Source organism: Helicobacter mehlei (assembly GCF_007280785.1).
Lineage (GTDB): Bacteria > Campylobacterota > Campylobacteria > Campylobacterales > Helicobacteraceae > Helicobacter > Helicobacter mehlei.
Genome location: NZ_VKGC01000002.1, coordinates 57672 through 115342, shown reverse-complemented (window position 1 = coordinate 115342; position 57671 = coordinate 57672). Strand labels below are relative to the sequence as shown.

Genomic DNA, 57671 nt, shown 5'->3' with positions numbered 1-57671 from the left:
CTATCTCTTGGTAGCCCATATTGTCCTTGTCCCTTGTAGTCATCATCAAAAGGCTATCATAACCAAAAAATGATAAAAAGTAGCCATAAAGGCGGGTGTTAATTTTTCTAAATCAAATATTGGCTATAATGTTGCCCACTTCAAGACTAGGAGAGTCTAATGCCAACTACCATCCCAAATTCTCATATAGAGCCTACACAAGAACTTTCACGACGTGATTTTTTAAAATCTGTTGCCATCACTTCGGCTTTGGGGAGTGCCGGTCTGCTCACACCTCCAGACTTAGAGGCGAAAGCTGAGCAAGCCCAAGCGGGTTGGAAATGGGATAAAGCGGTTTGTCGCTTTTGTGGGACAGGCTGTGGGATCATGGTCGCCACAAAGGACGATAAAATTGTCGCTACAAAAGGCGATCCGCTAGCTCCAGTCAATCGTGGCTTGAACTGCATCAAGGGCTACTTCAATGCCAAAATCATGTATGGAGCAGATCGCTTGGTGCGCCCTCTTCTAAGGGTGAATGAAAAAGGCGAGTTTGACAAAAAAGGCAAGTTTAAAGAAGTTTCTTGGAAACATGCTTTTGATGAGATGGAAAAGCAGTTCAAGAAATACTATAATCAAATGGGCGTTACAGGTGTCGGAGTCTTTGGGAGTGGGCAATACACGATCCAAGAGGGCTATGCGGCTGCCAAGCTGATGAAAGCCGGTTTTAGAGGCAACAACATCGATCCCAATGCGCGCCACTGCATGGCGAGTGCGGTTGCAGGTTTTATGCAAACCTTTGGGATTGATGAGCCTAGCGGGTGCTATGACGATATTGAAATCACCGATACCATCATCACTTGGGGGGCAAATATGGCAGAAATGCACCCCATTTTGTGGTCCCGAGTGAGCGATCGCAAATTGAATGCTCCTGATAGGGTTAAAGTGGTCAATCTCACCACCTTTTCTAACCGCACCTCCAGCGTAGCAGATACCGAAATCATCTTCACACCCAATAGTGATCTAGCCATTTGGAACTACATTGCTAGGGAGATTGTCTACAACCACCCCGATGTTATCGATCAAGAATTTATCAAAAAGCATATCGTATTTGCCACCGGGTATGCTGACATTGGCTATGGCATGCGCGATAACCCCAACCACCCTAAGTTTAGGCCTGCCGAGAAGGACACGGTGAGAAAGCAAAATGCGATCACTCTAGATGCAGATGAAGCGATCGCACTCAAACACTTGGGTGTGAAAGAAGGCGAAGTGTTTAAAATGCACCACCAGAAGCAGGCGGGCAAGCATTGGGAAATCACCTTTGAGCAATTTAAAAAAGCCTTAGAGCCCTACACTTTGGATTATGTCGCGCGCGTGGCTAAGGGAGATGCCAACGAACCTCTAGAGAATTTTAAAGCCAAGTTGCAACAGCTGGTCAAGCTCTATGTGGAGAAAGACCGCAAAGTGGTGAGCTTTTGGACGATGGGCTTTAACCAACACACCAGGGGCTCATGGGCCAATGAGCAAGCCTACATGGTGCATTTTTTGCTAGGCAAGCAGGCCAAACCCGGGAGCGGGGCTTTTTCTCTAACCGGTCAGCCTAGCGCATGTGGCACGGCTAGAGAGGTGGGCACTTTTTCCCACCGCTTGCCTGCCGACATGGTGGTTACCAACCCCAAGCATGTCGAGATTGCCGAGAAACTTTGGCACTTGCCCAAAGGCACGATCAACCCCAAGCCGGGCTATGACTTTGTCGCCATGATGCGCGCGCTTGAAGATGGCAAAGTCAAGTTCATTTGGGTGCAGGTCAATAACCCTTGGCAAAATACCGCCAATGCCAACCACTGGATCAAAGCCGCTAGAGAGATGGATAATTTTATCGTGGTGAGTGATTGCTATCCGGGCATTAGTGCTAAGGTAGCGGATCTGATCTTGCCCAGTGCGATGATTTATGAAAAATGGGGAGCCTATGGGAATGCCGAGCGGCGATCCCAGCACTGGAAACAACAAGTAACCCCAGTGGGGCATGCCATGAGCGATATTTGGCAAATTTTGGAATTTTCTAAGCGCTTTAAGCTCAAAGAGGTGTGGAAAGAGCAAAAGGTCAATGAAAAACTCACTTTGCCAAATGTGTTGGCCGAGGCGCGTAAAATGGGCTATAAAGATACCGATACTCTCTATGATGTCCTCTTTGCCAACAAACATGCCAAAAAGTTTTTGGCTCATGATCCAGTGGGCAAGGGTGCACCCAATTCGGAAGTCTTTGGGGATAAACGCGGGGTTGTGGGGAGCGATGGCAAACCCTTTAAGGGTTATGGCTTTTTCATCCAAAAATACCTTTGGGAGGAATACCGCCAATTTGGTATCGGGCATGGTCATGACTTGGCTTACTTTGATGACTACCACCGGTATCGGGGCTTGCGTTGGCCTGTTGTCAATGGTAAAGAAACCCAATGGCGTTTTAACACCCAATACGATTACTACGCCAAAAAGGCTGCTCCTGATAGCGATTTTGCCTTTTATGGTAAGGCGATGAAGGAACTTGTTAGCGGTAACCTTAAAGAACCTACTGGTAATGCGCCCAAGAGCTTAGAAAATAAAGCCAAGATTTTTTTCAGACCCTTCATGAAAGCCCCCGAGCGACCCGATCGCCACTATCCATTTTGGTTGGCCACCGGGCGGGTCTTGGAACACTGGCATAGTGGCACCATGACCATGCGCGTACCCGAGCTCTTTAGGGCCGTGCCTGAAGCCTTATGCTATATGAATGAGAAAGATGGGGAAAAATTGGGGGTTAGTCAAGGCGATGCGGTGTGGATTGAGTCACGCCGGGGCAAGGTCAAAGCGCGTGTGGATATGCGCGGGCGCAACAAACCCCCAGTAGGGCTTGTCTATGTACCTTGGTTTGATGAAAATGTCTATATTAACAAGGTCTGCTTAGATGCCACTTGCCCCATTTCTAAGCAGACCGACTATAAAAAGTGTGCGGTGAAGATCACTAAGGTCTGATGCAAAGACGCGCCTTTTTACAAACCACTCTTAAGGGGGCTTTCCTGTGTGCCAGCGGGGGGGCGTTTTTGGTGGCATTGCTAAAAGCCAAAAAGCAAGATAGCTACAGCCTAAGACCCCCGGGGGCGGAGAATGAAGGGCGATTTTTAAGTCTGTGTATCCGCTGTGGGCTGTGCGTGAAAGACTGCCCCTACAACACTCTGAAGCTAGCCACTCTATTAGACCATGCTAGGGTGGGTACGCCCTTCTTTCAGGCCCGCGAAGTCCCTTGCTATCTCTGCTCAGACATCCCTTGTATTAAGGCCTGCCCCACAGACGCGCTAGACAAGGCGCATTTAAAACCCGATCAAGGCATCGCCTCGCTTAAAATGGGGGTGGCTGTGGTCGATCCGGTGGCTTGTGTGGCGTTTTGGGGGATTAGGTGTGATGTGTGTTATCGGGTCTGTCCCTTGATAGACAAGGCGATAAAACTAGAAACCAAGCACAATGAAAGAACCCACAAACATGCCTATATGCTCCCTGTGGTCGAACCTAGTGCATGTGTGGGGTGTGGGATATGTGAGAGGGCCTGCATCACCCAAGAACCAGCGATTAGGATTTTACCCACAGAGTTTGTGAGTGGCAAGGTGGGCGATCACTACGTCAAGGGTTGGGATACCAAGGATCAAGAACGGGTAAAAAATGCTAAACCCAACACCTTAAACCCCAAAACAGACAACCCCCTAGATTATTTGAACAAGGGACTTTGATGCGCTATTTGGTGCTTAGGCGGCTGACACAATGCGGTATTTTAGCCCTTTTTATTGCCAACACCTTTGTTTTAAAAGGCAATTTGAGTTCCTCTAAATTGTTTGATACCATTCCCTTAAGCGATCCTTTTGCGGCTCTGCAAATCTTTGTGGCTAGCTTGCATGTGGAAGCGAGCGCGCTTTTGGGGGTGTTGGTGGTTTCTAGCATCTATGGCTTGTTTTTGGGGCGCGCGTTTTGTGCATGGGTGTGTCCAGTGAATATCATTGTGGATTTTGCCACTTGGTTTCGGCGCAAATTAGAGTTTAGGGGCGTGCATTTAGGCTTGCCTAAAAACTTGCGCTACATTCTCTTAGCTTTAAGTTTGATCTTATCTTTTGTGCTCGCCACGCCTGCCTTTGAGAGTGTGTCCTTTATTGGAGTGATCCAAAGGGGGATCATTTTGGGCACAGCTTCGTGGCTCATTGTGGCGTTTTTGCTCTTTTGTGTGGATGCGTTTCTGGGCGATCAAATCATTTGCTCCAAACTCTGCCCGCTGGGAGCGTTTTACTCTCTGATGGGGCGTTATGCCCTTTTGAAAGTCCAGCACAACGCCCTGCGTTGCACCAAGTGCGACTTGTGCTTTGAGATATGCCCTGAGAAGCAAGTGCTGTGGATGGTGGGGCTTAAAAGCGTGGCGGTTAATTCGGGGGAATGCACCCGCTGTGGGCGTTGCATTGACGTTTGCGCTGATGACGCACTAGAATTTAGTATTTTGGACTTAAAGGGGAGTTTTAAGACCCAATAGAGCAGAGTGCGAAATACTATCAAAAATGCTAATTTCCCTCCTTAAATTGTGCCATTAAGGTTTTTTTGGATAATATTTAGACATGAAATTAAGAATCAAGCACTTAGTTTTATGGGCGTATGCCCTGGTCTGTTTGCAAGCTGAAAAGATCGAGGATATTGCTAACATCGTGGGCGTACGGGATAACCAGTTGGTGGGTTATGGTCTGGTGATTGGCTTAAATGGCACGGGGGATAAGTCTGGATCGAAATTCACCATGCAGTCCATTGCCAACATGCTAGAGAGTGTGAATATCAAGGTTTCCCCTAGCGATATTGCTTCTAAGAATGTGGCTGCCGTGATGATCACCGCTAATTTGCCCTCTTTCGCGCGGCAGGGTGATAAAATTGATGTGCAAATTTCTTCGATTGGAGATGCCAAGTCCTTAAACCATGGGGTGTTGGTGATGACTCCCTTGAGTGCCATTGATGGGAATATCTATGCCATCGCACAAGGGAGTGTGAGTTTGGGCAACTCCTCTAATCAACTCACCGGCACCATTGTTAATGGCGCAACCATTGAGCGCGAGATTTCCTATGATCTCTATAACAAAAATGGCATGACCTTGAGTCTTAAAAAGCCCAACTTTAAAAATGCCGTAAAAATCCAGGAGGCGTTAAATCGGGTCTTCCAACAAAAGGTTGCCCTAGCCATCGACCCCAAGACAATCAAATTGAAAAAGCCCGAAAAACTGACGATGGTTGAGTTTTTGGCGATGATTGAAGAGGTCAATGTGGATTATAGCCACAAGGATAAAATCATCATTGATGAAAAATCGGGTACGGTGGTGGCGGGCGTGGATATTGTGGTGCATCCCGTAGTGGTTACAAGTGGGGATGTTACCATCAAGATCACCCAAGAACCTTTAGAACCCAAGAAAGGCAAGGCTAAAAAAGATTTGCAAAAACTCGGGTCGCAAGCTACGTTGGACACCAGAGAAAATATTTTGAGCGCGCCCAAAGCGACCATTGCCAGCGTGGTGAAGGCGTTACAAAAAATCGGTGTGAGTTCTAAGGGCATTGTGTCGATTTTAGAGGCGATGAAAAAAAGTGGTGCGATTAGCGCAGAAATGGAGGTCATATGATCAAAAATAATCTGGACATTTACAACCAATACCTGGCTAATAAGCTTGATTCCAACAAGATCAAGCACGGAGGTAAGCTAGAAGATCAGCAACTCAAGACTCAAACTGATGCTTTTGAGTCCTTACTTCTAAAGTTCATGTTGGATACGGCTTTAAAGCTAGATAACCCCTTGTATCCCAAGCAAGCTGGGAGCGAGATTTACCAATCCATGTATAAGGATTCGCTCTCCAACCAGCTCAGTGGGCATTTTGGATATAGCGAGTTACTCTTTAATTTTCTCAAAGATCAAGAGGAGCAGAAAAACAAGGGTTAGCATGAAAAAGCCCCCCCTCCCCCTAGAAGCTGTCTCTAGCTCAGGAGATGGCATCTTAGACAATGGGTTGTTGGATCGCTTTGGTGCGCAGGATCGCCAAGAGCTCTTGCGTTTGTTGAATGAATTTATCTTGCAAAGTTACAAGGTTGAAAAGGAATTTAAGGACTATAAGGCACTCTATGAGTGGGTGATTGAGATTTTGCCCCAAGCCATTTGGGTGCTCAATGAAAACAAAAGCTTTTTTTACAAGAATAGCAAGGCAATTGAGAGTCAGGAGGTCTTTGAAAAGGCTAAGGCACTGGGTTTTAATTTAGAAATTGAGCATGAGGGCAAGAACTACCTTTTCCAGAACAATAAAATTCAGGGCAAGGAGATCATCACTGCTACAGACATCACCAAGCAAAAACGCCAAGAACGTTTGGTGTCGATGGGGAAAATCTCGGCACATTTAGCGCATGAGATCCGCAATCCAGTTGGCTCGATCTCGTTACTCACCTCGATTTTGCTTAAAAAAGTGGATAACAAGACTAAGCCCATTGTGTTTGAGTTACAAAAAGCCTTGTGGCGGGTGGAACGCATCATCAAAGCCACTCTTTTATTTTCTAAGGGCGTGCATGCTAACAAAACCCCCCAAAGTCTTTTACTCCTAGAGGATGAGATTCAAGAGGCACTCAACCAATACACTTACACCAAAGAGATCACCCTAACCACCCGCATTGCGCCCACAACTGCCCATTACGATCTGAGTTTGTTAAGCATTGCCCTACAAAACTTTTTATACAACGCTATAGATGCTATTGAGGAAAGCAACTCTGAGGAGGGGCATGTGGAGGTGGTTGCCTTTGAGGAAGAAGAGTGGGTAGTTTTTCATATCAAAGATGATGGTAAAGAGGTGCTGGATAAAGAATTGCTCTTTGAGCCCTTTGAGACGACCAAACTTAAGGGCAATGGTCTAGGGCTTGCGCTCTCTTTGCAGGTGGTGGAAGCACATGGGGGCAAGATCACCTTGTTAGACACCCCCGATAAAACCTTTGAAATCCGCATTCTCAAGGGTGAATAAAAGCTTGTATTTACTATTTTTCCGTTAGAATGTGATTCGAGTTTGGCTTGAGCCAGACTTAAAGTAACCAAAAAGGATTGCGATGAAAACAAAAACTATCGATTTGCTCAAACAACTCCAAGCAGATAGCATTGTGCTGTTCATGAAATTACACAACTTCCACTGGAATGTCAAAGGGCATGATTTTTATCCCGTACATCAATTCACCCAAGCCCTCTATGAGGAGTTTGCCGAAACCTTTGATGATTTGGCAGAAAGAATCGCTCAACTAGGGGCTACGCCTGTGGTAACCCTAGATGAGGCACTGAAACTCTCCCATATCAAAGAGGAAAGCAAGCATAGCTTCACCTCTGGTGAGGTCTTTGGGGCGGTTTTGAAGGACTATGAGCACCTAGAAAAGCACTTTGCCCAACTCTCAGAGACAGCTGATAAAGCTGGAGACAAAGTTACAGCGGCCTATGCCGATGAGCAGTTAGCCAAACTCCAAAAATCAGTATGGATGCTGAAGGCTAGTTTGGTTTGAACCACGATGACTTGCATGTGCTAGCAGGCGATCCAATCCAAAAATGGGGCGATGTGGTCTTGCATGCTAGCCAGAAACGCGCACGCGAGGAGTTGGAACGTTTCCTAGAGGCACAAGCCCTATGCGAGATTCTCCTCGAAGATTTGGGTTTGCAAGATAAATTTTCCGCCTTGTTAAAGCAACAACATGTGGATGGGGTTTTGCAAGAACGCGTGCAGGCTAAAAAGATGGATTTAGCCATCCAGTCGATGGCACTTATCTTAAGCGGGCATGAATAGGTTGTTTGTGGCTCTGCTCTTGTGTACTGGTGTCTTTGCCAAACCCCTTGATAAGACTTTGGAATTGAAAAAAGATGAGATCTATGGCGGGGAGTTGCAACTAGGCAAATTCAAAAAACCCGTGTTTTTCCGCTGGACTCTCTATAAGGATCAAGGTCTGGTGGTGCATTTGAACCTCAACCATTTTCCCTACCAGTTTATTTTATACCCCGACTTCCAAAGAGATAGCTTTCGGGTGGCTGTGTTTAAAGAGAAAGGAGGGGCTAGCTCCTCAGAAGTTGAGGGGGATCACACCCCTCCCTTTTTGATGCTCAGTTTCAAAAAATTTGACACCCAAGCGGGCGTAGCGACCTTGCGTTTGCGCGCCTCTAACCAGTTCAAGTGGGTGGAGCAACCCTAAATGTTGCACGCCATCCAAGCCAAGATTGAGGGTTATTTAGAGGAGGTTGGGAGCACGCAGGTGCTAGAGATGGCGCGTATTTTGGGGACAGGCAAGATGTTACGCAGCCAGCTGATTTTAGCTATTTGCCCTAACCACCCCCAAGTTTTGGATTTTTGTGCCATAATTGAAATGATTCAGAGCGCATCTCTTCTGCATGATGATGTGATCGACAATGCCAACACCCGCAGAGGGCAACTAGCCCTTAATTGCACCTTTGGGGATAAGAGCGCGATCATGCTGGGCGATATTTTCTACTCCAAAGCCTTTTGTGAGCTGGGCAAACTAGACCCTCAGATTGTGCAGGTGGTGGCTCAAAGCGTGGTCGCACTCTCCCGTGGGGAACTTAAAGATGTGAGTGCCTCCCATGTCTTTAACCCCGATCCCAAGATTTACCTAGACATCATCAGCGATAAAAGTGCCTCCTTGATCGTGGCTAGCAGTTGCGGGGCGGCTTTGTTACAAGGTTTGGATACCAAGCGTTACTACACCTTTGGGCTCAACTTCGGGCTGGCCTTCCAAATTATAGACGATTTGCTAGACATCACCCAATCTCCAGAGGTTTTGGGCAAGCCTGCTTTTGGGGATTTCAAAGAGGGCAAGAGCACTCTGCCTTATATCTTGCTCTACCAACGCCTAGATCAGCCCCAACAAGAGGTTTTGCTCTCTTACTTCAAGCAGGACAACTCCGATGCGGTGGCATGGTGCCAAGCTGAATTTGCCAAACATGGGATCATCCAAGAAGTGTTTTCTCAGGCGCAAAAATATCTCCAAATTGCCCTAAAAGCGATTGAAGGGGAGGGCAACACCCAATTAGAAAACATGGCCAAACAAATTTTAGAACGGGAGTTTTAAAGTGGATAGCGGGTATTTGGTTTTGGGCTTCACACATAAGCACCTCCCCATTGAACTCAGAGAACAGCTCGCCTTTTGCGAATCCGAACTTTTGGGCTTTTTAAACATGCTCAAACACCAATACCCCCACATCAAAGAGATCATGGCACTCTGCACTTGTAATCGTGTGGAGTTTTACCTCTATGCCTATGATTTAAACCAAACGGCTTCGAATCTGATTGTCGCCCTAGCCCAAGCCAAGCAAGTGCCCTTAGGCGTGCTGGAATCCAAAAGCGCAATACACACCCAGACCCATGCGATCCACCATGTTTTTTGTGTGGCTAGCAGTTTGGATAGCATGGTTGTGGGGGAAACCCAGATCACGGGGCAATTTAAGAGTGCCTATAAAATGTGCCTAGAACACAAACTATGCGCCCAGCATTTGACCCGCCTAGCCCATTTTGCCTTTAAATGCGCTGCAGCGGTGCGCAATTCAACCACCATCTCTTCCCAAGTGATCTCCATTGCCTCCATGGCGGTCAAGCAAGCCCTAGAGGTGCTAGAAAGTGAAAAGGTGGCACAGAGGGCTATTGTCGTGGGCGTGGGTGAAATGGGGCAATTGGTGTGTAAGCATTTGCTGGCTAAGGGCTTTGAGGTGATCTTGTGTAACCGCCACAGGGAGCGTGCTTTAGAGCTTGGCTTGGAGGTAGAAGTGCAGGATTTTGAAAATCTCCCCACCTTGATCAATACCCATCCCTTTTTATTTTGTGCCACAGGGGCTAACCACCCCATCATCACCCCAGAGAGTGTTACTAGCACAGAATTTAGGCGTTGGTGGTTTGATTTGGGCGTTCCGCGCAACATCGCTCCCATACAAGAGCCCAATATTTGGCTCTATAGCGTGGATGATCTGCAAAGCGTTGTGGCGCATAACTTGGAAAACCGCCAAAAAGACACCTCAAAGGCTTATGAGATTGCGGGACTCTACACGCATAAGTTTTTAGAATGGTTGCAAACCTTAGAGGTCGATCCCCTCATTAAGGGGCTTAGAGACTTAGCTAGAGAAGCCGCCCTTAAGGAATTACGGCGCGCGCTGAAAAAAGGGTTTTTGCCCCCCCAATACGAAGAGAGTGTCGCCAAGATTTTACACAGCGCATTTAATACTTTTCTGCACCACCCCACCGCTGTGCTCAAAAAAAATGCCCACAAAGAGGAGGGCGACATCTTGGGCGAGTGCTTGAAGAATCTATTCAACTTGGGCACAGAAAACATGTTTGTGAATCGCTACAAATGCGAATATGAAGAAGGATGTTAAATGCGCTTTTCTAGGCTATTTGCCCCCACGAGCAAAGAACCCCCCAAAGATGCCCTACTCAAAAGCCACCAGTTCTTAGTGCAAGCGGGCTTTATCCAGCAAATTGGGAGCGGGATTTATAATTTTCTGCCCCTAGGGCAAAAGGTCTTACAAAAGATCCGTGCCGTGGTCAAAGAAGTGATGGATTCCTATGGGGCGCAAGAGTGCATGCTAGGCTTTGTGATCCCGGCCGATCTATGGAGGCAAAGCGGGCGTTTTGACAAATATGGCAAGGAGCTTTTAAGTCTGCAGGATCGCAAAGAAAACGATTTTGTACTCAGCCCCACCCATGAGGAAGTGATCACCGAATTAGTTAAGGCGCATGTGAAGAGTTACAAGCAACTCCCCTTGCACCTTTATCAAATCCACACCAAGTTTAGAGATGAGATTCGCCCCCGCTTTGGGCTGATTCGTGCCCGTGAATTTATCATGAAAGATGGCTATAGTTTCCACAGCAGTTCAGAGAGCCTAGATATGGAATTTGATCGCATGGAGCAGGCTTATAGCACCATTTTTACTCGCTTAGGACTGGATTTTAGAGCCATTGAGGCAGATAGTGGGGCGATTGGGGGCAATAGCTCTAAGGAATTTGTGATTTTAAGCGCGTGTGGAGAAGATATTGTTGTGGTCTGCCCGCAGTGTAGCTATGCAGCTAATATTGAAATTGCCACACGCACCAAGAGGGTAGAACCTGAGAATATCCCCCAAGCTAATTTTGCTAAATTCCCCACACCCAACACCCCCACGATCCAAGCCTTGAGCGCGTTTTTCAAGGTCGATCCCTTTTTCACGCTCAAAGCAGTCGCCAAGCAAGCCATGCTAGAACATGGCAACTCCCAACTGGCGATCTTTTTTGTGCGTGGGGATGATAGTCTAGAGGAGAGCAAAGCCCTCAATGCTTTGAGCACAGCTTTACAAACCCCCATTTTGAGTCTAGAGGAAGTGAGCGCGCATGCCTTAGAGGGCTTGGGGTTGTATCCGGGCTATATGGGACCTTATGGACTCAAACACATTTTGCCCGATGTGACGGTGATCTTTGATCTTGATTTGCAAGATGCCAATAGCCTCATTTGTGGGGCAAATGAAAAAGAAGTGCACTTTGTGGGTGTAGATTTAGCTACCTTTGAGGGCTTGCTCTATGCTGACATCGCCACCACGCGCGCAGACGATGCCTGCCCGCACTGTCAAGCCCCTTTGGAGTATCAAAGGAGCATTGAGGTCGGGCATATCTTCAAACTAGGCAACAAATATTCTAAAAGCCTGAATGCCACTTATCTCGATCAAGAGGGCAAGGCGCAGTTTTTTGAGATGGGCTGTTATGGGATTGGGGTTAGCCGCTTGCTAAGCGCAATTTTGGAGCAACATAACGATGGGAAGGGTTGTGTGTGGAGCAAAGCGAGTGCACCCTTTGAGGTGGTGATCATTGTGGCTAATAGCAAGGATAGCCAACTAGAGGCCTTGGGCGAGAGTTTGTATCAAGAACTCTTAGAGGCAGGTATTGATGTGCTTTTAGATGACCGCTTGGATCGCTTTGGAGCTAAGATGGCGGATTTTGAGTTGATGGGCTGTTGCTATGCGCTCATTGTGGGCAATCAAGCCCTAAAAAGCGGGTCTTTGGAAATCATCAAAAGGCAGGGTTTAACCAAAAGCACCCTAGAGCGCGCTAGTCTTGTTCAAGCCCTCAAGGAGATGTTAGCCTGATGCCCTTTGCCTACATTCTAGGCCTCTCCTATATGGTGCTGGAAATTTTTTTAGTCTATAGTGCTGTGCAAGAATTTGGTTTGGCACTGTTTTTAGCCGAAGTGGTGATCAGCGCGCTGGTTGGGGGTGTGGTGTTGCTAAGAAGCCCCTTTAAGAATTTAAACGACTTGGTCTATGATCGCCTCGAACCTTTGGCTTGGGCAGAAGGGTTTTTTTTAAGGTCTGTGGGTGCGGTGCTGTTACTCTTGCCCGGGGTGTTGTGCGATGTTTTTGGAACTCTCTTGTTGCTCGTGGCTTTGGTGCGCCAAAAAGATCTGCCCCCCGAAGAAATGCCCAAAAAGCCCAAAAAACAAAAAGAGCCAGAAGAAATCATTGATGTAGAAGTTTTGGATAAAGAAAAATGAAAACCCTCATTATTGGGAGCAGAGGGAGCGCGCTGGCTTTGTGGCAGGCTTCTTATGTGCAAGACCTGCTAGAACAGATTGGGCTAAAAAGCACAATCCGTGTTGTCAAAACAAAGGGGGATAAGATTTTAGATGTGCCCTTAGCCAAAATCGGGGGCAAGGGGCTTTTCACCAAAGAATTAGAGGCATTGCTTTTAAACCAAGAAATCGATCTGGCTGTGCATTCGCTTAAAGATGTGCCCGTAGAGGAGCTAGAGCCCCTCACTCTTGCTGCTATCACGCCCCGTGCTGACCCTAGGGATTGTTTTTTGAGCGTGGAATACCCTTGTCTAGCCGATCTGCCACAAGGGGCAAGAGTGGGTACGACCTCTTTAAGGCGATCGATGCAATTAAAACGCATGCGCGCTGATTTGGATACTTTGAGTCTGAGGGGCAACATCCAAACCCGCTTAGAACGCCTAAAATGCGGGGATTTTGATGCGATCGTGCTGGCCTGTGCGGGGGTGCAACGCTTGGGGCTAGAATTGCCCCACCAACAACCCTTTAGCATAAAGGAGATGATCCCTAGCATGGCTCAGGGGGCGTTGGGCGTGCAGATGCGGCGCGATCACCCCTATTTTGATCAAATCACCCAACTAAATGATGGAACAAGCGCGTTCGTCTGTGGCCTAGAGCGTTGCTTTGTGCGCCAGTTGGGTGGGGGTTGCCAAGTGCCCTTAGGCGTGCATGCTAGTCTCACACAAGATATTTTGCAAATCCAAGCCATCGTGGGCTTGAGCGATGGGAGTTGCGTGATTAAAGAGCGCATCCAAGGGCAACCTAGCCAAGCTGATGATCTGATCAATACTCTCGTGCAAAACTTCTTAGATCAAGGTGCGCGGGAGATTTTGGACCAAGTAACATTATTTTAACTAGCCCAAACCACTTATTTTCAACATGCTTTCGAGGGGTTATCATCAAGGCTTTTTCCATACAATGTGTCCGTTGATTATGTTTTTCATAAACGCCTAAAACTTCTTCTAAAAAGGCGACTAGCTCCATCTCTCCGGCCTTTTGCGCACTCTCTAGCATCCGCATAAACATCTTTTTACCCGTTTCTGTCTGATTAAAATTCTTTTTTAAGAAATTGTGCCGGGCACACAAAGTTTGCCCATTTTCTAGACTAGCTTGACCCCTAAGTCTTTAGGCTTGATGTGATCGACATGCAATTCCATGCCCTCTTTTTGCCCCGCCCCGCAAATGACACAAGCATACCCGTCCCGTTCTAAGATTTGCTTTTTTAAGGCGGGGCTAAAGTCCTCTAAATCTTGACGCAAAACGGAATTTGGGTTGTAGCGATAAACTCCCTTAGCGATTTTTTGTAAAACGCCTTGTTGGTGCAATTTCTAATGCCCCGATCAGGGTCTCTGAAAATCTTGCCCGTGCGCTTGTAGTATTCATGGGTGAGCCAATCCACTACCTCAGGATGTGCGATCTCCCGATTAGGGTTTGCCTTAAAAAATTCCAAGATAAGATCGCTTTGCCTAATCCCCATCTTTTCCCCCCCATATTTTCAAAAAGCGTTGTTTGGCTAGGGCACAATAAGCAGGGTCTAACTCGATGCCCACAAAGGCACGTTGGTTGGCATAGGCTTCTAACATCGTGGTTCCCGATCCGCTGAAGGGATCGCAGATCACATCGCCTATAAAAGAAAAGAGCTTGATACAACGGCGGGGCAATTCTCTAGGGAAGGGGGCGGGGTGTCCGATGCGTTTTTTAGATTCCCCATTAAACTGCCAAAGCCCATTGGTCCAAGCCATGAACTCATCCTTTTTTAGATCGCTTCTGCCCTTGTGCTGTTTTTTCCACACCTCTTTATACAGAATAACAACGAGTTCCACGGGCGCGATCACATAGGGGGCTGAAGGGCTAAGCCAACTCCCCCAAGCCGTGCGTCTAGAGATATTGCCCTCATTCCAAATAATGCTACTATGGTAACGCCAACCGATCTTTTTGGCCAAAGTGATCACATCTGCACCCACACTCTGTTGCCCGCCCTTATTCTTGTCCAAGGGGATATTGAGGCATAGCCTCCCGCTGGGCTTGCTCCATAAGTAGGTATTTTGTAGCCAAGTGGCGTTAAAATCTAAATACTCTGCGTAGCTTTGGCTATCATCTCTGCTATTGTAGTCAATGCCCACATTGTAGGGCGGGGAGGTGATGGTGCAATCTAGACTCTTGGGGGGCAAAAGCCCCTGATTGAGGGTGCTGGCTTGATAAAGGCAGATGTCATCATAGACAAAAAAGGGTTGGGGCATTAAGCTTTAGGGCCAATCATTTGTTCGGGTATGACAAATTTTTCAAAGTCTTGTGCGCTTAAAAGCCCTAGCTGTACAGCAGACTCTTTTAAGCTAATGCCTTTTTTATGCGCATTTTTAGCAACTTTGGCGGCATTTTCATAGCCAATATGGGGATTAAGCGCAGTTACCAACATCAAAGAGTGGTGCAAATAGTAGTCGATCTTGTCCTTATTGGGCTCAATGCCAGTTGTGCAATGTTCGTTGAAACTGAGCATGCCATCGGCCAAGAGTTGCAGGCTTTGCAAGAAGTTATAGATAATCACGGGCTTGAACACATTGAGCTCAAAATTGCCCTGAGAGGCAGCAAAGCCGATCGCTGCATCATTGCCCATCACCTGCACAGCAACCATGGTCAAAGCCTCGCATTGGGTGGGATTGACCTTGCCGGGCATAATCGAGCTACCCGGTTCATTTTCAGGGATATGCAATTCGCCCAGACCACAGCGCGGACCACTAGCCAGCCATCTAATGTCATTGGCAATTTTCATTAAGTTTGCCGCCAATCCTTTTAACGCCCCATGGGCAAAATTGATCGCGTCATGGCTGGTGAGGGCGTGGAATTTATTGGGCGCGCTTTTAAAAGTTTGGCCGGTGTATTGGCTCAGTTCCCCAGCGACCTTTTGGGATAATTGGGGGTGGGCATTTAAGCCTGTGCCCACAGCCGTGCCCCCAATGGCTAATTCTCTCAAACCCTCAAGGCTAGCCATAATCTGCTCTTTAGAGTGCTCTAACATGCTCACATACCCGCTAAATTCCTGCCCCAAAGTTAAAGGCGTGGCATCTTGTAAATGCGTGCGCCCAATTTTGATAATATCCTTAAAATCTTGGCTTTTGGCATGCAAGGTGGCGTGCAATTTGTCCAAAGCGGGTAGAAGCTTGCCTGTGATCTCTAGCACGGCGACGATGTGCATGGCAGTGGGGAAGGTGTCATTGGAGCTTTGGGACATATTCACATGGTCATTGGGGTGGATGAGTTTTTCTTTTCTAAAGTCTGCCCCTAAAATCTCAGTTGCCCTATTGGCGATAACTTCGTTCATGTTCATGTTGGTCTGAGTCCCACTCCCGGTTTGCCAAATGGCTAAGGGGAACATGCCCTCTAGCTTGCCGGCTAAAATGTCCTCACAAGCTTGGATAATGGCCTCTGCTTTTTGAGTATCCAATTTGCCTAAATCCTGATTGACTTTGGCCAAAGCGCGTTTGAGTTTGGCAAAGGCGTAGATCAATTCTGTTGGCATCTTTTCCGTGCCGATCTTAAAATTCTCATAGCTCCTTTGGGTTTGCGCGCCCCAATACTTGCTATTTTCAACCTTGACTTCGCCCATCGTGTCGTGTTCTGTGCGATAAGACATACTAAATCCTTTATGTTAAGATGACCAACTCTAACACAATAAGGATTAATTTCCACAAACTTTACACAAATAAAGTTTAATATGCCCCTATCTTTCACAAAGGAGTTTGGATGAAAAAATTAGGTAGCCTGATCTTGGTATGTGGTCTTGCATTTGGGAGCTTGCACGCATGGGAGATGCAAATCAAGGCCAAAGAGGCCACTGTGTCTTTTAAATCCAGTGGTAAGCTAGTGAGTGGGAACAACCATTTTAGCCTCACGCCCACTCTAGGGGGCAAACCCCTTAAGGGCGCGCGGCTTAAGATCAAATTTAGCATGCCTGAAATGCCGGGCATGCCTGCCATGCACGAAAAAGCGCAAGTCAAAGAAAAGGATGGCGTGTATGAGGCAAGCGTGAATTTGCCCATGGGAGGGACTTGGCAGGTTAAAGTGGAGATCACAACTAAAGAGGGCAAGACTTATAAGGGCAAGGGTAGCGTGGATATTTAGGCTTGGCATGTTTTTCAAGCAAGTTTTTTTGATCTGTGCTTTGGGTGTGGGGCTTTTAGCCCAAAGTGGGTCTTTTGATCTAAAGGTTGTCTATACCAAGTTTTTACACAAAAACCCCAAGTTAGAGGGCTTGCAAGCCCAAATTGATAGCCTGCAAGCCCAAGCCAAAGCCAGCGCGCGTTGGGATAACCCGATCTTGTATGTGGGCTATAACAACGCCGATGTCAATAACTTTTTTATCCTCGATTCGAGTTTTATGCAAAGCATCAGCGTGGGTTTGAGCCAAAAATTCGATCTCAATGGCAAACGCCATACCCAATCCCAAGTCATTAACCTAGAACGCCAAAAAAAGCTTTTAGAGCTTAAAAAGCTCAAACAAGAGATGGCGATTAACATTTTGATTAATGGAATCAATGTCTATAAAAACACCCGTAAATTGAGTCTGCTTAAAGAGGCTTTGAATAATTTAAACAATCTCTTGTACCGTGCCCAGCATTCCACTAGCCCAGATTTGGTCGCCATTGCCAAGATTGAGATTTTAAAATCCCAGCTAGAAATTAAAGAAAATGAATTACAAGATGCCCTAGAGGACAATAAGATCAACATTAGTGAGTTGAGCTTTAATCAAGGTGATTTGTTAAGTCTAGCCCCTAAAGCCCTAGATTTTAACCCGAGTGTAGAAATCCAAGCGATCATGGATAGCAATCGGGACATCAGGATTGCCCATCTGCAAGAGGGGCAGGCGCGTAAAAATATCGTGTTGGCCAAAAAGAGTTTCCTAGATGACATCAATGTAACAGCTAACTACCTCTTCCGCTCCAAAATCTTTGACATGTTCACCATTGGGGTGGCGATCCCCTTACCTATTTATGGCAAACAACACAACACCCTCCAGCAACGCAAACAAGAACAATTAGCCGCCTCTAAGGGCATTGAGGACACCACCAACAGAGTCCGCCACAGTGCCCAAAAACTCCTCAAAAAGATCGCCCAACTCCAAAAGAATCTTGCCAGCATTGATCAGATTTTAGATTCTAGTGCGCGCATTGTGCATATTTATGAAAACAACCTAGCCAGCTCACCTGATTACAATGGCTATTACAATGCTTTTAATGACGCGATCAATATCCAAATTTCCAAGATCGATACTTTAAGCGCGCTGAGTGTGGCATATTTAAACTTACAAAATTTAAAAGGATTGGATTGATGCGGGCAATTTTAGGCTTTTTGGCTCTATGGTGTATTCTAGAGGCACAAAGCGATAGCGTCAAGGTGCTTTCAAAACTCTATGCCCCCTTTAGGCAATATTATGCCACTTTGCAAGCAGACGAACAAAAAACCTACTCTTATAATATCCGTTTCAATGGCTACATTGAAAAACTCTATGCTAACCAGACTTATAAATCCATCAAGGCGGGGCAAAAACTCTTTAGTATTTATGCCCCCGAATTGGTGAGCGTGCAGAGCGAATTACTCTCCTCTTTGCGTTTTTCAAGCCAAGTGAAGGCGATGCAGGATAAATTACGCTTGTTGGGTGTCTCCAGCACTGAGATTGCAAACATTATCCAAACCAAGAAAATTAAAAATAACATCGATATGCTCTCGCCCTTTAGCGGGGTGATTTTTACCAAAAAGATCAATGAGGGGGATTTTGTCAAAAGCGGGGCGTTGATTTATGAGATTGTCGATCTCAGCACGCTGTATGTGATCGCCCGAGTCAATCAAGAAGATTTGGACTTTGTGCGCCACTTATCTAAGGCACAGATTAAGATTGAGGGCGTGCCGGGGGTGTTTAATTTGGAGTTCTCTAACATCAACCCCCTTGTGGGCGCGCAAGATAAAATGCTTGAGACCCGCTTCATCTTAAAAAACCCCAATCAACTTTTTTTCCCCAACATGTTTGCCAAAGTTACGATCTACCAGCCCAAGCGAAAAATGCTCATTTTGCCTAAAGAGGCGGTGTTGATCAAAAACGGGCATGCGGTGGTGTTTAAAAAAGAGGACGGGGCTTTTGAGATCACACAGATTAAAGCCAAGAGACTAAGCGATGGGGGTTATGAAATCTTAGAAGGCTTAAAAGAAGGCGATGAGGTGGCTAAAAACGCGCTCTTTATCTTAGATGCCGATGCGATCAATAATGGAGATGAATAGTGATCAATGCGCTGATCTCTTTGAGCCTTAAAAATAAATTAGTGGTGGTGATGGGGATTTTCTTGCTCTTTCTCATTTCCATTTGGGCGATGTTGCACACCCGCCTAGATGCCCTGCCTGATCTCTCCCCCACGCAGGTGGTCGTGCAGGTGAGCTATCCTAACCAAAGCCCCCAAGTGGTGCAAGAACAGGCGGTTTATCCGTTAGTTTCTAATTTGATGGGGATTGCTGATATTGAGACCGTGCGTGGGATTGCTAGCTATGAAACGGGTTTGATCTATGTGATCTTTAAAGATGGCGTGGATTTGTATTTTGCCCGGGATCGGGTGAGCGAGCAGATGGCGCGGGTCAAGTTGCCCCCAGAGGCTAAGGTGGAAATGGGGAGCGATTCGACCTCCATTGGCTGGGCTTACCAATATGCGCTCAAAAGCAAGACCAAGAGTCTAGCCCAGTTAAAGACCCTGCAAGACTTCTATTACCGCTATGCCTTGTTGGGCGTGGATGGGGTAAGCGAGGTGGCTAGTGTGGGGGGGTTTGAGCGCAATTACGAGGTTACCATCAATAACGATGCGTTGGTGAAATACGATTTGAATATCGAGGATGTGATCAATGCGATCAAAAAATCCAATAGGGACACAGGCGGGGGGATCATCTTAGAAAATGGGTTTGAAAAGATCATCCATGCGCAAGGATATACCAAAAGTTTAGAGGACTTGAGCCAAATTGTGCTCAAAGCCCCCAACTTAACGCCCATTAAGCTTAAAGACATCGCCACCATTAATTTTACCCCCAAGCCACGCCGCTCAGTGGCAAACCTCAATGGCACAGATGAAGTTGTGGGTGGGATTGTGATGGTGCGCTACCATGCCGACACCTATGCCATTTTGCAACGCATTAAAGAAAAAATCGCGCATTTGCAAGAGGGCAATCAAGAGGTGCAGATCGTGCCCGTCTATGATCGCAGCGAGTTGATTCAAAAGGGGGTGGATAATCTCATCCACACCCTCATAGAAGAGAGCGTGATCGTGCTCATCATCATTGCGATCTTTTTGTTGCACTTTAGAAGTGCTTTGGTTGTCATCATCACCTTGCCCCTTTGTGTGTGTTTGAGCTTTTTACTGATGCATTTTTTCAACATTGAGGCAAGCATTATGAGCTTGGGGGGGATTGCCATTGCCATTGGGGCGATGGTGGATGCGGCGATCGTGATGGTGGAGAATGCGCACAAGCATTTAAGCCATGTCGATATGCAAAATGAAAGCGCGCGCCAAAATGCTATTATTGATGGCGTCAAACAAGTAGGGCCCGCAATTTTCTTTGCGCTGATGATCATAGTGGTGTCTTTTTTGCCCATTTTTGATTTGAGTGGGCAGGAAAAACGCCTATTCTCCCCCCTAGCTTACACCAAGACCTTTGCAATGTTGGTGGGGGCTTTGCTCTCCATTAGCATTGTGCCCATTTTAATGCTTTGGCTCATTAAGGGCAAAATTGTTGAGGAGAGTAAAAATCCCATCAACGCCTTTTTCATTAAGATTTATGGGGTGTGCCTTAGATTTGTGTTGCGTTTAAGGTATGTCTTTTTGATCGTGAGCGTGCTGGGGCTAGGCGGGCTTTATGTGGTTTATAAAAAACTCAATTGGGAGTTCATCCCCTCCATTAACGAGGGCGTCGTGATGTATATGCCCGTAACCACCAATGCGGTGGGCATTGACACGGCTAAAAAATACCTAGAGGAGACTAACAAGCGCATTAAAGCCATCCCTGAGGTCAAACAAGTTTTTGGCAAAGCCGGGCGGGCTAATAGTAGCACGGACAGCGCGGCACTCTCTATGCTGGAAACCTACATTGAGTTAAAGCCTAAGAGTGAGTGGCGGGAGGGCATGACCTACAAGAAACTAAGGGATACACTGGAAAATACCTTACAATTAAAGGGTTTGGTGAATTCTTGGACCTATCCCATTAGGGGGCGTATTGACATGTTACTTACGGGCATTCGAACCCCCTTGGGCATCAAACTTTATGGCAAAGATCCCACTTTGCTGCAAGATTTAGCTATCCAAATGGAGCAAAAATTAAAAACCCTGCCCGAGTCGTTGTCTGTCTTTGCCGAAAAATCCAATAATGGCTACTATCTCAATGTGGATTTACGCCCCGAAAAGCTTGCCCAATATGGAATCACCAAAGAAGCCGTCTTGAACATGATTAGCTATGGTGTGGGGGGGGCGAGTGTTTCTACTCTCATTGATGGCGTGGAGAGTTACCCCATTTCGGTGCGCCTGCAAGACACCCAACGCAATAACATTGAGAGTTTGGATAATCTCTATATCAAAACGCCCTTTAGTTTTATGCCTCTAAGGGAGTTTGCAAATGTCTATTATGCCAACGCCCCGGCGGTGCTCAAAAGTGAAAAGGGTTTGAATGTGCATTTTATTTACATTGTGCCTAAAAACGGGGTGAGTTCAGAGACCTACCGCCAAGCCGCGCTCAAAGCCCTAGAGAATTTTAAACTCCCCAGCGGGTATTATTATGAGTTTTCAGGGGAGAGCCAGTATTTAGATGAAGCCTTTGCCACTTTAAAATACATTGTGCCGATGAGTATTTTTGTGATCTTTTTGTTGATCGTCTTTGCGCTCAAAAACACCACTAACTCTCTGCTTTGTTTTCTCACTCTGCCCTTTGCCTTTTTAGGCGGATTGGTGTTTATGAAACTCTTAGGCCTTAATTTGAGCATCGCCGCATTGGTGGGCTTTTTAGCCCTCCTGGGTGTCGCCTCAGAAACGGCGATTGTGATGATTATCTATTTAGAGGACGCTTACCAACACTTTTTAAAGCAGGGCGATCACACCCGCGCTAGACTCAAAGAGGCGATCATGCACGGGGCGGTGCAACGCGTGCGCCCCAAATTGATGACCTTTTTTAGTATTTTGGTCTCTCTCATCCCCATTATGTACTCCCATGGCGTGGGCTCAGAGATCATGCACGCCATTGCCGCCCCCATGCTAGGGGGGATGATCACTAGCGTGGTGCTCACCCTCTTTATCATCCCCACCGCCTACTTTGTGATTAAAGATGTCAAGTGATCTTTATGCTTTTAGGGGGTTTGCGTGGTATTTGCGTGCATAAAGCCCTAGCAAAGGCCGAATCGATTAGAATACCCCTTACAATCTGTGGCTAGGGTGGTGCATGCGGAGCGAATGTATTTTTGATAACGCCCCACAGGGGGCACAAGATTCTAAACTAGAGGGTTTAAAGAAATTATACCCGGCTTGTTTTGATCAAGAAGGCAAGTTGGTTTTAGAGAGATTGGAGGCGGTGTTAAAAAAGGAGGGGAGTTTTTCTAGTGAGAGTTATAACTTACAATGGCTGGGCAAGGCATATGCGAGGATGTTAGCTGAAGAGAGGCCTTTAAGTGTGCTAGAGATTGAGAGCAACCCGCCTAGCCAAAATGTGCTCATCAAGGGGGATAATTTAGAAGCCCTAAAGCACTTACAACATGCCTACTATGAAAAAATCAAACTCATTTACATTGACCCGCCCTACAACACGGGCAACGATGCCTTCATCTACCAAGACAAGCGCAACTTCACCCCCCAAGACTTGGGCGCAAAGGCGGGGATGAGTGAAGGGGAAGCTAGGCGGGTGTTAGACTTTATCGCTAAAGGGGCAAACACCCACTCCGCATGGCTGACCTTCATGTTCCCGCGTTTGGTGCTTGCGCGCCATTTGCTAAGAGAGGATGGGGCGATTTTCATCAGCATTGATGACAACGAGCAAGCCCCGCTTAAATTACTTTGTGATGAGATTTTTGGGGAAAGTAACTTTGTGGCTAACTTGGTGTGGCAAAAAAAGACAGGGTCAGCAGACGCTACAAATATTGCCACAATTACAGAATATGTTTTATGTTACGCCAAAAATCAAAACGATTTGCAATTTAACAAAAACACACAAGCCCACGATGAAAACCGCTACAGATACAGCGATGAGTTTGAAAGCACAAGGGGCAAATACTACCTTGATAACCTAGATAGGGGAACACTTGGGGGGCATGCAAGCTTAGATTACCCGATTACATGCCCAGATGGCTCAATCATTCACCCAAATGGGCGTAGCGAAGCCTTTAACGATGGGTGGCGGTGGAAATGGGGAAAAGAAAAATTTAAGTGGGGCTTAGAAAATGGCTTTATCGATTTTCGCAAGTCCAAAAACGGGCAATGGAAGGTGTGCTACAAAATTTACATGCATGTTGATAATGAAGGCAATCCCATTAAGCGGGCGACCCCCTTTAAAAATCTCTTAACCGAAGTGATGAATAACCACGCCACGCAGGAAATCCAAGCCCTTTTTGGCTTAAAAATCTTTGACACCCCCAAACCCACCGCCTTAATCCAAAAAATCCTACAAATCGCCACCACAGGGGGGGGGGGAGAACCCCGAGATTGTCCTAGACTTCTTTGCAGGCTCTGGCACAACAGGGCATGCGGTGATGGCACAAAACTTAGCCGATGGGGGCAAGCGGCAATTTATTTTAATCCAACTAGAAGAGGCAATTGATCCTAAGAAAAACAAAAGTGCCTATGATTTTTGCAAAGAAACATTGCATAGCAACGCGCCTAATATCTTTGAGATCACTCAAGAACGCCTCAGGCGCGCCAAAGCCCAGCTAGAATTAGAACACCCCCATCACTCTAGCGATTTAGACTTTAAAGTCTTTAGCTTGCACCCAGTAGGCCCACGCCTAGAAGACATAGAAAAATGCAATGGCCAAGCCTTAGAGTTGCATAGCTACAGCCCAACAAGCATTTTAAACACTTGGAAAGTCTATGATGGCAAGCTTTTAAGCCAAGACTTTGAGATGATCCAGCTAGGTAACTACCAAGGCCACTATTGCCAAGACAAATTGTATTTGATCCATGCGGGCTTTGATAGCAACGCCCTAAGCACCCTTTTGGAAAAACTAGATTTAGATCCCCACTTTAAACCCAGTGTGGTGGTGGTGTGTGGAGAAAACTTCACAAGTGGCATGCAAAGAGCCCTTTATGAAAATCTAAAGAACTTGCGCAATCAAAAATCTTTAGAGGTTAAAACTCTCATCAGGTACATGAATGCTAGACTTTAATTACGAAAATTTGGAACACCAAGTCAAGGCGGTTGAATCTGTTTTAAGGGTGTTTAAGGATTTTAGCACATGTCCAAGCCGTGGGGGGGCAAATCCTAAGCTTGTCTTTGATTCAAAGCTCTTTGAAAAGAATTTAGAGGCCATCCACCAACAAAACAATCTCGATCACACCCAATACACCCACCTAGACAGCAATATCTTAGACATTTCTATGGAGACGGGCACGGGCAAAACTTACACCTACACCAAATTAATGTTAGAATTGCACCGACACTTACAACAATCTAAGTTCATCGTGATTGTGCCCTCTCTGGCGATCAAGGCGGGGGCGGTGAAATTCTTAAAAGCAGAGGCCACAAGGACACATTTTAGAGATCTTTACCAACAAGAACTAGGCGTGCATGTGGTGTCTAGCACGCCCAAAAAGGACATCTTCCCCCCAGCTATTGCTAATTTTGTCAAAGCCCCTCTGAACCCTAACAAAATAGACATTCTCATGATCAATCAGGGCATGCTGAATGCGCCTAGCTTAGATAAAGCCTATGATCAATGCTTATTTGAACACCTTGATCGCCCCTTTGAGGCACTAAAGGCGGTATGTCCGCTCATCATCATTGATGAACCCCACCGCTTTAAAAAGGATCAAAAGAGTTTTAAAAACATTAAAAAAATTGAGGCCCCTTGGGTGTTTCGCTTTGGGGCGACCTTTGAGGGGAGAGAAGAAAATTTAATCTACCGCCTAAGTGCACTAGAAGCCTTTAACCAAAACTTAGTTAAGGGCGTGCAAGTTTTTACCCATGGGCTAGGGCAACACGCCGCTCCCGTGCAACTTGTGGGTGCTAATGGCTATGAAGCGCGCTTTAAACAGGGCGATCAAAGCTTTAGCATGGGGGTGGGGGAGAGTTTGAGCAAAATCCATGCGGATTTAAACTTAACCCTAGAGAAAATCTCTAAAAAAAGCGTGTTAATCTCTAATGGTTTGGAACTCAAAATTCATGATAGCATCCACCCAGCGCGTTACCACACGAGCTTAAGGGAGCAAATGATCGATCAAGCATTGGAGGAGCACTTTAAGTTAGAGCGCAAGCTTTTAAGCCGTGTGGATAAAATCAAGCCCTTACTCTTGTTTTTCATCGATGACATTGCGGGCTACCGGGAAGGGGGGTTTAAAGAGAGTTTTAACGCGCTTGTCAAGCACAAACTAGAAAAACTTTTAAGCGATGAGGAAACTAGAGAGGATCGCAATGACTTTTATGTAGGCTATCTCAAAAAATCCCTAGCAGACATTGAGAGCACCCATGGAGGGTATTTTGCTAGGGATAATTTTAGCAGTGATGAAAAGATCGAGGCACAGATTCAAGAAATTTTACACGATAAAGAGAGATTATTAGACTTAGAGAATCCACGCCGTTTTATCTTTTCACAATGGACCTTAAAAGAGGGCTGGGATAATCCTAATGTCTTTGGGATTTGCAAATTGCGCGCGAGTGGGAGCGAAACTTCTAAATTGCAAGAAGTGGGGCGGGGCTTGAGGCTACCTGTGAATGAATACGGCGCGCGAATCAAAGAGGAAGCCTTTTATTTGAATTACTTTGTGGATTTTAGCGAAAAGGACTTTGTTGCCAAACTGACTTCTGAGATCAATTCTGGTGTGGGCATGTTGGGCGATCCTAAAAAGTTAAGTGAGGAGATGATTGAGAGCGTTTGTGGGGGCTACTCTTTGGGTGTAGTAGAGCTTTTAACAACGCTAGAGGAGGCTGGAATCATCAACCGGGCTAATGAATTTAAAGAAGGGGGATTTGAGAAACTTAAGGCCATGTATCCTGATGTCTTTAACAAACTGAGGGCGGGTAAAATCAAGCACGCTAAGGACAAACCAAAGCTAGCGCATATCCGTAAAGACAAGTATCCCCAAATTAAACAGCTTTGGGAACAACTCAACCAAAAGGCGATCTTGCAATATGTGGGTGATGAAGAGGCTTTTTGTGTGCTATTGAAGGACTTTTTAAAGGCGTATAAAAGCCACTTTAAAGCCCCTTTAATGGGGACAAAAAAACAGATTTTACATGTAAAGAGCACGGGGGCGCATTACCAAAGTGAGGAATTAAGCCACCAAGCACCCTTACAAAATTCTATGCCCTATGGGGAGTTTTTAATGCAACTTGCCCTAGAAACCCATGCCCAAGTAGAGACCTTGCATAAGGCTTTTAGTGATCTGCAAGATGAGTTAGACATCAATTTATATTTAAATCCGACCACAATCCGCCTCATTAAGGCTGGTTTGACTAAATACCTCTTAGATCACGGCCTAAAAGGAGGTGGGGGCTTTCACATTACCTATCAAAAAATCCAGCATAGCCCACACCCTAGTGCTTTTACAAACATGCATGGCCAAGTTCTGGAGGCAATCGATCCGGGTAACTTGGGCGTGCAAACAGAAACTTTAAGCCCGGCGCAAAACTATCTCTTTGAGGAGGTCTATTACGATTCAACACTGGAAAAAGAAAATATTTTACATGGCTTTGAAGAGGTGCTTGTCTTTAGCAAAATCCCTAAAAATTCTTTAAAAATCCCGCTGAGCGGTGGGGGGACTTATAGTCCTGACTTTGCCTATGTCTTAAAAGAGGGCTCATCTTTGGTGGTTGAGGTGAAGGGCAAGCAAGAGCGGGACTTGATGGCCGATGAAACCCAAAAGATCGCCCATGCCAAAGAGTTTTTTAAAACCCTTAGCGGGGGCACAATCACATTTGTCTTGCAGGATCAACAAACAACGCTTAGGGAGTTGATTACACAGATCAATTGACATACTCTCCCATAACTAAAGTTAGGGGATTCTAACTTTAGTGGAGATCGCGGCTTCAAGCAGGACAGCTCCGTTTGGAGTCTTACGTTCCCTATTCCAAAGGTTGATGCCCCAACCCCAAGGGTATTACCCCTTGATTGCACAAATATTAGCACAGCCATGCTGGTGCTAGCCTTATATCCCCATAGCTAAAGCTAGGGGCTTTACGGCGTGGCTGGTAAGCCAAGTCACTCTAAAGGCAGTAGAAAGGTGCTTGAAGTTGGCATTGTCTTAGCTTAGGGGTATTTATCCTAACTATGCCTAGTGCGTGTATGATGCCCTAGATGATGTAAGGGAATATTATGTGTAGTGATTTTTTCAATCGGCTGTATGCTGGTGATGCGGTGGCGTTTTTACAAAGCCATGTGCCTAGTGATAGTGTGGATATGGTTTTGACTTCTCCGCCCTATGATGATTTGCGTAACTACAATGGCTATTCATTCGAGTTTGAAAAAATCGCCCATGAAATTTTTAGAGTCCTGAAAAAAGGCGGCGTGGCTGTGTGGGTGGTGGGCGATAAAATTAGAAATGGCAACAGAAGCCTTACCAGCTTTAAGCACGCCCTTTACTTCCAAGAAATCGGGTTTAATGTGCATGACGTGATGATCTATGCCAAAAAAAACACGCCTTTTATGCGCTCGAATGCCTATACCAATAGCTATGAATATATGTTTATTTTTTCTAAAGGCAAGCCCAAGACCTTTAACCCGCTTAAAGAGGCGACTGCAAGGCATGGGGCGGAAATGTTAGTGGCGAACAAAAAGGCCGATGGCAAGAACTACAAAGTCCTCAGAGAATTAAAAAAGGAAAAAACGCGCACCAACATTTGGTTCTACGCTGTGGGTTTAGGGGGCACGACCAACGACAAAGAAGCCTTCAAGCACCCCGCCACTTACCCAGAACAACTCGCCCAAGATCATATCTTATCGTGGAGCAATGAAGGGGATATTGTGCTCGATCCCATGTGTGGGAGTGGTACCACTTGCAAGATGGCGTTTTTAAATAAAAGAAATTTCATTGGCATTGACATTAGCCAAGAATATATAGATATAGCTCAAAAACGCTTGGATAGATATATGGGAATTTTTAGTGAATATTCAAAATAATAGCTTTGTGATCGCCACAAAATCCTTAGGCCATGTCTTAAAAAACTCTGTGGGGGTGGTTAGGGCACTCAATGGAAAATGTGCTTTAGTGTTGTTTAACAGATGCCAAAGGTAACAAAACAACAAGACCAAGTTGCAGAGAGTGCCGTAAAAACATTGATGGCATGAAACTCTTGCCTGCAGAAAAAGCCAAAATGGACGCAAAAGCCCCACCTAAAGGGAGTGTCTTTGTCTGCCCGATTTGCGACAAAAGGAGCATTGTTGGGGTTAGCGCGCAATTAGTAAGAGATCACGACCACCAAACGGGCAAGGGCAGAGAGTGGATATGCGATAGTTGTAACACGGGGCTAGGCAGATTTAAGGACAATCCAAAATTCTTAAAAAAAGTGATCGAATATCTTAAAAGGTATAAAGGTGGTTAATTTCAAAAATCCTTAAAGCTCATTGCTCTTTTTTACTAACCTCCACCTGCGTTTTAGCACGCCCTATAGTGTGTTAAAAAGATAGCCTGCTCAACAAAGATTTAAAGTTTTTCAAAAGAGAAATAGACTCATGGGTCTTACCACACAGCCCATCGAGTTCAAGACTGACACGATGAGATCGCTAATATATCCCTACTTTCAGCCTACTCATCAACCGCTAAATCCAACTTAACCTTAAAGTCTATTTAGAGCTTACATAAAAATTTTACATAATGTCTTCCCCAACTCCACAATTCCTCCAGCGATCACCATTTCAGCTATTCTACCAATAGATTCCATGTATGACCCAGAAAAAACAAACCACTTAAGCTCTTTTTGGGGTGTCTTGTCTATTCTTGCACACAAGTCTAAATTGTATTTTGCTTCCATCACTCCCATATCTACAGCCTTCTTAAAATATTCAAAAGCTTTTTCATCATCTTGGGGTGTGCCACAACCACGAGCATACATAGCTCCTAAGTCATTGTGAGCACGCGCATTTCCGCTATCCGCCGCTTTCTTAAAATATTCAAAAGCTTTTTCATCATCTTGGGGTGTGCCAATGCCATCTCTATACATGCGCCCTAAGTTGTAGCAAGCATTGGGTTCTCCAACTTTTGTGGCTTCTTGAAAATACGCAAAGGCCTTTTGGACATTTTTAACAACTCCACTACCATCTTCATACATGCAACCTAGGTTATTGTAAGCACTGGCATCCCCCATATCCGCTGCCTTTTGGTAGTATGCAAAGGCTTGCTGATTGTCTTTTGAAACACCTCTACCATTACGATACATATGCCCCAAATTATTATAAGCAGGTGCAATTCCTAGATCAGCAGCTTTTTGATAGCACTCCAAAGCTTTTTGGTAGTCTCGAGCAACTCCGCTGCCATCTTCATACATGCAACCTAGGTTATTGTAAGCACTGGCATCCCCCATATCCGCCGCCTTTTGGTAGTACGCAAAGGCTTGCTGATTGTCTTTTGAAACACATTTTCCTTGATAGTAGATAAAACCTAAGTGGTTATAGGCTTCAACATTCCCTAAATCTACAGATTTGTGATAGCACTCCAAAGCTTTTTGGTAGTCTTTAACAGTGCCTTGACCATAGTAGCACATAAACCCCAAGTTATTATAACCTTTACTATCACCCATATCCGCCGCATTTTTGAAATGCTCTAAAGCTTTTTTGTAGTCCTTGTAGGCCCCCAGTCCATTGTAATACATAAAGCCTAAATTAATGTGAGCCCAAGCATTCTTTGCCCCCTTCACATCCACCGCTCTTTGGAAGTATTCCAAGGCTTTAGAGTGATCCTGTTCAACACCCTGACCATTAAAATACAAGTCCCCCAAGTTGTTGTATGCCATAGTGCGGACTCCAGCATTTCCAGTATCCGCTGCCTTTTGGAAATATTCAACGGCTTTATTATAGTCTTGAATAGTGTCTTGATCACTGCAATACATAACCCCTAAATTATAATAAGCCTCGGGAATTTTCATATCTGCCGCTTTTTGGAGACATTTTAGAGCTTTGGTGTAATCTTGATTGCGATGAGTCTCTAAAGCAATGGAAAAGTACTCTATCCAAGAATTATTTTCATCGACTCTTGCCATCTTGCTCCCTTATTTTAAATTAAAACAACACCATCTATTTAGTTGGCCGTGCTTGATTGTGTATTCTGCAATTCTTGCAAACTCACGGGGGGGTTGTGCTTGAATTTGGAATATTCAAGAAGGCTTAAAAGCACCTTTTCGACCGCTTTAAGCGTGGTGAAATAGGAGATTTTGTTTTTGAGCACTTGCATGCGGATGATCTTAGAGTCCTCGCTCACCCGGTCGCTGGTGTTGATCGCCATGTCGATCTCGTGGTTTAGCATAAAATCCGAGATATTAGGCCGCCCTTCAGAGATTTTCAGCACCTGCACGCTCTCTAAGCCCTCAGCCTGCAAGGCTTTATGCGTGCCGGTGGTGGCGTAAAGCTTAAAGCCCAAACTGGCAAAGGCGCGCATTAAAGGCATCGCCCTTTGCTTGTCGGCATCTTTGAGCGACACAAAGACATGCCCGCTGTGCTTGATCGGGTTGTTACACGCAAGCTGGGATTTATAAAAGGCTTCGGCTAAAGTGTAGCCCACGCCCGCCACCTCGCCCGTGCTTTTCATCTCAGGCCCTAGCACCAAATCCGCCCCATAGAGTTTATTAAAGGGGAAGACGCTCTCTTTGACAAAGACATAGTTTAAAGGCTTGGCTAAAAATAACCCCCCGCCTTTATTTTCTAGCCCCTTCATCTCCTCTAATTTCTGCCCCACCATCACCCCAATCGCCATCGCCGCAATGTCTAACCCCAAAGCCTTAGACACAAAGGGCACGGTGCGCGAACAGCGGGGGTTGATCTCTAGCACAAAGAGTTGGTTATTCTTATAGGCAAATTGGATATTCACGAGCCCCAATACTTGTAAGCCCAAAGCGATTTTTTGCGTTTGGCTATAAACCTCCTCTAAAACCTGCGGGCTTAGGCTTGGGGGGATAAAGCAAGTGCTATCGCCTGAGTGAATCCCGGCCGGCTCAATATGCTCTAGCACGCTGCACACAAAGACACTTTGTTGGTCGCAAATGGCATCCACATCTAACTCTAGCGCGTCCTCTAAAAAGCTATCCATCAGTAGGCTAGTTTCAAAGCTGTAGTGTTCTATGTAGTCTAAACACTCCTCTTTGGTGCGTAAAATCCGCATTTTTGCCCCCCCTAGCACAAAACTTGGGCGTAAGATGAGGGGCAGCTCTAGCTGGTCTAAACACTCTAGGGCTTGCTCCTTTGAGTTGGCGCATAAGCCCTTGGGGTAGGCAATGTTTAGGCGGTCTAAAAGTCTATGGCATAAATCCCGCTCCTCGGCAATTTCAATGTTTTTAAAGGCGGTGCCTAGCAAGGGGATATTTAGGGCTTCTAAGTCTTTGGCAATTTTCAGAGGCGTTTGCCCCCCAAAGCCCACCACCACGCCCATTAAATGCGCCCTCTCTCTTGCCACAATCTCTAGGACATGCTCTAAAGTGATGGGCTCAAAGTAGAGTGTGTCGCTGGTGTCATGGTCGGTGCTGATCGTCTCGGGGTTGTTGTTGATGATGATAGGGCTTAGTCCCATTTTTTTAAGCGCAAGGCTAGTGTGCGTCAAGGCGTAGTCAAACTCCATGCCCACCCCGATTTTATTGGCACTCGAGCCGATTAAAATCACTTTTTGGCGGGTGGATTTGGGGGGGTTGTTGTGGCTAGGGAAGGCGGGGGCGTAGGTGCTGTATAGGTAGGGCGTGGGGCTTTTAAATTCATTCGCGCTCAAATCCACTTGATACATTTTAGGGTGCAAGTCTAGGGTATCTCTGGCCTCCCTCACCTCTGACTCGCTCACGCTTAAAAAGCTGGCAATGAGTGAATCGCTTAAGCCCATGCTCTTAAGCCTAAATAGGGCGTTTTTGTCGCTAAGTAAAGTTTTATCCGCATCTTTAAGCTCTAGCAAGGCTTGCACGATTTCGGCTATCTCGTTTAAAAAGTAGGGATCGATATAGCATAAATCATGCACCTCATCTACGCTTAAGTTTTGGGCGAAGGCGTGCATGGCGTAAAGTAGGCGTTTAGGATTGGGGCGGCGCAGTTCTTTTTTCAAAAATGCCAAATCTAGGGGGCTTTCTAAAAAGGCGTGCAGATTTTTTAAGAGATAATCACTTTCTAGGGCTTTCATCAAACTCTCTTTAAAGCTCCCCCCAATCCCCATCACCTCCCCAATGCTTTTCATAGAAGTGCCTAAAGTGCTATCCACTTGGGGGAATTTCTCAAAGTCAAAATGCGGGATTTTGGTGATGATGTAATCTAGTGTGGGCTCAAAACAAGTCGTGCTCTGGGTGATGTCATTTTGAATCTCTTCTAAAGTGTGCCCCAAAGCTAAAAGCGTGGCAACTTTGGCGATGGGAAAGAGCGTGGCTTTGCTAGCAAGGGCAGAACTACGACTAACTCTAGGGTTCATTTCAATGACTAATAAACGCCGATCTTTAATGGCAAATTGCACATTCGCCCCCCCCGTATCCACCCCAACCGCCCTAAGCACGGCAAAGCTGGCATCGCGCATGCGTTGGTATTCTTTATCTGTCAAGGTGAGAGCGGGGGCAATGGTGATGCTATCGCCTGTGTGGATGCCCATCGGATCGACATTTTCAATACAGCACACGATCACGCAATTATCCTTGCAATCGCGCACCACCTCCATTTCAAACTCTTTACAGCCTAATAAACTCTCTTCAATCAAAATCTCACTAATGGGCGAGGCTTCTAGGGCGAATTTGGCTAAGTCCCTAAACTCCTCAATGTTAAAGGCAACGCTGCTCCCCTCCCCTCCCAAAGTAAAACTAGAGCGGATAATGCAAGGAAAGCCCACTTCTTTAACCACACTTAAGGCCTCCTCCTCGCTGTAGGCATACCCCCCCTTGGGTAAATCTAGCCCGATGTTTAGCATGCACTCCTTAAACGCGCGCCGATCTTCTGCCTTTAAAATGCTCTCAATCTTCGCGCCTAAGAGTTTGACATGTTTTAGCGCCCCCTCAAAATGCCCCTGCTGGTGCAACTCCACCATGATATTTAACGCCGTCTGCCCCCCCATTGTGGGTAAAATCGCCTCTATGCCCTCAATTTCGACGATTTTGAGTACATTTTGCGTGTTAATGGGCTCAATATAAGTTTTATAGGCTAGGGCTTTGTCTGTGTTGATGGTGATGGGGTTGGAGTTTAAAAGCACCACTTCATAGCCTAAGCTTTTAAGCGTTTTAAGGGCAATGCTAGAAGAGTAGTCAAACTCGCACGCCTGCCCTATGACAATGGGACCTGAACCAATGAGTAGAATTTTCTTAAAGTTTTGCATAAGGGGGATTATAGCAAAAGTTGGGGCTTAGGGTTTTTAGTGATAGCGTTTGAGGTAGATGATCCGCTAATCTCAAAAAACCTTTTCTGTGTTGCCTCCTACTCAAAAAGGTCTTTCAGATACTCTTCTTGATCGTGTCTTTTTGCTTTTTGTGCCCGTTCTTGCAAACGCTCGATTTTTTTGCGTTCAGATTGTGGTAGTGAATCCAGCTTAATGGGCAAGTACTCACAAAAACTATAAAAATACTGCGCCAGATTACCCCAAAAGCATTGTTCCACAATCCACTTTTCCAGTTCATAAGAATCATAAATACGACCCTGTTTGACATTCCAAATTTTAGCCACCCTAACCAAGCGTCTTAGGGTTTGTTGGTTACTAAGCACTCCATCTAGATCATTTGGATTTGTGTATCGCCAACTGCTATACTCCCTATCCTTACCGGGATCAGGTATTTTGTAGCATTCGCTAGACATCTTTAATGCTGGCACTAAATCAAATTTAATGTGGTTTAACTCCAATACGACTGCAGGATAGCTTTGGCGACTAATTGATCTTGGGTATTTCGATTCCGCAAAATCTTTAAGGTAGTTTAAATAAGTTTTTGGCTTTGGATTGTCCCGATCGTGTGGGTCACCCTCAAATACAACCATCAAATCAACATCTGAATTATCATCAAATTTTCGCGGAATGATGGTCCCCCTCTTGTAAGAACCAAAGATAAAACATTCCCGGAATGTATCGCTATATTTGTCTTTGTATTCCTTAAAATAACTTTTCAAGAGAGTAACTATATTGCTAATAGAAGTTTGAATTCTAGCTTTCTCATCCCCTCCCACAATCGCCCTCTTAGCCAAATCTTCCAAATAGCTATTGACACCCATGCTTACTCCTTATCTACCTGGTATATATGGGATTCTCTTTGTATTTGTCTCCCTGCAAGCCAATACCCAAGCCACGAGATGGGTAAGGACTCTTTATTAAGCACGCTTTTTTCAAAATTTAATCTTTTAAGATATTCAATCTGTTTCTCTATATCCATATTCTTAGATCCAAGTTCTGCGAAAACTCTTGCCTTATCCCTAAGAGCTAGGTATTGGTTGCCACAACGAGAGTGGGCAAGATGCTTTTCCTGTGTCCTTAAAAAGATTAAAAACACTGTTAAAGATCCGGAGATAATAGAAAGTACACTAAGCCATATTTTGTCAAGATTGCCAAATGTGAAAGTTAAGGTGATGCAAAGAGACACACTGGACAATAACATTAAAGCATACTCAGCATATCTCCACATCATGGCACTCTCCAAGTGCCCTTTGGCAGAGAAACTCACATCCTCATCAATTCGCTTAAGTTCTTTGCGGATATTTTCTAACATATTCTGTTCCTTACACCCCCTTGCACACCTACACTTCGGACAACTTAACATGGTAACTCCGCCTAATAATACTCAAAGACCTTTTAGGCGCGATACCAAATGGGGAGTCTAGTGAGGCTGTTTTTGCCAAAAAACATATATTCTGTGTTTGTTGTGCTGGATACATTCCAATTATCTAAAGGTTGGCTAAAAGAAAAGCTGTGAGCAAACATGCTACCCATAGTTCTCACATTAGATACATCCCAGCTGTTTAGCGGTTGGTTAAAGGCTTTGCAACCAAAAAACATTTTTTCCATATTTGTTACCCTAGACACATTCCAATCATTGAGCGGTTGATTAAAATTATCACAACCCAAAAACATACCCCTCATGTTCGTTACTTTGGATACATCCCAATGATTAAGAGGCTGGTTGAAGTTTCTGCAGGAATCAAGCATTTTTTCCATATTTGTTACTTGAGAAACATCCCAAGTTTCTAATCCCTCATAACTTTCTCTGTGAGAATGTTGAAACACTTCGCTTAGATCTGTCAGCCCCCCAATATCAATCTCGCCTAAATGCACGCTTTCATCGGCGACAAGGGCTTTTAGCTCCTCCTTGCTTTGGGGGCAATATTTTTTAGCCATCGCTTTGGGTGTGGCTTTGGGGCTAGTGGGGGCGTTTAGGCTGGGGTGTGCCTTTAGGCCAGTCAGCACGCCCTCTAAATCCAGCACGCCCTGCTCCAAGCTGGCTAAAGCCTCCAAAACCTCCTTAGCACTGCTAGCACTCTCTAAGCTAGCTAGGGGTGTGGCAGTTTTAGACTTAACGCGTTTCAAGCTGATTAAAATTTGTTCTAACTGGGTATCGTCCTCTAGGCTGGCGTAGTGCGTGTCTAGGGCTTGGTTTAAATGCGCTAAAGCCTCTGCTAACGCGCTAAATTTGGCGTGCAATTCTTGAGCCTCTGCTTGCACATCTAGCCCCTCTTCTAACACACTTTTACTCAAACGGCATGCGCGTTTGGTGGTTTTGATCTCTTGTTCTAATTTTGCTAATGCCTCTTGCATGGGACTCCTTTATTGAAAGTTTTGCATGGGGGGATTATAGCAGGCATGGCTATAGACTCAGATATTTTTTTAGGAGTACTTCTTGTTGTCCCTCCAAAGACTTTATAGTATTTTCTAGGGTGGTGCGCTCTTGCTCGATCCTAGCGATCACGCCCACGATGTGCTCTTGCGCTTGCAGAGGTGGGAGGGGGATTTTAAGGGCTTTAAAGTCCTCTGTATTGAGGCTTGGGTAAGAGGCTTTAGGCATGCGCTCCTGCATTTGGCGCATTAAGTCCGCTGAAAACATAAACAAAAGGTAGAGAAATTTAGAATTCAGACTCTCTTTGCCCTGCAAAATGGCAAAGCCCGTAGAAAATAGGGTATTTGGCATGCTTTCCTCAATATAGGTAAAACCTTTAAGATAGGGGCGCACACTGGATATAACCACGCTATCACTAGGGGCTAGACGGCGCGCCCTTGTGGGGAGTTGGTTGCCCGCTATAGGGGGGTTTAGGCGGATGTTACCCGTGCCATTTTCCACGCAATCAATATCGATGTAGCGGTAGGCTTGGCTCTCAGGGCTAGGGTTGTGGCTGTGTTGGTTGAGGGCACAATGCGCCCCCAATTTGACAAAATCCCACCCTTGAGCTGGGGGTGTGGGTAGATTGTCTAAAAGCGTGGCTAGGGAGGGTTTTAGCCCTGCTTTTTCTAGGGCGTGGGTGAGGAGGGTAAGGTAAGCTCTCTTTAGGGCTTTGGCGCGCTCTAAATCCTCTAAGATTGCTTTAAGTTTTTGCGATCTCTCTCTCTCTCTCTCTCTCTCTCTCTCTCTCTTTGCCTAAAAACTCTTGTAAGATTTCTTGCTCTTTGCCTTGTAGGGTGGCGATCTCTGCATCTAGGCGGGCGATTTCTTGCTCGATTTGGGTCAATACGCTGATGATTTGTTCTTGTGTCTCTAGGGGTGGGAGGGGGATTTGATAATCTAGGACACTGCCCTTATCTCCTCTTGGCATTTTTAGCCCTTTAGTGTGTCGCATTTCATACTCAAAAAAGCCATCATCGCTTAAAAGATAATATAAAAATCTTGGGGCAAGGGTTTTAACATCTTTGGGGCGAAGCACGATAACATCGTTATTTGTGCCTCCGTTGGTATCGGCAAACCAAATCTTTTTAAGATAGGGTCTAATGTTGCTAATGAGTATGTCATTTGGCATATAGGCGTTTGTAGTCCCGCCTTTTTCTAGGATAAAAGAAGCGTCTATTTTGCCTTTTTTGTCTTGCAACAAGTTATCAACGCCCACATAGTTGCTGGGGGTGAGTAGGTCGGTAGAAATTCTATCTTGGGGGTAAAAGGCGACATCCTTTAAGCGTTTTGCCTTCCACCCCCCCACTGGCGGGCTAGGCAAGTTTTGCACTAGATTTTTTAGCTCCTCTAGCTTGGGGTCTATGGGCGTGGGGTTTGTTAGCTCTAGGTTAAGGCGCTCTAGGTTTTCTAGGATTTTAAGGGCACTTTCTACCCCCCCCCCCCCCCGGGGGGGGGGGGGGGGGGGCCGGAGCCTTGAGAGCCTTCAGTGGCAAGAATTTAGCTTTGACGAGGTGTTTATTTATGAAAGGGGGAGGCGTTATAAAAGAGGGGATCACACCAGCGGAGAGATCGCCTATATCTCCTCAAGTGCCTTGAATAATGGCGTGGATGGGTTTGTCAGCCCGCCAAGCTACATGAAAATCCACCAAAACAAAATCACCTTAGCCAATAGCGGGAGTGTGGGCAGTTGCTTTTACCACCCCTACCCTTTTGTCGCCTCCGATCATTGTATGGTGGTGTGGCTCAAAGAGAGAGAATTAAACCGCCATTTAGCCCTATTTTGCACCACAATTTTACGCCACAGCGTGCAACACAAATATGGCTTTAATCGCGAGATCAACCGCGAACGACTCTTAGAAGAAAAATTTAGCCTGCCCGTCCATGCAAATGGCACCATCGCTTACGATCTCATGGAGAATTTCATCAAAGCCCTAGAAAAACAGCAGATAGAAAGAGTTATGGCGTTGTGGGATCGCAAGTTGGGGGCGTATGAGGGGGTGGGGCGGGGGCTTTAGGGCGTGGGTGGTAACCAAGTGCTTTGAGCGTAGCGTATTGTCTTTAAGCATTTCTTAGAGAATTTTATATTAAAGTCCTGCCCATATGAGAGCTTCACATGAAATCTAAAACAAGCAGTTCGTTCCAAAAGACTTTCAAAGAACTCCAGCGGGACAATGTCAAAATCACGCTTGCCATCGTGTTTGTCGTGGTCATTGCGGGTATGGCACTCTTTTGGGGGGATGTGAGTTTCCATTTGCCCCTATTGGTTTTAGCCACGGTGGTGGGGGGGTATATGGCGATGAATATCGGGGCTAATGATGTGGCTAACAATGTGGGTCCCTTGGTGGGCTCGCAAGCGATCACTTTGGGCATGGCGATTTTAATCGCGGCTATTTGTGAGGTGTTGGGGGCGGTGTTGGCTGGATCGGAGGTGGTACAAAGCATTAAGGGCAAGATCATCAATCCCGCCCACATCGAGAGTAGTGCTGTCTTTGTGGGGGTGATGTTTGCGGCTTTGCTGTCTGGGGCTTTGTGGTTGCACTTGGCTACGGCGATTGGCGCGCCGGTTTCCACCACGCATTCAATTGTGGGGGGGGTTTTGGGTGCGGGCTTGATGGCTGGGGGTGTGGGGGCTGTGGAATGGCACTTTTTGGGGGGCATTGTGGCTAGTTGGGTGATCTCGCCTTTAATGGGCGGGGGGATTGCCATGGGACTCTTGGTGCTCATCAAAAGCGTTTTGAGTGATCGGGAGGATAAAAAGCAAGCTGCCCTAAAGAGTATGCCCTTGATGATTGGGGTGATGGGGTTTGCCTTTGGCTGGTACATGCTAGCTAAGGTGTTGCACAAGCACATCCCTTTAGCCAACTGGGAGGAGTTGCTCTTAAGCGTGGTGTTAGGGGGTATCCTCTACCACAGCTTTAAGGTTTATATTCTTAAAAAGCTCCCCAGTTTGCAAAACACAAAAGAGAGTGTGCATGCCCTCTTTACACTCCCCTTGATTTTTGGGGCAGCCCTGCTGAGTTTTGCGCATGGGGCTAATGATGTGGCTAATGCCGTTGGTCCTCTAGCAGCCATTGTGCAAAGTTTGCGTGAATGGGGCAATCCTACTCCTAGCACCGCTTATGCGCCCTTGTGGATCATGTCCATTGGGGGGTTTGGGATTGCCCTAGGACTTAGTCTCTATGGTCCCAAGTTGATTAAAACCGTGGGGAGTGAGATCACCGAATTAGATAAAATGCAAGCCTTTTGCATCGCCATGGCAACGGTGATCACGGTGTTGCTGGCTTCAAAACTAGGTTTGCCCGTGAGTTCCACGCATATTACGATTGGGGCGGTCTTTGGGGTGGGGTTTTTGCGGGAGTTCTTGCAAAAACGCCTCTTTGAGATGAAACAGATGATTTTAGATGCCCACTATGGCGAAAATACAGAGGTGATCAAGAATTTTTTGGATCGCTTTGAGCGGGCTAACCCCAAGCAAAAAAAAGAGATGTTGGCTTATTTAAAGACTCTCCAAAAAGAAAACAACACCTTAGAATATGCGGTGGGCTTGAGTAAGAAAGAGCGCAAACGCTTGAAAAAAGCCTATAAAAGCGAGTTGGTCAAACGTTCGGTGATCAAAAAAATCATCACCGCTTGGGTGATAACCGTCCCTGTATCGGCTTTTTTGGGTGCGGGGGGGTATTATCTGATCGATGTGTTTAGCCTTGTGGAACGCTTATAAAGCGTGGTTATTTAAAATAGACTATAGTAACACGGATGAAAATTTGAAGGAGAGTGATTGGATTTTTATGAGCCGATTTTAATGTCCGCTCTTGCATTCCTCTTGGTTTTACTCAATGCCTTTTTTGTGCTCTCTGAGTTTGCCATTGTCAAGGTTAGACGTTCTAAATTAGAAGAGTTGAGTTTGCAAAACGATCAAAATGCCATTTTAGCCCTTAAAATCAACGCCTCGATCAACACTTATTTGAGCGCGACCCAGCTAGGCATCACACTAGCTTCTTTGGGGTTGGGTTGGCTAGGTGAGCCTGCTATTGCGCATTTTATCACGATCTTTTTGCAAAAATGGTTGCACTTGGACAATATCCATGCTCTAGCGCATGGCATTAGCGTAGTGATTGCCTTTAGCCTCATCACTCTATTGCATGTGATTTTGGGGGAGATTGTGCCTAAGTCCATCGCGATTGTGCATGCTGAAAAAGTGGTGCTTTGGGTGGCTAGACCCTTGCATGCCTTTTGGCTGATCTCCTATCCCGTTGTCAATCTTTTTGATTTTTTAGCTAGAATCGTGCTCAAAATCTTTAGAATCGAACTCCAGCATGACAGTGCACACTCTGAAGAGGAGTTAAAGATCATTGTGGGGGAAAGTTTGCGCGGAGGGGTGATTGACTATGTGGAAGAGGAGATTATCAAAAATGCGGTGGATTTTTCGGATACGAGTGCTAAAGAGATCATGACACCCAGAAACGACATGGTTTGTTTGGATATGCGTAATTCCTATGAGGATAATATCCAAATCATTTTGAAAAACTCCTACACCCGCTACCCATGCTGTGAGGGGAGCAAGGACAATATCTTGGGGCTGGTGCATATTAGAGATGTGCTCTCCACCTCTTTATTGGAGAATACCAACCTCTCTAGCACCCAAAACCTGAGAAAAATCCTCAAAGAGATGTTGATTGTGCCTGAGAGCGCGTCTATCTCCCAAATCCTCATCAAAATGAACAAACAGCAGATACATACCGCTTTGGTGGTGGATGAATACGGGGGCACTTCGGGTTTATTAACTATTGATGACATTATTGAGGAAATCATGGGCGATCTTTACGATCGGCACGACTTGAAACGCGAGGGGATCAAACAGCTAGATGAGAACACTTTTGAGTGCAATGGCATGGTGGATTTGGAAAGTGTTGAGGAGGTTTTAGGGGTCAAATTCGATCAAGATTATGAGCAAGTTACCTTGGGGGGGTATGTTTTTAGTCTCTTGGAGCGGCTACCCGAAGTGGGCGATGTGGTGGGCGATGCGCATTGTATTTTTGAAGTGCTGGACATGGATAAGGCGCGGATTAAAAAGCTTAAATTGATGAAGAAAGATATTTAGAGATGGCACAAAATCAAGTGTTAAGATGGGCGTTATTAATGGGGTTTTTGGGGGATTTAGCCTTGAGCGACCCTTTGGAGCCCACAGATTTTAATATCCTGCAAGCCCTCAAGGCTTCTCCCAAGATTTTTTCAACCCACCCTTCGCCCATCTCGCTCAAGCAAGCATGGGATATGGTGCTCTCCAACTATGAGGGCATTAAAGCCCAAGACTATGCCCAAAAAAAGGCCAAGAAACTCAGCACAGCGGCCAAACTCTCTTTTTTGCCCGAAATTGACTTGAGTGCCTTTTATGTGCATTTGGGTAAGCCCATTGAGCTCCAGCCCTTTAGTGCTAGCAAGCGTGCCCAAATTCAAGAGGGTGCAAGGGGTTTGGAAAACTCCCTAAAAGCCCCTCTAGCCCATATGCCCCCCCCTTTGAATGGGTTAGGGAATGTCATAGGGGGTGCGGTTGCACAGGGGACTTCGGGTTTAATGGGTCTTTTAAGCGAGCCTTTTTTGTTTTCTAAACAAAATGTGGTCATGGGGGCATTGAGCATTATTTACCCACTCTACATGGGCGGGGCACGTTTTTATATGAGCAAGTTAGCCTCTCTAGCCCATAAAGATTCCATGGAGGTTTCACGGCTCAAAAGACTCTCTACCTTCCAAGAGCTAGTGAAAATTTATTATGGTTTGGTGCTCAATATTGAGGTTTTAGAGGTGCTTAAGGGGGTGGAGGAGGGGCATTTAAAGCATTATCAAAATGCACTCAAACGCCAAAAAGCGGGGCAAATCGCGCGGGTAGAGGTGCTGAGTGCCTCTGTGGCTTATGAAAAAAGCAAGATCAAGACCATGCAGGCTAGAGACTCACTAGAAGTTGCCACCCTAGCTTTCAACACCATTTTATCCAGTGCCAACATGCCCGCCTCTAAGCTCCACTTTGCTCCCACAGCCCATCTGCACTTACGCGCTAAAGCCCTACCCAATGTGGATTTTTTTATCCAAGAGACTTTGAGCTCTTATCCAGCGTTAAAAAGTCTAGCCATCAAACAAAAAAGTGCTAGAGAGATGACAAAATTACAAATCTCTAAATTTCTGCCCCATTTTAACTTCTTTGGGGCGTATGTGATGAAACAAAATAATTCCCCACTCACCAATATGGTTCCCGAATGGTTTGTGGGCGTGGGGGCAAAACTGCCCATTTTGACCCCGGGGGGGCGTGTGATGCACTACCAAGCGGCTAAAATTGATGAGTTGCAAGTGAGTGCGCTACAAAGCCAAGCTAAAAAAGATATGGAGTTGTTGGTGCACAAAACTTATTTGCAATGCCAAGCCTCTTTGAAGGAATACCAAAGCCTGAACGCTAGCGTGGAGTTAGCTAAAGAAAATCTCAAGCTCCAAGAAGAGGCATTTAACCAAGGCTTGAGCACCAATGCCTTAGTTGTGGATGCGCGCAACTCGCTAGCCGGAATCTTGGTGGAGCAAAAAACCAGCGCGTTTAAATACATCAGTTCCCTAGTGGATTTGATGGTTTTAAGTGATCGCATCGATTCATTCTATGATTTTGTTTATTAGGAGAGGGCATGCCCAAGACTAAAACTACTAATCTTTTGGTTATGATTGTCCTTTTAGCCCTAGCAATCTTAGGCTGGCTGGGGTATTTGTATTACCAAGCTTACAACCACAAAATGCAACGCTTACAAGGCTTTATTGAGGCTAGAGAGTATAGCGTGAGTTCCAAGTTGGCTGGGCGCGTGGAAAATGTGTTGGTCAAAAAGGGGGATATTGTCAAAAAAGGGGCTTTAATGTTTGTGATCAATAGCCCCGAGGCTGAGGCCAAACTTTTACAAGCCAAATCCAGTCACAAGGCCGCACGGGCACTAAAAGATGAGGTGCTTAAAGGGACTCGCTCCCAAACCATCAAGAGTGCTAAAGATGTGTATCAAGCCGCTAAGGCCCAAAGCGATCTAGCCCAAGAAACTTATAAGCGCATCCAAGACCTCTACGATCAGGGGGTTACTAGCTTGCAAAAACGCGATGAAGCCTATGCGGCTTTTCAGAGTGCGACCTTTAATAAAAATGCGGCTTACCAACAATACAAGCTCGCCCTAGAGGGGGCTAGCTCAGAGACCAAAATTGCCGCCCAAGCCAAAGAGAGTGCTGCTTTAGGACAACTTAATGAAGTGCAAGCCTTTTTGCACGATAAAAATGCTTATAGCCCCATAGATGGGGAAGTGAGCAATGTTTTGTTGTATAGCGGGGAGTTAAGCCCCAAGGGCTTCCCGGTGGTCTTGGTTACGGACACTGCGCATGCGTGGCTGAATTTGAGTGTGCCAGAAAAATACTTGCAACAATTTAGCATCGGTTCTAGCTTTAAGGGCTATGTGCCCGCTTTGCAAAAAGAATTGGAATTTAAAGTAACCCATGTGGCTGTGATGGGGGATTTTGCTACATGGAAGAGCACAAGTTCGAGTAAGAGTTATGACATGAAGAGCTTTAGCATTGAGGCGACCCCCTTAAGCCAAATGCAAGATTTGCGGGTGGGCATGAGCGTCCTAGTGGATATCCCCAAACCTTGAGGTTTAGCGCATGCTGGCTAAATTTTTGCATGATAAATTTAGCTTGGGGCTGTGCTTTGTGGCACCCTTAGTGCTTTGGGGGCTCATTGCGGCTATTTTTTATAAAGAAATCCCCACCCGCTTGAATGTGGGGGTGGTCGATTTGGATCACAGCCACCTGAGCCAAGAGATTGTTACCGCGCTCAATGCCAGTAGCTACCTCAACCTCAAGCATTTTTATAGCGGTTTGGATCAAGCCAAGCCCTTTTTAGCCAACAAAGAGATTTATGGGGTGGTGGTCCTGCCTAAAAATTTGGAGAGGCAGATCAAGCTAGGCATCAAAACCCCCGTGGCACTTTATTATAACGCTGAGTTTGTGTTAGTGGGTAAGTCCATTGCTAATGCGCTCTTACAAACCCTCCTCACTTTAGGGATCAAAAACGATGTGGCTAGAAATCTAGCTACACATAGCGATCTCAACACCGCCAAAGCCCTAGCCTTCCCCTTGCATGTGAATCTGCACCGTCTCTATAATGAAGACAACAACTACGCGCAATTTTTATCCAGCGTGATCTTACCCTGTATGTGGCAAATCATCGTGGCTTTGGGCATGCTTAATTTTCTGATGCAATGCTCCAGCCTAAGCGATATCTTAGGGGCTTTGGGGCTCAACACCGCCATTTTTAGCTTTTGGGGGTTTTTGATGGTGTTTTTTTTAAAACCCTATGATGCGCATTTGGGGGTTTTTCTTTTAGCTGTTATCTTATTGGTGCTGTGTGTCTCTAGCGTGGTGATCGCTTTGCATGCCCTCCTTAGCGACCCACTACGCACTGCCTCAGTGATTGCCGCCTACACCGCCCCCTCTTTAGCCTTTGTGGGGGTAACCTACCCCACGCCCAACATGCCTGTTTTAGGGGAGTTTTGGGGATCACTCTTGCCCATCACCTATTTTATCAAGTCCTTTATCGCCCTGTTGCACTACCAAGAGGGAGTCCCTTTAGCCCTTGCCTCGCTCTCCAAAATGTGGTTTTTCTTGCTCTTCTTGCCCTTGGGGTTGTTAGTCCATGCCTTGAGAAAAAAAACATGTTAGGGCTTTTTACCGCTGAGTTTAAAAGAATTTTCACGCATGCGGGCGTGGTGTTTATCATTGTGGTCGGGCCTCTTTTTTATGCCCTGCTCTACCCCCTACCCTACAAAAGCGACATTGTAACCAAGCAAAAAATCGCGCTTGTGGATGCCGATGAAAGTGCACTTTCTAGGCGGCTTATCCGCATGTTAGAGAGCACGCAAGGTATTAGCATCGCCTATCGTCCTAGTTCCATGCAAGAAGCTAAGGCACTTTTAGAACATGAAAAGGTCTATGGGATTGTGTTGATCCCTAAGTTTTTTGAACGCCAAATTTACACCAGTACACCCGCGCATGTCGAGCTTTATGCCAATGCCAATTACTTCTTGATCTATGCCGCCATTGCTAATGCCACCCTAGATGCGATTAACGCGCTTGGCGATCAAATCAAACTCCACAAAGCCCGCTTTGAGTCCCAAAGACCCCAAGAACCCAATCTTTTAACTTTGCAATCCATCCCACTTTTCAACCCCTCTTTGGGCTATCTTAACTACGCCCTAGCCAATGCCCTGATTTTCATCTTGCACCAAACCTTGTTGATGGGCACTAGCATGCTCACCTGCACGCCCAACACCCGCCTACGTGCCTCTAGCTTTTTGGAGGCTTTGGGGGCTATTTTGGTGCGTTGTCTGTGTTTTATGGGTGTTTATCTCTTTTATATTTTCTTGTATTTTGGGGTGCTTTTCCCCTATTATCATATCCACATCCACGCCAATCCGACCACGCTTCTAGCCTTTGGAGCGGTGTTTTTATTGGCAACGGCAAGCTGTGGGGTGGTGTTAGGCACTTATTTATCAAAGCCTATCCGGGCAACCCAGATTCTCTTATTGGCTTCCTTGCCCATGATCTTTATGATGGGCTTTATTTGGCCCTTTGAGCTCTTACCTAGTGCCTTGCGCGTGTTATTGCAAGCCGTGCCTGCTTACCATGCCATCTCAGGAATGGTGATGCTAAACCAATTAGGAGCTGATCTCAGTGCTACTCTTACCCACCTGAGTGCCCTTGTTATTATTGCTTTTATCGCTCTGTTTTGGGGGGCTTTTAGATTAACACGCCTGAAGGGTTAGCCATTGTTTAAAACACCTCTCATATTAGCCTTTAAAGAAGCCTTCCCCCACACAATCCCCATTTGTTTGGGTTATTTGTTGATGGGCGCAGCCTTAGGGATTTTCTTGCAACAAAATGGTTATGGGGTATTTGCCGCCCTTTGCATGAGCTTGTTTGTCTATGCGGGGGCGGTGCAGTTTATGGTCGTGGCTTTGGTGAGCGTGCATGCCAGTTTGCTGAATATTTTTTTATTGGTGGCTGTTGTGAATGCGCGCCAAATTTGTTATGCGATTGCGATGATTGAGCCCTTTTCTGGCATGAAAAAACGCCTCTACTACATAGCACATGCCCTCAGCGATGAAACTTTCATGCTTTTAAATGTCGCCCAGCCCAAGCAATCGGTGCGCGAGGATTTTATGTTAGCCATCGCCCTTTTAAACCAAAGTTATTGGGTATTAGGGACTTTACTAGGTTCTTTGCTAGGGGATAGCTTTAAATTAGATGTGCGGGGGATGTCTTTTGTGATGGTGAGTATTTTTGTGGTGATCTTTATGGAGCAATGGAAAAGCACTAGCCGGCATGCACCCGCCTTAATTGGGCTTATGAGCGCGTTGGTGTGTTTCATTATTTTTGGCAAGTCCCACTTTTTATTGCCCACTTTAGCGATCATGGTGGCGATATTTCTACTCTTCAAACGCCGTTTAGATTAGAGATGCTAGGTTTATATATCTTAATGGCTTGGGTGATCACAGCCCTAACCACTTACGCCTTCAAGGTCTTTTCTTTCTTGATCTTTAATGCCAAAAGAAAAGCGCCTAGCTGGGTGCTCTATCTGGGGCGCATGTTTGGCTTAGGGGCGGTGGGCATGTTGATTATTTATGGGATCAAAGACGGGTCTTTTGGCGCGCCCCCCTATGGACTCAATGAAATTCTAGCGATTGCGAGTGTGGTGATCGTGCATGGAGTGTTGCGTATTTTTATTATCAGCGTGGCGGTGGGGACAGCCCTTTATATGTTCTTGGTGCAAAGCGCGGTTTTGGAAAAACTCTTTTAAAACTTGTAAAGATACATCAGGTTAAACATCAAGGAGGTTTCAAAACTATTGGAATCTTGGGCACTTTTGTCGGTGGGCAAAACCTTAAAGCCAGCCTCGATGCGGTGTTTGGAATAAAGCGTTAGGGTCATGCCCCCTTGAATCACCAGCCCAAAGGCGTAGATAGCTTGTTTGTTGCGGATTTGAAAATTAGCATTGTCGGCATAAAACACCCCCCCAGCACCCAAGCCCCCATAAAAACCCCAAAAATGTTTAAAAGAACGGGTCAAACTAAATTCCATTGGAATCTCAAAACCCGCACTTGCTACGCCATAAAAGGAAGTCGAGGGTGTGGTCTTAAAAAGCCAATTTGCCTTAGAAGTGGCTAAATCCAAAGCAAAAAAAACGCGAATCCCCACATAATGTTCAAAGAAAGTCTGCAAGCCCCCCTTCAAACTCAAAATAATGGGAAAATTCTCCAGCTTGGTATTTTGATAGTCTTTTTTGATATTGATCATGCCCAAACCCACACCAAAATACCCACCATTTTTTTGTTTGAGGCGGCGGTGCTTATTGACTAGGCGGGTATAACTATCCTCTTCTTTGAGCAAGCTTTCTAAAGATTTGGGTAACTTGGAATTTTTGGCTAAAAGTGGCAACACCAGCAAGCCACACCCAAGAAGCTTTTTTAAAAGACACAAATGCACATAACCCTATGAACTTTAATATTTGATATTTGTTGTATAATAACATAAAATTGTGGTGGAGCGATGTTTAGTTTTTTGCCTCTGAAGGGGATTTTTTGATAAGCAACAAGCGGTCATTAGATGCCTATGTCCAAGCGGGTACCTTAGTTTTGCAAGGGAATTGGGATTTTAGAGCCCCTGCTGGTGCTCTCTCTCATCTAAAGAATGTCTTAGAAAATGCCCCCTCAATTCAGGCGATTGACTTCAAGGGAGTGGATAATGTCGATTTTGTGTTTCTGATGTTGCTCTACGATCTGCTCGGACACAAAAAACCAAAATTCCTCAACGCTAATGCCTATACCGCACGGGTGCTAGAAGTCGTGGAGAACTGGATTAGAGAAGATCCCAGTATTTTAAAACAAGAACATGCCATGCGCACCTTCAAAAACCCCCTAGACAAGTTGGGGCGTGGTGTGGCTTCCTTTTATGGGACTTTACTCAACACCTTTAATTTTTGTGGTATGGTGGTCTATTATGTGGGATTGGTTTTGATTCGCCCCAAGACTCTTTGCCTAGCCCCCTTGACCCACCACATCCATGAGAGCGGGTTTAAGGTCTTGCCTGTGAGCATTTTAACCGTCTTTGTCGTGGGCTTTGCGATCGCCTTGCAGGGGGCAGTGGAGCTACAGCAAATGGGTTTTCCGATGATGAGCATTGAGATGACTGCTAAGTTGGCTTTAAGGGAGATGGGTCCCTTTATTTTGGCTTTGGTGGTGGCGGGGCGTAGTGCCTCTAGTTTCACCGCTCAAATTGGGGTGATGAAGATCACCGAAGAATTGGATGCGATGAAAACGATGGGTTTAAACCCCTTCCAATTCTTGGTCTTGCCCCGTGTGTTGGCATTGGTGATCGCCATGCCGTTATTGGTCTTTATTGCCGACACCTTTGCTCTTTTAGGGGCGATGATTGCTATTAAATTCCAATTAAATGTGGGCTTTACGCACTATGTAGCGCGTTTGCACGAAAATGTAGGGTTGTCGCATTTTTTTGTGGGCATGGTCAAAGCACCTTTTTGGGGGTTTGCCATCGCTCTAGTGGGGTGTATGCGGGGGTTTGAGGTCAAGGGCGATACCGAATCCATTGGGCGTTTGACCACCATTAGCGTAGTGAATGCCCTCTTTTGGATCATCTTCTTAGACGCGCTCTTCTCCGTCATTTTTAGCAAACTCAATATCTAAGGTTCCTATGAGCGCGCAAAATCCCTTGATTCAAGTAGAGGGGGTCTATAACGCCTATGGGGATCGCCTGATTCACCGCGGGGTGAGCTTTGAAGTGCAAAAGGGGGAGGTGTTGGCGATTTTAGGAGGGAGCGGGAGTGGGAAGAGCACGCTTTTACGCAGTTTAATTTTGCTTAACCGCCCCATTAAGGGCACGATTAAAATATTTGGGGAGGACATTTGGAAACTCAAAGAATCCCAAAGGCATAAGATTTTCCAGCGTATCGGCGTGCTCTTCCAATTTGGTGCACTCTATAGTTCTTTAAGCGTCTTGGAGAATGTGGGAATCATGTTGGAAGAACATGGGTTTTATCCGCCTAGAAACATTGTTGAAATCTCAAAAATGTGGTTGGATCGGGTGGGCTTGAGCAAAGAAACTTATGAGCTCTACCCCTATGAACTCAGTGGGGGGATGAAAAAGCGCGTGGGGCTGGCGCGCGCGATGGCGACTAACCCGGAGATTTTATTTTTAGATGAACCCACCAGCGGGCTAGACCCCTACTCAGCCGATAAATTTGACGAATTGATCATCTCGCTCAAAGAATCCCTGCACCTCAGCGTGGTGATGATCACCCACGATTTAGATTCCATTAAAAATGCTGTCGATCGTTTTATCATGCTCAAGGATGGCTTGATCGATTTTGATGGCACTTTGCAAGATTTTATCCGGCGTGCTCACGATCGCCCCTTAGAAGAGGGGAATTTATTTAATTCGACAAGAGGAGAGAAATTTTGGAAAGGCATGTGAATTATACCCTCATTGGCGGGCTTTTTCTAGCATGCATGGTGGCGATGGTTTTTTTTATCCTGTGGTTAGGGCATGTCAATATTGAGGATAAAAAATACCTTGACTATGTGGTCTATACCGATAAGGACTTAAATGGCATTGCGGCCAATACACCCATCAACTACAAGGGGATTCAGATTGGATCAGTCAGAAGCGTGGGGTTTGATAAAGGGCATTTGGGCGTGGTCAAGCTCATGATCCAAATCCAAAGTAAAGTGCCTGTTAAACGGGACTCTTCACTTAAAGTCGAATCCCAAGGGCTTGTGGGGCTAAAATATTTAAGCTTGATACAAAGCAACTCTAAGGAATTTTACACTGAAAATGACCATGAACGCATCTTGCACTACGAGCAGAGTTTTTTAGAACAGCTCACCAGCAGTGCGGGGCATATCTCCAATGAAGTGCTCTATATCATCAAAAGCATTGATAAAATTTTGAGTCCCCAAAACATTGAGAACTTAAGCAAAATCATCGCCTCAATCCAAAAAACAACACAGAATTTAGACAAAACTAAAAATGCCATTGATATTTTGCTTGCCAAAGCGACACAGACATTAGGCAAGGGCGATGAATTGGTTAGCCATGTGCGAACTTTGTCCGATCATGTGCAAACTCTTGCCGATCGTGGTAGCCAATTAGTTTTAGATGTGGATTCCAAGATTCGTGACAAACAATACGACTTTAAAACCATGCTCACACCCTTGATCATGCAGATGCAACTAAGCCTACGCAATATTGACAACTTCGTGCAAAAAGGATCGAGTTTGATTGATAAGTTTGATGCCAACCCCTACAAAACCATCTTTGGGGATCGCAAATGAAACGCGCGATCGCTTATACGGGCTTGGCACTCAGTTTGCATGGGTGCTTGAATCTCAATCTCAAGCAGATTCTACCCAAGATTGCCACCTACGATCTCAATGCCTCGCAAGTTGCACCCCAAAAGTGTACCCAAACCAAGACCATTAGCCTAGTGGGGATTTTGAGCGCGGATATGTTCAACACTAAAGAGGTGGTGTTTAAAAATACTCAAGGAGAGATTCACTACGAAAAGCACCAACAATTTGTGGATCTCCCCAAAAACATGCTCAAAACCATGGTGATCTTGCAAGCCTTTAAAGAATGTGTCTTTGTGAGTCTCCCCCCCCATAGTGCCCTCCCCCACGCCACACTCAAGCTCAATATCCTATCCTTTGGGATTTTAGATCAAGGCGATCACAAGCAAGCAGAAATTGTGTTGGGGTATGACATCAGCACGCCACAAGGCACACAAACTTATTTGGTCGCCAAGCATGAAAAGATAAGCCAACAGCCTACCAAAGGGGGGGTAGAAAAATCAGAAGGCGTGATAAGTGCCCTCCAACATGTGAGCCAACAAGCGATCCAAGAGGTGGTAATGCAGATCAAGAAAACTTTATAGTCAAATGGAGCCAAACATGCCAGATGAGTTATCAAAAGAATTAATTAGCCCTACTGAAGAAGAAGAGATACAGGAGGATTTGGAGGAAGAGCCAGAGACTTTAGGGGATATTGAGCCGGGCTCGGCTAGGCACTATCTATTTCTAGCCCACCAAGCCTATAAAAGTAGGGATTATGCAGGAGCCCTTAAAAATTATGAGCAAGCCGCTGGTATGGGCGATGCACGGGCATTGGTGGGGCTGGGGGTGATGTATGCCAATGGCAGAGGAGTTAGTGAAGATAATATGCGTGCCCTGAATTATTTCCAACAAGCGGCGAATTTGGGGGATAGTCAAGGGCTTGTCAATCTGGGCGTGATGTACAACTTGGGCAAGGGGATTAAAAAGGATTACCAAAAGGCTTTGGATTTTTTCAAACAGGGGGCGGGATTTAATGATGTGAATGCAATCAATTACATGGCATTGATGTATCGGACGGGTAAGGGCGTGGGGGTGAATTACCAAAAAGCCTTAGAACTTTACGAGCAAGCTGCCAATCTGGGGAGTATTAGAGCCCTAGTTAGTCTAGGGACAATGTATCATAACGGGCACGGTGTACCTAAAAATTACCCCCAAGCCATCGAGTATTTCAAAAAAGCTGCTGATTTAGGCGATGCGCGGGCATATTATAATTTGGCGATCATGTGCGAGAGCGGGGAGGGCATGGATAAAGATACTGAACAATCGCGGGAATTTTTTAAAGAGTCTTCTAAACTGGGCTTTTCAAAGGCGACCTGCACTCTAGCCAGCATGTATGAAGCTGGAGATGGGGTGGATAAGGACTTGGATAGAGCGATCGAGCTCTACCAAGAGGCGGGCAACATGGGCGATGCCGATGCACTTGCTAGTTTGGCTAACTTGTACCGCGTGGGTAAGGGGGTTAAACAGGACAAATACACTGCCATCGCCTACTACAAAGAGGCGGCCGATTTGGGGGATAGCCAGGCCCTAGCTAATTTAAACGCTATGAGCGATCAGGGTGGGAGTCAAAAGGCCCAAGAACTTTATAATTTGGGGGTGGTTTATTCTAGCAATCAAGGGATTGGCAAAGATGAGCAAAAAGCCCTAGAATATTTCACGCAAGCTGCCAAACTTGGGCATGCCAAGGCTTATTATAATCTGGGCGTGATTTACAATGGGGGCTTGGGGGTGCGCAAAGACCCCGATCAAGCTTTTTCTTGTTTTCAAGAAGCTGCCAAACTAGGCGATGACAAGGCTTATTACAATTTGGGGTTGATGTGCGAATACGCTAAGGGTGTGCCCCAGAATATCCCCCAAGCCTTGTTTTTTTATGAGGAGGCTGCCAAGTTGGAGAACACCAGCGCATTACACCATTTGGGCTCTCTCTACCATGTGGGCAAGATTGTCCCTAAAGACATGGAAAAAGCCTTTGCTTACTTTTACAAAGCTGCCCAACTAGGCTCCATTCGGGATTGTTACAACTTAGGGGTGATGTATAGCAAGGGCGATGGAGTCCAAAAGGACATCCAAAAGGCATTGTCTTATTTTGAGAAAGCCGCTGATTTAGGAAGCTCCAATGCGCTGTATAACTTAGGCATCATCTATTATCAAGGCGAGGGGGTGGAAAAGGATTTGGACAAGGCGATTAACTATTTTAAAAACTCTTGCAAATTAGGCAACAAGAAAGCCCAAGAAACTCTAGATGCGCTGAAAAATTTTCATAACCTCTCTTCTTGAAGCAACTCATTAGCCGCATCGATTACCTCTTGGGGGCTGATGGCTTTCATACAAGCATGGGGCTCGATGGGACCCCCGCTTTTAATCGGGCATGTGCGTTTTTTGCATGGCGCACAAGGGAGATTTTTGAACAAAGAGCGCGCTTTGGGGTGTTGCCAAGGCTTGCCCACTAAGGGGATGGTGGGTCCAAAAAGGGCGATCAGAGGGGTTTGCAAAGCACTAGCCATGTGCATAGGTCCACTATCATTGGCAATGAAGAGGTCCAGCGAAGCGATGGTGTCAATCAAGGCGTGCAAAGTGGTTTGCCCGCATAAATTGTGTAAGTTAGGGTGCGTATCTAGAGGCTGGGCGATCTTTTGCACCAATTCTTGATCGCTGGGCGCGCCTAGGAAATAGATTGCATGCCCTTGTTCTAAAAAATGGCGCGCCACTTGGGTAAAATACGCCGCCTCCCAACGCTTAGAACTCCCAAAAGCCGCCCCCGGACTTAGACCAATCGCCTTACGGGTGGTTTGCAAATCAAAGGGTTTGGCACTGAGTTTTAAGGGGGGTGCAACAGGGAGGGGATCAATTAGCGGGGACAGCAAATTATAGTAGCTTAATACTTGGTGGGTGTTTTGGAATTGGAGCGCGTGGGTGAGCAAAAAGGAACGCAGATTTTTAGCATACCCGATTCTAATGGGTGCCCCACTCCAATATAAAAGCAGAGCAGAGTAAAGATTGTTGGTCAAGGCAAAGGCTAAATCGCAGGGGGCAAGGCTTTTAGCCAGTTTGTAGGTGGCTAAAAGGCGGTTTTTGGCACTTTTACTCTGATCAACAATCAAGCTATAACCCCCATCGCGCTCAAAGAGGGCACACACGCTTGCTGGGGCGATTAAGATCAAGTGGGCATTAGGAAAATGCGCTTGGAGGGTTTGTAAGAAGGGGGTTGCCATCACGCCATCGCCCAACCAATTAGGCATGCGCACTAAAATTTTCATCCATGATCTCTTTAGTACAAGATATGACTAAGAGCATGCATTAAATAAAGCATGCCCATGTTCTGTTATAATACTAAAAATCCATACAATTAGGCGTTTAATGTTCAAAAGCATCAAATTTAAGGCGACAATCTATGTTGTGGTTGGCTTTTTATTTATAGTCGGGGTGGTTTATGTAACTTTGAGGATCGGGTATGGGCGATTGGCATCTAGGCAAAGTGTGGAATTGGTCAATGTTTTAAACCAAGCCATCATCAATGGGGTGAAGGAAGCAGCGCTCACGGGCGATCCCGAGCAATTAAAACGCACGATTGATGATGGGCGTAATATCCGTGGGGTTAAGGTTACCTTTGTGCCCTCTCAAGAAGTGATCAGCTTATTTGGACTAAGCGAGAGTTTTACTAACAATGCAGAGATGCAACAAATTTTTCTACACAAAAAGAGCGATAAAATTGTGCGTCTAGTCCAAGAAGAGGATGATCGTTATGTGTTGTTGCGCCAGCCTTTTGTAGCCGAGAAACTCTGTTTGAGTTGCCATGTCAATTCTAAGCTGGGCGATGTTTTGGCAATTTTGGATCTGCGCTATGATTTAAACCACGCTTATGATCAAATTTTTTTAGATACATTGCGCACACTGGGCTATATTTTGGGCGTGTTTGTGGTGATCGGACTTGTCATGTTTGTGGTGTTTGAAAAGGATTTATTCAGACCTCTGACTCGTTTGCGTAAAATGGCAGGTTCGCTCACCCAAAGCCAAGAGGCGGATTTAACCAAGCGTTTGGAGAGCAAACGATTAGATGAGGTGGGTAGCACCTCACACTACTTCAATCTTTTTATCCAAAAAATCCAAGATATTTTAAAGAGTGGCAAGAAAATTTTATCCTCCAATATCTCCATCAGCCATGCAATTCAAAATAGCACGCAGGCCCTCCAAGCTAACGAAGCCTCTGAGAGCAAAACCATAGAAACCATGCACCATTTGAGCCAAGAGGTGGATCATAACTCTTCAAGTGCCTTAGAACTCTTGGAGTCTGCCACGCATAAAATCCAAGATGCCGATAGCATGATGGAGCAATTTAGCCAGCGTATCACCCAGCATGTCCAGATGTCTTTAAGTTCCTCTAAGAGTCAGACTGAAATTGCCAATGACTCCAATATACTCATCTCCCATGCTCTAGAGATTAAAAATGTGCTTTCCATCATTGAGGACATCGCCGAACAAACCAATTTGTTAGCCCTGAATGCGGCTATTGAGGCTGCTAGGGCGGGTGAGCAGGGGCGAGGCTTTGCAGTGGTGGCTGATGAGGTGCGTAATTTGGCCAGCAAAACCCAAAAATCATTGGCTGAGATCACAGACATGGTTAATTTTGTTACCCAAAATATCGAAAACATGGGTTCTAAGCTCAAAAATATTGCTATGGAATCTGAGGACATCTCCAAACAAACGGCTAATCTCATCCACGATATTAAGAGTGTGCAAGAGAGTCTATCTATCTCCAAGCAAACTTCTATCGAAGCAATCACCAGTAACCAACAAATTTGCAACAAGATCAAAGAGATGGCGCATGTAACCCAAGAATTGGTGGATATGTTTGCCAAAATGAAACAAGAACGACTCAACTTAGAGCACAATATCAAAGAGATGTTAGACAATAACGCCCACTTAAACCAAGAGTTTTTAAAGTTTAAGGTGTAGCCGATCGGTATTTTTAGACTTTTTGCTAACCCAGATGTGTTAATGAATCTGCTATGATCACAACTCCAAATCCCTTGAAAGGCTCTTTTATGAATGACACCATTACATGCCCTAATTGTGCGCATGCCATCAATATTAAAGAAGTTTTGTCCAAACAGGCACAACAGGAGTTTTCACAACAGATGGCGCAAGAAAAGCAACGCTTTGAGCAGGAATTAAACCAAAAACGCCAAGAATGGAAAAAAGCTTTTGAGGATCTGAATGCCCAAAAGCACCACCTAGAGACACAACAAAAAAACATAGAAGCCAAAGAGCAAGCCCTCACCCAACAAATCCAGCAAAGCGTAGAACAAGCCTTGCAACAAGAACGTGCCCAAGCCCAACTCAAAATAGAACAGGCTTTGCAAAAGGAGCGTGCCCAAGCCCAAGCCCAAGTAGTCGAGCTAGAAAAGAGTTTGCAAGCCAAGATAGAGGCACAATACGAGTTCCAGCTCAAAGAAAAAGAAGTGCAGGTGGAACGCTTGAAAAAAGCCGCCCAAGAAGTGCAAAAAAAGGCTGAACTCACTTCCCAGCAACTGCAAGGCGAGGTGCAGGAATTGGCTATTGAGGCATATTTGCGTGCCCAATTCCCCCTAGATACTATTAAAGAAGTTAAAAAAGGGCATCGAGGGGGGGATTGTGTGCAAATTGTCAATGACTTTAAACTGCAAGATTGTGGCATCATTTGCTATGAGAGCAAGCGCACAAAGGATTTTAAAGAAGAGTGGATTGAGAAATTCAAACAAGATATGCGCGAAGCGGGGGCGCACATTGGGATTTTGGTAACAGAGGCGATGCCCAAATCGCCTAAGCCTATGGAACACGGGGGGCTTTATAAGGGCGTGTATGTCTGCACCTTCCAAGAATTTAAATTGCTTTGTGGGGTTTTGCGCCAAGTGATCATCAATCAGGCATGGGCACAAAAAAGCCAAGAAAACAAAAGCGACAAGGTGGGCGAATTATACGATTACTTGATGAGCCCACAATTTGCCAAAGAAGTGGAAAATGTGTTGCTCACCTTTGAGGAGATGAAAAGGGATTTAGAAAAAGAAAAGCAAGCGATGGAGCGTATTTGGGCCAAACGGGCTAAACAAATCGAGCGGATCGCCACCATCACAGCACGCACACGGGGCTCTATTGAGGGGATCGCCGGGAGTGCAATCGCCCCCATTCCATTTTTAGAGTTGGGCACCAATCAGATTGGCATGGAATAGCGGACATGTGATTTAATGGGCACGAAATCAGGCCCAAAAAAAATGGTTAAAATGGATTTTGGTATTTTTGGTGGTGGTGGGGGGTGCCGGAGGCCGTGAGAATTATTGCAAACTTAGCCAAAATGCTGGAAAATGCACTAATACCTCCTTCATTATTTGTAATTGCGCATTTCTTTTTGCACCTCTTGCGCTGCTTGTAGGCCCACATCTTTAGGGGCTAGGCGCACACAAAGTGGCAAAAATCGTGTCGAAGTTTTCCTAAAAGCTCACGCAATGCCTCTTTTTTTGGATAAAACATCTCGTTTTTTGACATACTCCCCATAGCTAAAGCTAGGGGCTTTACGGCGTGGTTGGTAATTGATACTCAAATCCGTGGTCGCCTGTGTGGCACTACCTACCTGCAAAACATCTAATACGCGATACTCCCCACTAGAACAACAAACTTTTAAAGCCACAAAACTTAAGGGGAGTCCCCCCCTCCGCACAACACAAATAGAGTTAAGCATCAATACCCTTTTTGAGAAAATGAAGGACCCATTCTAGGGTTTTGCAGTTCGACCTGCTAGTGTCAAAATATGCTTGACTTTTATAGAAAAATACACTACAATTGGGCTTTTTGGGGTATAGCCAAGCGGTAAGGCAGCAGGTTTTGGTCCTGCCATTCAGAGGTTCGAATCCTTTTACCCCAACCAATCAAAGACGCGGGGTAGAGCAGTCCGGTAGCTCGTTGGGCTCATAACCCAAAGGTCGGTGGTTCAAATCCATCTCCCGCAACCATTTACAGCTTCCGTTCAAAGCTTCTTAGTTATCCTTTAAAGTTTCCTCGCGATTGAGATTCCGTAAGTATAGTGCCATGGTCATTTCTGCTATTTTTGAGGTGAGGGTTTTTATGAGCGAAATACATGGTTTGCGTGCGCTAGAGACTTTTAGGGGTTTTTATTTTTTCGTCCCTAGCTACCAAAGAGGGTATCGCTGGGCAGATCAGGAGGTGGGGGATTTATTGCAAGACATTAAGGATTTTAAGGATAACCCCAAGGGTGCAAAGTTTTATTGCTTGCAACCTGTAGTGGTGCAAAAAGAGGGAGATAGGTTTCGCGTGATCGATGGGCAACAACGCCTAACCACGATCTTTTTGATCATTCAGTTTTTAGAAGGCAGAAGCCACTTTAAAATCGCCTACCAAACCCGCCCGCAGAGCGCGGAGTTTTTAGAAAATATT

The 57671-nt window shown here is 45.7% G+C and carries 56 protein-coding genes and 2 tRNA genes (2 of these 58 cut by a window edge); 43 read left to right on the top strand and 15 right to left on the bottom strand.

What is annotated here, in order from left to right:
• A protein-coding gene (locus FNE76_RS01500; RefSeq protein ID WP_235852193.1) for a phosphatase PAP2 family protein crosses the window boundary here: on the bottom strand, positions 1 to 46 show its beginning. 680 nt of this gene lie to the left of the window's left edge; only the first 46 of its 726 coding nucleotides appear in the window; its start codon is at positions 44 to 46; its stop codon lies beyond the left edge, outside the window.
• A gap of 113 nt (positions 47 to 159) precedes the next feature.
• On the opposite strand from FNE76_RS01500, the gene napA reads away from it, so the two are divergent.
• From napA to hemC, 14 genes are all read left to right on the top strand, one after another.
• Positions 160 to 2988, top strand: coding sequence for a periplasmic nitrate reductase subunit alpha (napA, locus tag FNE76_RS01495; RefSeq protein ID WP_120947725.1), 2829 nt, complete (start codon positions 160 to 162; stop codon positions 2986 to 2988).
• Positions 2985 to 3737, top strand: a complete 753-nt coding sequence (gene napG, locus FNE76_RS01490; RefSeq protein ID WP_407925305.1) for a ferredoxin-type protein NapG — start codon at positions 2985 to 2987, stop codon at positions 3735 to 3737. Before napA ends, napG begins: the two co-directional genes overlap by 4 nt.
• Entirely contained in the window at positions 3737 to 4522 is a 786-nt protein-coding gene (gene napH, locus FNE76_RS01485; protein ID WP_120947729.1) for a quinol dehydrogenase ferredoxin subunit NapH, read from the top strand. The genes napG and napH overlap by 1 nt, the downstream gene beginning before the upstream one ends.
• A 94-nt stretch (positions 4523 to 4616) precedes the next feature.
• Positions 4617 to 5645, top strand: a complete 1029-nt coding sequence (locus tag FNE76_RS01480) for a flagellar basal body P-ring protein FlgI (protein ID WP_407925304.1) — start codon at positions 4617 to 4619, stop codon at positions 5643 to 5645.
• The gene (locus tag FNE76_RS01475; RefSeq protein WP_120947733.1) at positions 5642 to 5959 is read left to right on the top strand and encodes a hypothetical protein; all 318 of its coding nucleotides are present in this window, start codon (positions 5642 to 5644) and stop codon (positions 5957 to 5959) included. The genes FNE76_RS01480 and FNE76_RS01475 overlap by 4 nt, the downstream gene beginning before the upstream one ends.
• 1 nt (position 5960) lies before the next feature.
• Positions 5961 to 7019: a sensor histidine kinase gene (locus FNE76_RS01470; RefSeq protein ID WP_120947735.1), complete on the top strand. Its 1059-nt coding sequence runs from the start codon at positions 5961 to 5963 to the stop codon at positions 7017 to 7019.
• A gap of 82 nt (positions 7020 to 7101) precedes the next feature.
• A complete protein-coding gene (locus tag FNE76_RS01465) occupies positions 7102 to 7542 on the top strand; it encodes a Dps family protein (RefSeq protein WP_120947737.1) in 441 nt (146 codons plus the stop codon).
• Entirely contained in the window at positions 7539 to 7820 is a 282-nt protein-coding gene (locus tag FNE76_RS01460) for a DUF2018 family protein (protein WP_120947739.1), read from the top strand. The genes FNE76_RS01465 and FNE76_RS01460 overlap by 4 nt, the downstream gene beginning before the upstream one ends.
• Entirely contained in the window at positions 7813 to 8220 is a 408-nt protein-coding gene (locus FNE76_RS01455; protein ID WP_235852194.1) for a hypothetical protein, read from the top strand. Before FNE76_RS01460 ends, FNE76_RS01455 begins: the two co-directional genes overlap by 8 nt.
• Positions 8221 to 9114: a polyprenyl synthetase family protein gene (locus tag FNE76_RS01450; protein ID WP_120947741.1), complete on the top strand. Its 894-nt coding sequence runs from the start codon at positions 8221 to 8223 to the stop codon at positions 9112 to 9114.
• A 1-nt stretch (position 9115) separates the two neighbouring features.
• Positions 9116 to 10408 carry a glutamyl-tRNA reductase gene (gene hemA / locus FNE76_RS01445; RefSeq protein ID WP_120947743.1) on the top strand — a complete coding sequence of 431 codons (1293 nt, stop codon included), beginning with the start codon at positions 9116 to 9118 and terminating at the stop codon, positions 10406 to 10408.
• On the top strand, positions 10409 to 12148 hold the full coding sequence (gene proS / locus FNE76_RS01440; protein WP_120947745.1) for a proline--tRNA ligase: 1740 nt from the start codon (positions 10409 to 10411) through the stop codon (positions 12146 to 12148).
• Positions 12148 to 12552: an FxsA family protein gene (locus FNE76_RS01435; protein ID WP_120947746.1), complete on the top strand. Its 405-nt coding sequence runs from the start codon at positions 12148 to 12150 to the stop codon at positions 12550 to 12552. The genes proS and FNE76_RS01435 overlap by 1 nt, the downstream gene beginning before the upstream one ends.
• Complete coding sequence (hemC, locus tag FNE76_RS01430) at positions 12549 to 13463, top strand: hydroxymethylbilane synthase (protein WP_120947748.1); 915 nt, start codon at positions 12549 to 12551, stop codon at positions 13461 to 13463. Before FNE76_RS01435 ends, hemC begins: the two co-directional genes overlap by 4 nt.
• A gap of 246 nt (positions 13464 to 13709) precedes the next feature.
• Here hemC and FNE76_RS08485 read toward each other — a convergent pair whose 3' ends face one another.
• The 4 genes from FNE76_RS08485 to fumC are packed head-to-tail and all read right to left on the bottom strand — an operon-like array spanning position 13710 to position 16240.
• Complete coding sequence (locus FNE76_RS08485; RefSeq protein WP_235852195.1) at positions 13710 to 13868, bottom strand: HNH endonuclease; 159 nt, start codon at positions 13866 to 13868, stop codon at positions 13710 to 13712.
• On the bottom strand, positions 13853 to 14086 hold the full coding sequence (locus FNE76_RS08480; protein ID WP_235852196.1) for a hypothetical protein: 234 nt from the start codon (positions 14084 to 14086) through the stop codon (positions 13853 to 13855). Before FNE76_RS08480 ends, FNE76_RS08485 begins: the two co-directional genes overlap by 16 nt.
• Positions 14076 to 14849 (bottom strand): DNA-methyltransferase, encoded by a 774-nt coding sequence (locus FNE76_RS01420; RefSeq protein WP_120947750.1) that lies wholly within the window; start codon positions 14847 to 14849, stop codon positions 14076 to 14078. Before FNE76_RS01420 ends, FNE76_RS08480 begins: the two co-directional genes overlap by 11 nt.
• A complete protein-coding gene (gene fumC, locus FNE76_RS01415; RefSeq protein ID WP_120947752.1) occupies positions 14849 to 16240 on the bottom strand; it encodes a class II fumarate hydratase in 1392 nt (463 codons plus the stop codon). Before fumC ends, FNE76_RS01420 begins: the two co-directional genes overlap by 1 nt.
• Positions 16241 to 16350: 110 nt before the next feature.
• Between fumC and FNE76_RS01410 the strand changes: the two genes are divergently transcribed.
• The 10 genes from FNE76_RS01410 (at position 16351) to FNE76_RS01370 (ending at position 28365) form a co-directional block, all read left to right on the top strand.
• A complete protein-coding gene (locus tag FNE76_RS01410) occupies positions 16351 to 16728 on the top strand; it encodes a FixH family protein (protein ID WP_143928349.1) in 378 nt (125 codons plus the stop codon).
• 7 nt (positions 16729 to 16735) lie between these two features.
• Positions 16736 to 17935: a copper resistance outer membrane protein CrdB gene (gene crdB / locus FNE76_RS01405; RefSeq protein WP_120947754.1), complete on the top strand. Its 1200-nt coding sequence runs from the start codon at positions 16736 to 16738 to the stop codon at positions 17933 to 17935.
• On the top strand, positions 17935 to 18879 hold the full coding sequence (locus FNE76_RS01400) for an efflux RND transporter periplasmic adaptor subunit (RefSeq protein WP_120947756.1): 945 nt from the start codon (positions 17935 to 17937) through the stop codon (positions 18877 to 18879). The genes crdB and FNE76_RS01400 overlap by 1 nt, the downstream gene beginning before the upstream one ends.
• A complete protein-coding gene (locus tag FNE76_RS01395; protein WP_120947758.1) occupies positions 18879 to 21959 on the top strand; it encodes an efflux RND transporter permease subunit in 3081 nt (1026 codons plus the stop codon). Before FNE76_RS01400 ends, FNE76_RS01395 begins: the two co-directional genes overlap by 1 nt.
• 103 nt (positions 21960 to 22062) lie before the next feature.
• Positions 22063 to 23430 (top strand): site-specific DNA-methyltransferase, encoded by a 1368-nt coding sequence (locus tag FNE76_RS01390; protein ID WP_120947760.1) that lies wholly within the window; start codon positions 22063 to 22065, stop codon positions 23428 to 23430.
• Positions 23363 to 23995 carry a hypothetical protein gene (locus FNE76_RS08395; protein WP_162983055.1) on the top strand — a complete coding sequence of 211 codons (633 nt, stop codon included), beginning with the start codon at positions 23363 to 23365 and terminating at the stop codon, positions 23993 to 23995. Before FNE76_RS01390 ends, FNE76_RS08395 begins: the two co-directional genes overlap by 68 nt.
• The gene (locus FNE76_RS01380; RefSeq protein WP_120947764.1) at positions 23982 to 26798 is read left to right on the top strand and encodes a type III restriction-modification system endonuclease; all 2817 of its coding nucleotides are present in this window, start codon (positions 23982 to 23984) and stop codon (positions 26796 to 26798) included. The genes FNE76_RS08395 and FNE76_RS01380 overlap by 14 nt, the downstream gene beginning before the upstream one ends.
• A gap of 341 nt (positions 26799 to 27139) precedes the next feature.
• Positions 27140 to 27943 carry a DNA-methyltransferase gene (locus FNE76_RS01375; RefSeq protein ID WP_143928348.1) on the top strand — a complete coding sequence of 268 codons (804 nt, stop codon included), beginning with the start codon at positions 27140 to 27142 and terminating at the stop codon, positions 27941 to 27943.
• Complete coding sequence (locus FNE76_RS08765; protein ID WP_162983050.1) at positions 27927 to 28058, top strand: hypothetical protein; 132 nt, start codon at positions 27927 to 27929, stop codon at positions 28056 to 28058. The genes FNE76_RS01375 and FNE76_RS08765 overlap by 17 nt, the downstream gene beginning before the upstream one ends.
• Positions 28059 to 28107: 49 nt before the next feature.
• Positions 28108 to 28365, top strand: coding sequence for an endonuclease VII domain-containing protein (locus FNE76_RS01370; RefSeq protein ID WP_235852345.1), 258 nt, complete (start codon positions 28108 to 28110; stop codon positions 28363 to 28365).
• 252 nt (positions 28366 to 28617) lie between these two features.
• Here FNE76_RS01370 and FNE76_RS01365 read toward each other — a convergent pair whose 3' ends face one another.
• The 7 genes from FNE76_RS01365 to FNE76_RS01335 form a co-directional block, all read right to left on the bottom strand.
• The gene (locus FNE76_RS01365; RefSeq protein WP_143928347.1) at positions 28618 to 30018 is read right to left on the bottom strand and encodes a tetratricopeptide repeat protein; all 1401 of its coding nucleotides are present in this window, start codon (positions 30016 to 30018) and stop codon (positions 28618 to 28620) included.
• Between the two features lie 38 nt (positions 30019 to 30056).
• A complete protein-coding gene (carB, locus tag FNE76_RS01360; protein WP_407925303.1) occupies positions 30057 to 33308 on the bottom strand; it encodes a carbamoyl-phosphate synthase large subunit in 3252 nt (1083 codons plus the stop codon).
• Between the two features lie 89 nt (positions 33309 to 33397).
• Positions 33398 to 34180, bottom strand: coding sequence for an SMODS domain-containing nucleotidyltransferase (locus FNE76_RS01355; RefSeq protein ID WP_120947772.1), 783 nt, complete (start codon positions 34178 to 34180; stop codon positions 33398 to 33400).
• Positions 34181 to 34182: 2 nt separating this feature from the next.
• Positions 34183 to 34671: an SLATT domain-containing protein gene (locus FNE76_RS01350; protein ID WP_162983051.1), complete on the bottom strand. Its 489-nt coding sequence runs from the start codon at positions 34669 to 34671 to the stop codon at positions 34183 to 34185.
• A gap of 83 nt (positions 34672 to 34754) precedes the next feature.
• A complete protein-coding gene (locus FNE76_RS01345; protein ID WP_120947775.1) occupies positions 34755 to 35714 on the bottom strand; it encodes a BspA family leucine-rich repeat surface protein in 960 nt (319 codons plus the stop codon).
• Between the two features lie 49 nt (positions 35715 to 35763).
• Positions 35764 to 36318, bottom strand: coding sequence for a restriction endonuclease subunit S (locus tag FNE76_RS01340; protein ID WP_120947776.1), 555 nt, complete (start codon positions 36316 to 36318; stop codon positions 35764 to 35766).
• Between the two features lie 157 nt (positions 36319 to 36475).
• Entirely contained in the window at positions 36476 to 37105 is a 630-nt protein-coding gene (locus tag FNE76_RS01335; protein ID WP_143928345.1) for a restriction endonuclease subunit S, read from the bottom strand.
• 31 nt (positions 37106 to 37136) lie between these two features.
• On the opposite strand from FNE76_RS01335, the gene FNE76_RS01330 reads away from it, so the two are divergent.
• The 9 genes from FNE76_RS01330 (at position 37137) to FNE76_RS01290 (ending at position 46639) form a co-directional block, all read left to right on the top strand.
• Positions 37137 to 37790 (top strand): restriction endonuclease subunit S, encoded by a 654-nt coding sequence (locus tag FNE76_RS01330; RefSeq protein WP_143928344.1) that lies wholly within the window; start codon positions 37137 to 37139, stop codon positions 37788 to 37790.
• Between the two features lie 98 nt (positions 37791 to 37888).
• Positions 37889 to 39493, top strand: coding sequence for an inorganic phosphate transporter (locus FNE76_RS01325; RefSeq protein ID WP_120948322.1), 1605 nt, complete (start codon positions 37889 to 37891; stop codon positions 39491 to 39493).
• Between the two features lie 81 nt (positions 39494 to 39574).
• Positions 39575 to 40873 carry a hemolysin family protein gene (locus tag FNE76_RS01320; RefSeq protein WP_185962957.1) on the top strand — a complete coding sequence of 433 codons (1299 nt, stop codon included), beginning with the start codon at positions 39575 to 39577 and terminating at the stop codon, positions 40871 to 40873.
• A 2-nt stretch (positions 40874 to 40875) separates the two neighbouring features.
• The gene (locus FNE76_RS01315; RefSeq protein WP_235852259.1) at positions 40876 to 42429 is read left to right on the top strand and encodes a TolC family protein; all 1554 of its coding nucleotides are present in this window, start codon (positions 40876 to 40878) and stop codon (positions 42427 to 42429) included.
• A gap of 8 nt (positions 42430 to 42437) precedes the next feature.
• Complete coding sequence (locus FNE76_RS01310; protein WP_120948320.1) at positions 42438 to 43433, top strand: HlyD family secretion protein; 996 nt, start codon at positions 42438 to 42440, stop codon at positions 43431 to 43433.
• Positions 43434 to 43443: 10 nt separating this feature from the next.
• Positions 43444 to 44502 carry an ABC transporter permease gene (locus tag FNE76_RS01305; protein WP_120948319.1) on the top strand — a complete coding sequence of 353 codons (1059 nt, stop codon included), beginning with the start codon at positions 43444 to 43446 and terminating at the stop codon, positions 44500 to 44502.
• A complete protein-coding gene (locus FNE76_RS01300) occupies positions 44496 to 45605 on the top strand; it encodes an ABC transporter permease (RefSeq protein WP_120948318.1) in 1110 nt (369 codons plus the stop codon). The genes FNE76_RS01305 and FNE76_RS01300 overlap by 7 nt, the downstream gene beginning before the upstream one ends.
• A gap of 3 nt (positions 45606 to 45608) precedes the next feature.
• Positions 45609 to 46295 (top strand): AzlC family ABC transporter permease, encoded by a 687-nt coding sequence (locus tag FNE76_RS01295; RefSeq protein ID WP_143928343.1) that lies wholly within the window; start codon positions 45609 to 45611, stop codon positions 46293 to 46295.
• Positions 46296 to 46297: 2 nt separating this feature from the next.
• Positions 46298 to 46639 carry a branched-chain amino acid transporter permease gene (locus FNE76_RS01290; RefSeq protein WP_120948316.1) on the top strand — a complete coding sequence of 114 codons (342 nt, stop codon included), beginning with the start codon at positions 46298 to 46300 and terminating at the stop codon, positions 46637 to 46639.
• On the opposite strand, the gene FNE76_RS01285 is transcribed toward FNE76_RS01290, so the two are convergent.
• Complete coding sequence (locus tag FNE76_RS01285) at positions 46636 to 47280, bottom strand: outer membrane beta-barrel protein (protein ID WP_235852357.1); 645 nt, start codon at positions 47278 to 47280, stop codon at positions 46636 to 46638. The genes FNE76_RS01290 and FNE76_RS01285 overlap by 4 nt on opposite strands.
• A gap of 140 nt (positions 47281 to 47420) precedes the next feature.
• Here FNE76_RS01285 and FNE76_RS01280 point away from each other — a divergent pair, with 140 nt between their 5' ends.
• Genes FNE76_RS01280 through FNE76_RS01260 form a run of 5 tightly spaced genes read left to right on the top strand, consistent with a single transcriptional unit; the run spans position 47421 to position 52523 of the window.
• A complete protein-coding gene (locus FNE76_RS01280) occupies positions 47421 to 48542 on the top strand; it encodes an MlaE family lipid ABC transporter permease subunit (RefSeq protein WP_185962953.1) in 1122 nt (373 codons plus the stop codon).
• A gap of 7 nt (positions 48543 to 48549) precedes the next feature.
• Positions 48550 to 49329, top strand: coding sequence for an ABC transporter ATP-binding protein (locus FNE76_RS01275; RefSeq protein ID WP_120948315.1), 780 nt, complete (start codon positions 48550 to 48552; stop codon positions 49327 to 49329).
• Positions 49314 to 50189: an MlaD family protein gene (locus FNE76_RS01270; RefSeq protein ID WP_120948314.1), complete on the top strand. Its 876-nt coding sequence runs from the start codon at positions 49314 to 49316 to the stop codon at positions 50187 to 50189. Before FNE76_RS01275 ends, FNE76_RS01270 begins: the two co-directional genes overlap by 16 nt.
• On the top strand, positions 50186 to 50788 hold the full coding sequence (locus FNE76_RS01265; RefSeq protein ID WP_120948313.1) for an ABC-type transport auxiliary lipoprotein family protein: 603 nt from the start codon (positions 50186 to 50188) through the stop codon (positions 50786 to 50788). Before FNE76_RS01270 ends, FNE76_RS01265 begins: the two co-directional genes overlap by 4 nt.
• A gap of 16 nt (positions 50789 to 50804) precedes the next feature.
• A complete protein-coding gene (locus FNE76_RS01260; RefSeq protein WP_120948312.1) occupies positions 50805 to 52523 on the top strand; it encodes an SEL1-like repeat protein in 1719 nt (572 codons plus the stop codon).
• On the opposite strand, the gene waaF is transcribed toward FNE76_RS01260, so the two are convergent.
• Complete coding sequence (gene waaF, locus FNE76_RS01255) at positions 52505 to 53503, bottom strand: lipopolysaccharide heptosyltransferase II (protein WP_120948311.1); 999 nt, start codon at positions 53501 to 53503, stop codon at positions 52505 to 52507. The genes FNE76_RS01260 and waaF overlap by 19 nt on opposite strands.
• 100 nt (positions 53504 to 53603) lie before the next feature.
• On the opposite strand from waaF, the gene FNE76_RS01250 reads away from it, so the two are divergent.
• Together FNE76_RS01250 and FNE76_RS01245 are read left to right on the top strand one after the other, a co-directional pair.
• Positions 53604 to 55199, top strand: coding sequence for a methyl-accepting chemotaxis protein (locus FNE76_RS01250; RefSeq protein WP_120948310.1), 1596 nt, complete (start codon positions 53604 to 53606; stop codon positions 55197 to 55199).
• 89 nt (positions 55200 to 55288) lie between these two features.
• Positions 55289 to 56452, top strand: a complete 1164-nt coding sequence (locus FNE76_RS01245) for a DUF2130 domain-containing protein (RefSeq protein WP_120948309.1) — start codon at positions 55289 to 55291, stop codon at positions 56450 to 56452.
• Positions 56453 to 56718: 266 nt separating this feature from the next.
• Here the strand turns inward: FNE76_RS01245 and FNE76_RS01240 are convergent, their stop codons facing one another.
• Positions 56719 to 56958 carry a hypothetical protein gene (locus FNE76_RS01240; protein ID WP_120948308.1) on the bottom strand — a complete coding sequence of 80 codons (240 nt, stop codon included), beginning with the start codon at positions 56956 to 56958 and terminating at the stop codon, positions 56719 to 56721.
• Between the two features lie 111 nt (positions 56959 to 57069).
• Here FNE76_RS01240 and FNE76_RS01235 point away from each other — a divergent pair.
• The 3 genes from FNE76_RS01235 to FNE76_RS01225 all read left to right on the top strand — a co-directional run.
• Positions 57070 to 57144: transfer RNA gene (locus FNE76_RS01235), tRNA-Gln, on the top strand.
• Positions 57145 to 57152: 8 nt separating this feature from the next.
• Positions 57153 to 57229, top strand: a tRNA-Met gene (locus FNE76_RS01230).
• A gap of 112 nt (positions 57230 to 57341) precedes the next feature.
• A protein-coding gene (locus tag FNE76_RS01225) for a DUF262 domain-containing protein (RefSeq protein ID WP_120948345.1) crosses the window boundary here: on the top strand, positions 57342 to 57671 show its 5' portion. Its footprint extends 1383 nt past the window's final position; the window shows 330 of its 1713 coding nt (coding positions 1–330); the start codon lies at positions 57342 to 57344; its stop codon lies beyond the right edge, outside the window.

Excerpts from the sequence above, each read along its gene's own strand:
- FNE76_RS01310 (WP_120948320.1), top strand. The coding sequence starts at position 42,438 with ATGCCCAAGACTAAAACTACTAATCTTTTGGTTATGATTGTCCTTTTA.
- FNE76_RS01240 (WP_120948308.1), bottom strand. The coding sequence starts at position 56,958 with ATGCTTAACTCTATTTGTGTTGTGCGGAGGGGGGGACTCCCCTTAAGT.
- FNE76_RS01330 (WP_143928344.1), top strand. The coding sequence starts at position 37,137 with ATGGGCGTGGGGTTTGTTAGCTCTAGGTTAAGGCGCTCTAGGTTTTCT.
- FNE76_RS01305 (WP_120948319.1), top strand. The coding sequence starts at position 43,444 with ATGCTGGCTAAATTTTTGCATGATAAATTTAGCTTGGGGCTGTGCTTT.
- FNE76_RS01325 (WP_120948322.1), top strand. The coding sequence starts at position 37,889 with ATGAAATCTAAAACAAGCAGTTCGTTCCAAAAGACTTTCAAAGAACTC.
- FNE76_RS01390 (WP_120947760.1), top strand. The coding sequence starts at position 22,063 with ATGCGGAGCGAATGTATTTTTGATAACGCCCCACAGGGGGCACAAGAT.
- FNE76_RS01465 (WP_120947737.1), top strand. The coding sequence starts at position 7,102 with ATGAAAACAAAAACTATCGATTTGCTCAAACAACTCCAAGCAGATAGC.
- FNE76_RS01300 (WP_120948318.1), top strand. The coding sequence starts at position 44,496 with ATGTTAGGGCTTTTTACCGCTGAGTTTAAAAGAATTTTCACGCATGCG.
- FNE76_RS01365 (WP_143928347.1), bottom strand. The coding sequence starts at position 30,018 with ATGGCAAGAGTCGATGAAAATAATTCTTGGATAGAGTACTTTTCCATT.
- FNE76_RS01315 (WP_235852259.1), top strand. The coding sequence starts at position 40,876 with ATGGCACAAAATCAAGTGTTAAGATGGGCGTTATTAATGGGGTTTTTG.
- FNE76_RS01355 (WP_120947772.1), bottom strand. The coding sequence starts at position 34,180 with ATGGGTGTCAATAGCTATTTGGAAGATTTGGCTAAGAGGGCGATTGTG.
- FNE76_RS01410 (WP_143928349.1), top strand. The coding sequence starts at position 16,351 with ATGAAAAAATTAGGTAGCCTGATCTTGGTATGTGGTCTTGCATTTGGG.
- FNE76_RS01400 (WP_120947756.1), top strand. The coding sequence starts at position 17,935 with ATGCGGGCAATTTTAGGCTTTTTGGCTCTATGGTGTATTCTAGAGGCA.
- napH (WP_120947729.1), top strand. The coding sequence starts at position 3,737 with ATGCGCTATTTGGTGCTTAGGCGGCTGACACAATGCGGTATTTTAGCC.
- FNE76_RS01350 (WP_162983051.1), bottom strand. The coding sequence starts at position 34,671 with ATGTTAGAAAATATCCGCAAAGAACTTAAGCGAATTGATGAGGATGTG.
- FNE76_RS01420 (WP_120947750.1), bottom strand. The coding sequence starts at position 14,849 with ATGCCCCAACCCTTTTTTGTCTATGATGACATCTGCCTTTATCAAGCC.
- FNE76_RS01260 (WP_120948312.1), top strand. The coding sequence starts at position 50,805 with ATGCCAGATGAGTTATCAAAAGAATTAATTAGCCCTACTGAAGAAGAA.
- FNE76_RS01375 (WP_143928348.1), top strand. The coding sequence starts at position 27,140 with ATGTGTAGTGATTTTTTCAATCGGCTGTATGCTGGTGATGCGGTGGCG.
- FNE76_RS01435 (WP_120947746.1), top strand. The coding sequence starts at position 12,148 with ATGCCCTTTGCCTACATTCTAGGCCTCTCCTATATGGTGCTGGAAATT.
- hemC (WP_120947748.1), top strand. The coding sequence starts at position 12,549 with ATGAAAACCCTCATTATTGGGAGCAGAGGGAGCGCGCTGGCTTTGTGG.
- crdB (WP_120947754.1), top strand. The coding sequence starts at position 16,736 with ATGTTTTTCAAGCAAGTTTTTTTGATCTGTGCTTTGGGTGTGGGGCTT.
- FNE76_RS01250 (WP_120948310.1), top strand. The coding sequence starts at position 53,604 with ATGTTCAAAAGCATCAAATTTAAGGCGACAATCTATGTTGTGGTTGGC.
- FNE76_RS01455 (WP_235852194.1), top strand. The coding sequence starts at position 7,813 with ATGAATAGGTTGTTTGTGGCTCTGCTCTTGTGTACTGGTGTCTTTGCC.
- FNE76_RS01450 (WP_120947741.1), top strand. The coding sequence starts at position 8,221 with ATGTTGCACGCCATCCAAGCCAAGATTGAGGGTTATTTAGAGGAGGTT.
- FNE76_RS08480 (WP_235852196.1), bottom strand. The coding sequence starts at position 14,086 with ATGGGGATTAGGCAAAGCGATCTTATCTTGGAATTTTTTAAGGCAAAC.
- FNE76_RS01245 (WP_120948309.1), top strand. The coding sequence starts at position 55,289 with ATGAATGACACCATTACATGCCCTAATTGTGCGCATGCCATCAATATT.
- FNE76_RS01345 (WP_120947775.1), bottom strand. The coding sequence starts at position 35,714 with ATGCAAGAGGCATTAGCAAAATTAGAACAAGAGATCAAAACCACCAAA.
- FNE76_RS01275 (WP_120948315.1), top strand. The coding sequence starts at position 48,550 with ATGAGCGCGCAAAATCCCTTGATTCAAGTAGAGGGGGTCTATAACGCC.
- FNE76_RS01290 (WP_120948316.1), top strand. The coding sequence starts at position 46,298 with ATGCTAGGTTTATATATCTTAATGGCTTGGGTGATCACAGCCCTAACC.
- FNE76_RS01380 (WP_120947764.1), top strand. The coding sequence starts at position 23,982 with ATGCTAGACTTTAATTACGAAAATTTGGAACACCAAGTCAAGGCGGTT.
- FNE76_RS08395 (WP_162983055.1), top strand. The coding sequence starts at position 23,363 with ATGGCACAAAACTTAGCCGATGGGGGCAAGCGGCAATTTATTTTAATC.
- FNE76_RS01475 (WP_120947733.1), top strand. The coding sequence starts at position 5,642 with ATGATCAAAAATAATCTGGACATTTACAACCAATACCTGGCTAATAAG.
- fumC (WP_120947752.1), bottom strand. The coding sequence starts at position 16,240 with ATGTCTTATCGCACAGAACACGACACGATGGGCGAAGTCAAGGTTGAA.
- napA (WP_120947725.1), top strand. The coding sequence starts at position 160 with ATGCCAACTACCATCCCAAATTCTCATATAGAGCCTACACAAGAACTT.
- FNE76_RS01320 (WP_185962957.1), top strand. The coding sequence starts at position 39,575 with ATGTCCGCTCTTGCATTCCTCTTGGTTTTACTCAATGCCTTTTTTGTG.
- waaF (WP_120948311.1), bottom strand. The coding sequence starts at position 53,503 with ATGAAAATTTTAGTGCGCATGCCTAATTGGTTGGGCGATGGCGTGATG.
- FNE76_RS01370 (WP_235852345.1), top strand. The coding sequence starts at position 28,108 with ATGAAACTCTTGCCTGCAGAAAAAGCCAAAATGGACGCAAAAGCCCCA.
- FNE76_RS01265 (WP_120948313.1), top strand. The coding sequence starts at position 50,186 with ATGAAACGCGCGATCGCTTATACGGGCTTGGCACTCAGTTTGCATGGG.
- proS (WP_120947745.1), top strand. The coding sequence starts at position 10,409 with ATGCGCTTTTCTAGGCTATTTGCCCCCACGAGCAAAGAACCCCCCAAA.
- FNE76_RS01470 (WP_120947735.1), top strand. The coding sequence starts at position 5,961 with ATGAAAAAGCCCCCCCTCCCCCTAGAAGCTGTCTCTAGCTCAGGAGAT.